57 protein-coding genes (2 of these 57 only partly in view) are annotated in these 56,445 nt (G+C 62.8%); 22 read left to right on the top strand and 35 right to left on the bottom strand.

Going from position 1 to position 56,445, the window contains the following annotated elements:
* Positions 1–1,296 carry the 5' portion of an outer membrane beta-barrel protein gene (locus tag AC0L3E_RS06530; protein ID WP_473604473.1) on the bottom strand. The gene continues 495 nt to the left of window position 1, outside the view, so only the first 1,296 of its 1,791 coding nucleotides appear in the window; the start codon lies at positions 1,294–1,296; its stop codon lies off the left edge, out of view.
* 250 nt (positions 1,297–1,546) lie between these two features.
* Here AC0L3E_RS06530 and AC0L3E_RS06525 point away from each other — a divergent pair, with 250 nt between their 5' ends.
* Positions 1,547–2,548, top strand: coding sequence for a KpsF/GutQ family sugar-phosphate isomerase (locus AC0L3E_RS06525; protein WP_127272680.1), 1,002 nt, complete (start codon positions 1,547–1,549; stop codon positions 2,546–2,548).
* 191 nt (positions 2,549–2,739) lie between these two features.
* Here the strand turns inward: AC0L3E_RS06525 and AC0L3E_RS06520 are convergent, their stop codons facing one another.
* The 8 genes from AC0L3E_RS06520 to AC0L3E_RS06485 all read right to left on the bottom strand — a co-directional run bounded on the left by AC0L3E_RS06520 (position 2,740) and on the right by AC0L3E_RS06485 (position 12,286).
* Positions 2,740–3,204 (bottom strand): NfeD family protein, encoded by a 465-nt coding sequence (locus AC0L3E_RS06520; protein ID WP_127269754.1) that lies wholly within the window; start codon positions 3,202–3,204, stop codon positions 2,740–2,742.
* An 11-nt stretch (positions 3,205–3,215) separates the two neighbouring features.
* A complete protein-coding gene (locus AC0L3E_RS06515) occupies positions 3,216–4,166 on the bottom strand; it encodes an SPFH domain-containing protein (RefSeq protein ID WP_127269753.1) in 951 nt (316 codons plus the stop codon).
* 121 nt (positions 4,167–4,287) lie between these two features.
* A complete protein-coding gene (locus AC0L3E_RS06510; protein WP_128308520.1) occupies positions 4,288–5,499 on the bottom strand; it encodes an NAD(P)/FAD-dependent oxidoreductase in 1,212 nt (403 codons plus the stop codon).
* 51 nt (positions 5,500–5,550) lie between these two features.
* Complete coding sequence (gene hemH, locus AC0L3E_RS06505; RefSeq protein WP_128308521.1) at positions 5,551–6,615, bottom strand: ferrochelatase; 1,065 nt, start codon at positions 6,613–6,615, stop codon at positions 5,551–5,553.
* Positions 6,616–6,850: 235 nt separating this feature from the next.
* On the bottom strand, positions 6,851–8,923 hold the full coding sequence (locus tag AC0L3E_RS06500; protein WP_473604472.1) for a 5'-nucleotidase C-terminal domain-containing protein: 2,073 nt from the start codon (positions 8,921–8,923) through the stop codon (positions 6,851–6,853).
* 187 nt (positions 8,924–9,110) lie between these two features.
* On the bottom strand, positions 9,111–9,491 hold the full coding sequence (gene omp10, locus AC0L3E_RS06495) for an outer membrane lipoprotein Omp10 (protein ID WP_032901077.1): 381 nt from the start codon (positions 9,489–9,491) through the stop codon (positions 9,111–9,113).
* An 85-nt stretch (positions 9,492–9,576) separates the two neighbouring features.
* Positions 9,577–11,022 carry a homospermidine synthase gene (locus AC0L3E_RS06490; protein WP_473604471.1) on the bottom strand — a complete coding sequence of 482 codons (1,446 nt, stop codon included), beginning with the start codon at positions 11,020–11,022 and terminating at the stop codon, positions 9,577–9,579.
* 232 nt (positions 11,023–11,254) lie between these two features.
* Positions 11,255–12,286 carry a LacI family DNA-binding transcriptional regulator gene (locus AC0L3E_RS06485; RefSeq protein WP_292336292.1) on the bottom strand — a complete coding sequence of 344 codons (1,032 nt, stop codon included), beginning with the start codon at positions 12,284–12,286 and terminating at the stop codon, positions 11,255–11,257.
* Between the two features lie 209 nt (positions 12,287–12,495).
* Between AC0L3E_RS06485 and AC0L3E_RS06480 the strand changes: the two genes are divergently transcribed.
* On the top strand, positions 12,496–12,825 hold the full coding sequence (locus AC0L3E_RS06480; RefSeq protein WP_128309858.1) for a MoaF-related domain-containing protein: 330 nt from the start codon (positions 12,496–12,498) through the stop codon (positions 12,823–12,825).
* 128 nt (positions 12,826–12,953) lie between these two features.
* Entirely contained in the window at positions 12,954–13,397 is a 444-nt protein-coding gene (locus AC0L3E_RS06475; RefSeq protein ID WP_127268297.1) for a hypothetical protein, read from the top strand.
* Here the strand turns inward: AC0L3E_RS06475 and AC0L3E_RS06470 are convergent.
* The 5 genes from AC0L3E_RS06470 to AC0L3E_RS06450 form a co-directional block, all read right to left on the bottom strand.
* The gene (locus AC0L3E_RS06470) at positions 13,394–14,335 is read right to left on the bottom strand and encodes a heme-dependent oxidative N-demethylase family protein (protein WP_128309857.1); all 942 of its coding nucleotides are present in this window, start codon (positions 14,333–14,335) and stop codon (positions 13,394–13,396) included. The two genes, AC0L3E_RS06475 and AC0L3E_RS06470, sit on opposite strands and share 4 nt — an antisense overlap.
* Before the next feature lie 12 nt (positions 14,336–14,347).
* Positions 14,348–15,010 carry an aminotransferase class IV family protein gene (locus tag AC0L3E_RS06465; RefSeq protein WP_127268299.1) on the bottom strand — a complete coding sequence of 221 codons (663 nt, stop codon included), beginning with the start codon at positions 15,008–15,010 and terminating at the stop codon, positions 14,348–14,350.
* Complete coding sequence (locus AC0L3E_RS06460; protein ID WP_127408467.1) at positions 14,959–16,104, bottom strand: aminodeoxychorismate synthase component I; 1,146 nt, start codon at positions 16,102–16,104, stop codon at positions 14,959–14,961. Before AC0L3E_RS06460 ends, AC0L3E_RS06465 begins: the two co-directional genes overlap by 52 nt.
* A gap of 178 nt (positions 16,105–16,282) precedes the next feature.
* Positions 16,283–17,020, bottom strand: a complete 738-nt coding sequence (locus tag AC0L3E_RS06455) for a proton-conducting membrane transporter (RefSeq protein WP_473604470.1) — start codon at positions 17,018–17,020, stop codon at positions 16,283–16,285.
* A 351-nt stretch (positions 17,021–17,371) separates the two neighbouring features.
* Positions 17,372–19,204, bottom strand: coding sequence for a M3 family oligoendopeptidase (locus tag AC0L3E_RS06450; protein WP_473604574.1), 1,833 nt, complete (start codon positions 19,202–19,204; stop codon positions 17,372–17,374).
* 177 nt (positions 19,205–19,381) lie between these two features.
* Between AC0L3E_RS06450 and AC0L3E_RS06445 the strand changes: the two genes are divergently transcribed.
* From AC0L3E_RS06445 to AC0L3E_RS06435, 3 genes are all read left to right on the top strand, one after another.
* Positions 19,382–20,917, top strand: coding sequence for a sigma-54-dependent transcriptional regulator (locus AC0L3E_RS06445; protein WP_473604469.1), 1,536 nt, complete (start codon positions 19,382–19,384; stop codon positions 20,915–20,917).
* 403 nt (positions 20,918–21,320) lie between these two features.
* Complete coding sequence (locus tag AC0L3E_RS06440; RefSeq protein ID WP_128308115.1) at positions 21,321–23,147, top strand: peptidoglycan L,D-endopeptidase MepK; 1,827 nt, start codon at positions 21,321–21,323, stop codon at positions 23,145–23,147.
* Positions 23,148–23,312: 165 nt separating this feature from the next.
* On the top strand, positions 23,313–23,504 hold the full coding sequence (locus AC0L3E_RS06435; RefSeq protein ID WP_127272097.1) for a hypothetical protein: 192 nt from the start codon (positions 23,313–23,315) through the stop codon (positions 23,502–23,504).
* Positions 23,505–23,577: 73 nt separating this feature from the next.
* Here AC0L3E_RS06435 and AC0L3E_RS06430 read toward each other — a convergent pair whose 3' ends face one another.
* Positions 23,578–24,216, bottom strand: a complete 639-nt coding sequence (locus AC0L3E_RS06430) for a 2-dehydro-3-deoxy-phosphogluconate aldolase (protein ID WP_023810049.1) — start codon at positions 24,214–24,216, stop codon at positions 23,578–23,580.
* A gap of 311 nt (positions 24,217–24,527) precedes the next feature.
* Here AC0L3E_RS06430 and trhO point away from each other — a divergent pair, with 311 nt between their 5' ends.
* The 3 genes from trhO to AC0L3E_RS06415 all read left to right on the top strand — a co-directional run bounded on the left by trhO (position 24,528) and on the right by AC0L3E_RS06415 (position 27,317).
* Positions 24,528–25,448 (top strand): oxygen-dependent tRNA uridine(34) hydroxylase TrhO, encoded by a 921-nt coding sequence (gene trhO / locus AC0L3E_RS06425; RefSeq protein WP_128308114.1) that lies wholly within the window; start codon positions 24,528–24,530, stop codon positions 25,446–25,448.
* 117 nt (positions 25,449–25,565) lie between these two features.
* Positions 25,566–26,303 carry a tellurite resistance TerB family protein gene (locus tag AC0L3E_RS06420; protein ID WP_473604468.1) on the top strand — a complete coding sequence of 246 codons (738 nt, stop codon included), beginning with the start codon at positions 25,566–25,568 and terminating at the stop codon, positions 26,301–26,303.
* Between the two features lie 258 nt (positions 26,304–26,561).
* Complete coding sequence (locus tag AC0L3E_RS06415; RefSeq protein WP_128308113.1) at positions 26,562–27,317, top strand: SDR family oxidoreductase; 756 nt, start codon at positions 26,562–26,564, stop codon at positions 27,315–27,317.
* Here the strand turns inward: AC0L3E_RS06415 and AC0L3E_RS06410 are convergent, their stop codons facing one another.
* Positions 27,318–27,683: a YciI family protein gene (locus tag AC0L3E_RS06410; protein WP_127320181.1), complete on the bottom strand. Its 366-nt coding sequence runs from the start codon at positions 27,681–27,683 to the stop codon at positions 27,318–27,320.
* A gap of 151 nt (positions 27,684–27,834) precedes the next feature.
* Positions 27,835–29,019, bottom strand: a complete 1,185-nt coding sequence (locus AC0L3E_RS06405) for a pyridoxal phosphate-dependent aminotransferase (RefSeq protein WP_128308111.1) — start codon at positions 29,017–29,019, stop codon at positions 27,835–27,837.
* An 83-nt stretch (positions 29,020–29,102) separates the two neighbouring features.
* Between AC0L3E_RS06405 and AC0L3E_RS06400 the strand changes: the two genes are divergently transcribed.
* The 4 genes from AC0L3E_RS06400 to denD all read left to right on the top strand — a co-directional run bounded on the left by AC0L3E_RS06400 (position 29,103) and on the right by denD (position 32,094).
* A complete protein-coding gene (locus AC0L3E_RS06400; RefSeq protein WP_128308110.1) occupies positions 29,103–29,789 on the top strand; it encodes a GNAT family N-acetyltransferase in 687 nt (228 codons plus the stop codon).
* 10 nt (positions 29,790–29,799) lie between these two features.
* Complete coding sequence (locus AC0L3E_RS06395; protein ID WP_473604467.1) at positions 29,800–30,798, top strand: cation diffusion facilitator family transporter; 999 nt, start codon at positions 29,800–29,802, stop codon at positions 30,796–30,798.
* 89 nt (positions 30,799–30,887) lie between these two features.
* On the top strand, positions 30,888–31,100 hold the full coding sequence (locus tag AC0L3E_RS06390) for a hypothetical protein (RefSeq protein ID WP_128308117.1): 213 nt from the start codon (positions 30,888–30,890) through the stop codon (positions 31,098–31,100).
* A gap of 16 nt (positions 31,101–31,116) precedes the next feature.
* Positions 31,117–32,094: a D-erythronate dehydrogenase gene (denD, locus tag AC0L3E_RS06385; protein ID WP_127320174.1), complete on the top strand. Its 978-nt coding sequence runs from the start codon at positions 31,117–31,119 to the stop codon at positions 32,092–32,094.
* A gap of 23 nt (positions 32,095–32,117) precedes the next feature.
* Here denD and AC0L3E_RS06380 read toward each other — a convergent pair whose 3' ends face one another.
* From AC0L3E_RS06380 to AC0L3E_RS06365, 4 genes are all read right to left on the bottom strand, one after another.
* The gene (locus AC0L3E_RS06380; RefSeq protein WP_128308108.1) at positions 32,118–33,311 is read right to left on the bottom strand and encodes a nickel/cobalt transporter; all 1,194 of its coding nucleotides are present in this window, start codon (positions 33,309–33,311) and stop codon (positions 32,118–32,120) included.
* On the bottom strand, positions 33,308–33,976 hold the full coding sequence (locus tag AC0L3E_RS06375; RefSeq protein ID WP_128308107.1) for a DUF1007 family protein: 669 nt from the start codon (positions 33,974–33,976) through the stop codon (positions 33,308–33,310). The genes AC0L3E_RS06380 and AC0L3E_RS06375 overlap by 4 nt, the downstream gene beginning before the upstream one ends.
* Before the next feature lie 89 nt (positions 33,977–34,065).
* Positions 34,066–34,965, bottom strand: a complete 900-nt coding sequence (locus AC0L3E_RS06370) for a LysR family transcriptional regulator (protein ID WP_023810038.1) — start codon at positions 34,963–34,965, stop codon at positions 34,066–34,068.
* Positions 34,966–34,967: 2 nt separating this feature from the next.
* Positions 34,968–36,164, bottom strand: a complete 1,197-nt coding sequence (locus AC0L3E_RS06365; RefSeq protein ID WP_473604466.1) for an amidase — start codon at positions 36,162–36,164, stop codon at positions 34,968–34,970.
* Between the two features lie 540 nt (positions 36,165–36,704).
* Between AC0L3E_RS06365 and odc2 the strand changes: the two genes are divergently transcribed.
* Both odc2 and AC0L3E_RS06355 read left to right on the top strand, forming a co-directional pair.
* A complete protein-coding gene (gene odc2, locus AC0L3E_RS06360) occupies positions 36,705–37,838 on the top strand; it encodes an ornithine/lysine decarboxylase (protein ID WP_127272801.1) in 1,134 nt (377 codons plus the stop codon).
* Between the two features lie 171 nt (positions 37,839–38,009).
* A complete protein-coding gene (locus tag AC0L3E_RS06355; protein WP_127270036.1) occupies positions 38,010–38,579 on the top strand; it encodes a GNAT family N-acetyltransferase in 570 nt (189 codons plus the stop codon).
* Positions 38,580–38,669: 90 nt separating this feature from the next.
* On the opposite strand, the gene AC0L3E_RS06350 is transcribed toward AC0L3E_RS06355, so the two are convergent.
* From AC0L3E_RS06350 to AC0L3E_RS06300, 11 genes are all read right to left on the bottom strand, one after another.
* Positions 38,670–38,954 carry an SCP2 sterol-binding domain-containing protein gene (locus tag AC0L3E_RS06350; protein WP_013529756.1) on the bottom strand — a complete coding sequence of 95 codons (285 nt, stop codon included), beginning with the start codon at positions 38,952–38,954 and terminating at the stop codon, positions 38,670–38,672.
* Between the two features lie 198 nt (positions 38,955–39,152).
* Positions 39,153–39,668: a hypothetical protein gene (locus AC0L3E_RS06345; RefSeq protein WP_127270032.1), complete on the bottom strand. Its 516-nt coding sequence runs from the start codon at positions 39,666–39,668 to the stop codon at positions 39,153–39,155.
* Between the two features lie 97 nt (positions 39,669–39,765).
* Positions 39,766–40,191, bottom strand: coding sequence for a hypothetical protein (locus AC0L3E_RS06340; protein ID WP_127270030.1), 426 nt, complete (start codon positions 40,189–40,191; stop codon positions 39,766–39,768).
* 13 nt (positions 40,192–40,204) lie between these two features.
* Entirely contained in the window at positions 40,205–40,816 is a 612-nt protein-coding gene (locus tag AC0L3E_RS06335) for a rod-binding protein (RefSeq protein WP_164898587.1), read from the bottom strand.
* Positions 40,804–40,959, bottom strand: coding sequence for a hypothetical protein (locus tag AC0L3E_RS06330; RefSeq protein ID WP_164898588.1), 156 nt, complete (start codon positions 40,957–40,959; stop codon positions 40,804–40,806). Before AC0L3E_RS06330 ends, AC0L3E_RS06335 begins: the two co-directional genes overlap by 13 nt.
* Before the next feature lie 46 nt (positions 40,960–41,005).
* Positions 41,006–41,899, bottom strand: coding sequence for a carbohydrate ABC transporter permease (locus AC0L3E_RS06325; protein WP_127271704.1), 894 nt, complete (start codon positions 41,897–41,899; stop codon positions 41,006–41,008).
* A 1-nt stretch (position 41,900) separates the two neighbouring features.
* Positions 41,901–42,752 carry a carbohydrate ABC transporter permease gene (locus tag AC0L3E_RS06320; protein ID WP_372958885.1) on the bottom strand — a complete coding sequence of 284 codons (852 nt, stop codon included), beginning with the start codon at positions 42,750–42,752 and terminating at the stop codon, positions 41,901–41,903.
* Between the two features lie 193 nt (positions 42,753–42,945).
* Entirely contained in the window at positions 42,946–44,271 is a 1,326-nt protein-coding gene (locus AC0L3E_RS06315) for an ABC transporter substrate-binding protein (protein WP_027038230.1), read from the bottom strand.
* A 36-nt stretch (positions 44,272–44,307) separates the two neighbouring features.
* The gene (locus tag AC0L3E_RS06310) at positions 44,308–45,393 is read right to left on the bottom strand and encodes an ABC transporter ATP-binding protein (RefSeq protein WP_127271287.1); all 1,086 of its coding nucleotides are present in this window, start codon (positions 45,391–45,393) and stop codon (positions 44,308–44,310) included.
* 437 nt (positions 45,394–45,830) lie between these two features.
* Positions 45,831–46,205 carry an autotransporter outer membrane beta-barrel domain-containing protein gene (locus AC0L3E_RS06305; protein WP_164898589.1) on the bottom strand — a complete coding sequence of 125 codons (375 nt, stop codon included), beginning with the start codon at positions 46,203–46,205 and terminating at the stop codon, positions 45,831–45,833.
* A 128-nt stretch (positions 46,206–46,333) separates the two neighbouring features.
* Positions 46,334–47,038 (bottom strand): TetR/AcrR family transcriptional regulator, encoded by a 705-nt coding sequence (locus AC0L3E_RS06300; RefSeq protein ID WP_473604465.1) that lies wholly within the window; start codon positions 47,036–47,038, stop codon positions 46,334–46,336.
* A 123-nt stretch (positions 47,039–47,161) separates the two neighbouring features.
* Here AC0L3E_RS06300 and AC0L3E_RS06295 point away from each other — a divergent pair, with 123 nt between their 5' ends.
* From AC0L3E_RS06295 to AC0L3E_RS06265, 7 genes are all read left to right on the top strand, one after another.
* Entirely contained in the window at positions 47,162–48,094 is a 933-nt protein-coding gene (locus tag AC0L3E_RS06295) for a shikimate dehydrogenase (protein ID WP_473604464.1), read from the top strand.
* A 12-nt stretch (positions 48,095–48,106) separates the two neighbouring features.
* Complete coding sequence (gene dctP / locus AC0L3E_RS06290) at positions 48,107–49,093, top strand: TRAP transporter substrate-binding protein DctP (protein WP_128308145.1); 987 nt, start codon at positions 48,107–48,109, stop codon at positions 49,091–49,093.
* A 60-nt stretch (positions 49,094–49,153) separates the two neighbouring features.
* Positions 49,154–49,672 carry a TRAP transporter small permease gene (locus AC0L3E_RS06285; RefSeq protein WP_245469616.1) on the top strand — a complete coding sequence of 173 codons (519 nt, stop codon included), beginning with the start codon at positions 49,154–49,156 and terminating at the stop codon, positions 49,670–49,672.
* Complete coding sequence (locus tag AC0L3E_RS06280; RefSeq protein WP_128308146.1) at positions 49,669–50,970, top strand: TRAP transporter large permease; 1,302 nt, start codon at positions 49,669–49,671, stop codon at positions 50,968–50,970. The genes AC0L3E_RS06285 and AC0L3E_RS06280 overlap by 4 nt, the downstream gene beginning before the upstream one ends.
* 20 nt (positions 50,971–50,990) lie before the next feature.
* A complete protein-coding gene (locus tag AC0L3E_RS06275) occupies positions 50,991–51,425 on the top strand; it encodes a type II 3-dehydroquinate dehydratase (RefSeq protein WP_164762497.1) in 435 nt (144 codons plus the stop codon).
* Between the two features lie 187 nt (positions 51,426–51,612).
* Positions 51,613–52,332: a cyclase family protein gene (locus AC0L3E_RS06270; protein ID WP_210212236.1), complete on the top strand. Its 720-nt coding sequence runs from the start codon at positions 51,613–51,615 to the stop codon at positions 52,330–52,332.
* An 82-nt stretch (positions 52,333–52,414) separates the two neighbouring features.
* On the top strand, positions 52,415–54,298 hold the full coding sequence (locus AC0L3E_RS06265) for a bifunctional sugar phosphate isomerase/epimerase/4-hydroxyphenylpyruvate dioxygenase family protein (protein WP_473604463.1): 1,884 nt from the start codon (positions 52,415–52,417) through the stop codon (positions 54,296–54,298).
* Between the two features lie 212 nt (positions 54,299–54,510).
* Here AC0L3E_RS06265 and AC0L3E_RS06260 read toward each other — a convergent pair whose 3' ends face one another.
* The 3 genes in view from AC0L3E_RS06260 to flhA are tightly spaced (at most 2 nt apart) and all read right to left on the bottom strand, a layout consistent with a single transcriptional unit that may run on beyond the window.
* On the bottom strand, positions 54,511–54,894 hold the full coding sequence (locus tag AC0L3E_RS06260) for a hypothetical protein (RefSeq protein WP_127326667.1): 384 nt from the start codon (positions 54,892–54,894) through the stop codon (positions 54,511–54,513).
* A gap of 2 nt (positions 54,895–54,896) precedes the next feature.
* Positions 54,897–55,649 (bottom strand): flagellar biosynthetic protein FliR, encoded by a 753-nt coding sequence (gene fliR, locus AC0L3E_RS06255; protein WP_023810025.1) that lies wholly within the window; start codon positions 55,647–55,649, stop codon positions 54,897–54,899.
* Positions 55,646–56,445 carry the final stretch of a flagellar biosynthesis protein FlhA gene (gene flhA, locus AC0L3E_RS06250; RefSeq protein ID WP_128307499.1) on the bottom strand. The gene runs 1,288 nt beyond the window's last position, so 800 of the gene's 2,088 nt are visible here — the last part of the coding sequence; its start codon lies beyond the right edge, outside the window; its stop codon occupies positions 55,646–55,648. The genes fliR and flhA overlap by 4 nt, the downstream gene beginning before the upstream one ends.

Below are 56,445 nucleotides of genomic sequence, written 5' to 3'. Positions count from 1 at the left end.
CGAGCGCTCGAAGCCTTCATTGTCGATGCGTTGATCATAGGTCCGGCGGCCGACCTCGATTTCAGTGAACGGGGTCAGGGCAGGGGAGATCTCGTAGCCGGTGCGCAACGTCGCTGTGTAGAGTGTGGAGTCCTGATCCTTCTGCGACAGCGAGGTGCCGTCCGAGAGCTTGGCGTCGCCGTAAAAATCGTGCGAGACCGCGCCGGTTAGCGTGTACTGCATCTTGCCGAGATGCTTTTCGACGGCGAGGCTGCCATCGATGGTCTGCCGCAGCGGCTGCTTGCTGACGCCGGCAATGGCGTCCGGTGATGATGCCGATTCCGGCACGGCCTCGTAGCCGAGCTTGGCGATGGCTCGCAACTCATTGTCGAGGTCGACATTGAGCTGGCCTTCGATGCGCCCTTGCGCGTCGTGAACCGGGTAACCCGACACGGTCTCGCGAAAAAGGCCATAGCCGTCGATCGTGGCTGAGTTCTCGCGCCAGTCGGAGGCGGCGGAAAAGCGCAGCGCTGTCTCGGACAGCAGCGCCGACGTGCCGGCACTGCTCGAATCGCCGTTCGAGGTGGCGGTCAGGCCCTGTTCGATCGTCGGCCGGATGACGAAGGAGCCCCATTTCACGCCGGTGGCGGCAAACGGATCATCCTCCGGTTTCTTCTTCTGGCCTTCGATGGCGTCCGTGCGCTCCGCGCCTGGGTCGAGCTTCTGCCTGTCGGCACTGTCGATGGTGAGGGCGCGGCGGTTGGCCGTGTCCTCGTCTGTCTCTTCACCTTCGGTGGCATCCGTCGTGGAGGCGGTCGTGGAAGCGGTGATGTCGGAGGTGCCGGCCGTCGATTTCTTTTTCTTTTTCGACTTGTCGGCAGCCTTGTCCTTGGCCTGGTCAGCCGCATTCTGCCCGGCGGTCGATGAGCGGCGGCGAGGCTTGGGCGGCGCCGCGATGTCGGCGGACGTGTCGTCAGTGGCTGCCGGCGGGTCGAAAAGGCTGCCGGTCGCGGTAGCGTCGCCAGTGTCGGCGTCGTCAGGCACGGCACCGGCGCTGGCCGGCAGGTAGGTGCGGGCCGGCGCATTGTCCTGCGCGGCGTTGGCCGGCTGTTGACCCTGCGCTGCCAGGGCCAGCTGTCTCGCCTTGCGCTGCTGGTCGGACAGGATCGCCGATTCCGAAACCTCGCCGCGCAGTTCCGTTTCCTGTGCCTGCAGCGCCGTTGGGCGCAGCAGGGCAAACATGCTGGTCGCCAGCAGCAAGGCGCAGACCGCCTTGCCCCCACGTCCTGTCGAATTTTCTGGCTGGACCCCGGACATTGCCACCACTGCTTGCGCGGCGCACGCGCGCCATACTTACCGAACCGTAAATGGGGATGGTTAACGGAGGGTTGAGGCGGCGGCCCGTCAGCCGCCTGAAGCGCTGATTTCCAAAGGGATTCATACCGCGTGCGTTAAGCTTTTTGTTTTCGCGCCTGCCGTCGTCTGAAACCACCACACACGTTCGGGCGACATGCCTGGGGCCATTTCTGTTGGACAGCGCGCCGGCAAAGCGCTAATCGCATCAGCCATGCATGCGGGATCCCTGGATAAGAAGCCTTCGGACAGGCAAGCCTCGATCGCTTCGGCGCTGAGGACGGTGGCAACCGAACAGGCTGGGGTTGCAGCCCTTGCCGAGGCCTTGGAGAACGGATTGGCCGCGCCTTTCGCGCAGGCGGTCGAGATGATCTCCGGGATTGAAGGCCGGCTCATCGTCACCGGTGTCGGCAAAAGCGGCCATATCGGTTCGAAGATCGCGGCGACGCTGGCCTCGACCGGCACGCCGGCTTTCTTTGTCCATCCCGCAGAAGCCAACCACGGCGATCTCGGCATGATCGCCAGAGACGACGCCATCATCGCTATGTCGTGGTCGGGCGAAAGCAAGGAACTGATGGGCATCGTCGCCTATTCCAGGCGCTTTTCCATTCCGCTGATCGCCATCACCGCCGGAGAGACATCGGCGCTGGCGCGGGCTGCCGACGTGGTGCTGCTTTTGCCGCGCGCGCCTGAAGCCTGCCCGCACGGCCTGGCGCCAACGACATCAACGCTGCTGCAACTGGTGATGGGCGACGCGCTGGCGATCGCGCTGCTCGAAGCACGCGGCTTCACGCCGGATCATTTCCGCACCTTTCACCCGGGCGGCCAGCTCGGCGCCAACCTGACGCAGATCCGCGAGATCATGCATGTCGGCGACAGGCTGCCGCTGGTGGTTGCGGGCACCGGCATGCATGACGCGATCCTGGAACTGTCGCGCAAGGGATTTGGCTGCGTCGCGATCACCGACGCAGACGGTGCGCTGGTCGGCATCATCACCGATGGCGACATCCGCCGGCACATCGGCAGCAACCTGCTGGCGATGACGGTGGATCAGGTGATGACAAAAGGCCCGAAGACCGCGACGCCGGACACGCTGGTGGCAACGGCGCTGCAGACGATCAACAACTCAGCCATCACCAGCCTGATGGTGGTGGAGGGCCGGAAACCAGTCGGCCTCATCCACCTGCATGACCTGCTGCGTATCGGCGCCGCCTAAGGTGTGCTGATCTTAAGGTGATGCCGGCCTGCAAACGACGGTTTCCTGCGCTTCCCCGTTCTACCGCGTCGCGGTAGAACGGTGCTCACGTACCCAAAGTACGCTCCGCTCCGGTTCTCGGAACCCACCGTTTTCGACTCGGCCTGACCTGAATCTCAACACACCTTGTCCAAGCGGTGGGTTTCAAGAATTCAGACAGCCTCGACGGTCAATTCCAGATCCGTATCGGCCGCGCCCGTCACGCGCACTTGCGTGCCGGCCGGCAAATCCGGGCCGGAGACACGCCACAGCGTATCGCCCAGCTTGATGCGCCCGCGTCCGTCCCGGATCGGCTCGGCAAGTGTCGCCATCCTGCCGACCATTTGCGCGCCGCGCCGGTTGAGCAGCGGCTGGTCGGTCGGGTCGTTGCGGCTGCCGACCAGCTTCTTGCCGACATAGGCCGAGACCAGCGACAGTGCCAGGAAGGCGAGGACCTGGACCTGCCAGGTCCAGAAGCCGGCGTCCCAGACCAGCAGCGACACGGCGCCGATGATCAGCGCGGCGATGCCGATCCACAGCATGAAGATACCCGGTGCGATGACTTCCATCACCAGCAGGATGAAACCGAGTACCATCCAGTTCCACGGGCCGAGTTCGGAAACGATGCGGTCGATCATTGGTTTCGACCTCAGTTGTCGGTTGGGCGAACGACCGGCGGGCGCGCGGCCTGCCTCTGCGAGCCGGTCGTGCCTTCGCTGCGGAAGACTTCCTTGGCGATTTCGCCAATGCCGCCGAGCGAACCGATCAGCGACGATGCCTCGAAGGGCATCAGCACGATCTTGCTGTTGGTGGCCGTGCCGATCCTGCCAAGCGCTTCAGTGTATTTCAGCGCTACGAAGTAGTTCAGCGCCTGCACATCGCCTTTGGAGATCGCTTCCGACACCACCTGGGTGGCGCGGGCTTCCGCCTCGGCCGAACGTTCGCGCGCCTCGGCATCGCGGAAGGCGGCTTCCTTGCGGCCCTCGGCCTCGAGGATCTGCGACTGCTTGAGGCCTTCGGCGGCAAGGATCTGGGCACGCTTGTTGCGTTCCGCGGTCATCTGCCGGCCCATCGATTCGATAAGGTTGGCCGGCGGGTTGATGTCCTTGATTTCGACGCGGGTGATCTTGATGCCCCACGGGTGGGCTGCCTCATCGACGACACGCAGCAGGCGCTCGTTGATGGCGTCGCGGTTCGACAGGAGTTCATCGAGATCCATCGAACCCATGACGGTACGGATGTTGGTCATCGTCAGATTGAGGATGGCGTTCTGCAGGCCGGAAACCTGGTAGGCGGCCTGCGCCGCGTTGAGGATCTGGAAAAAGGCGATGCCGTCGACACCGACAATGGCGTTGTCGCGGGTGATGATTTCCTGGCTCGGAACGTCAAGCACCTGCTCCATCATGTTCATCTTGGCGCCGATACGGTCGATGAACGGGAAAATGAAATTGAGGCCTGGGCTCAGTGTCTTGGTGTAACGGCCAAAGCGCTCCACCGTATAATTGTAACCTTGCGGGATTGTCCTGATGCCTTTGATCAGCAGCACCAATACCAGAAGTGCAAGTGCACCAATCGCAATATCGAAACCACTGAAATCCATTTGGCTCTCCCTCAGACGAAGGCCGCACAAGCCATTCTCGCGCCGCCGACTTCACCAAAGACTTAAGTGTATTTCAGATGCGTTACAATCAGGTGATGATGGATTGTTTATAGGGTTGCACTCAGCGGTTGAAGGCAAACAATCTTGCATCCATGTCATCCAGCCCGTTGATCGAAGCCGGGACAATCTCGGAAGCGACCTGCGAGAAGGTGATGCCGTTGCCGCCGTAGCCCATCACCGCATGGATGCGCGGGTGGCGGGGAATGGCGCCGATATAGGGCAGGCCGGTGGTCGTGGTGCCGAACGAGCCGGTCCAGGCAAAATCGGGCCTGGTGTCGAGATGCGGAAATATCAGGCCGAGTTTCTCGGCGATGCGTGTGCTCTTGTCGGCGATCAGCGCGTCGCGCCGCGCTTCGTCGATAAAATCCTCGTCCTCGCCGCCGCAAATGACCCGGCCGTCGACCGTCGTGCGCATATACAGATACGGCTCCGACGCTTCCCAGATGAACGCTGCGTCCGGCCAGAGCTTTCGCGGTTGCGGGCGTGTCGCAATCGCCCATGTCGAGATGATCCGGTGGGCGGTGGCCGGCACGATGTCGACAAGTTCGTAGCCGGTGGCCAGAACAACATGTCGTGCGGTTATGGTCGGGCCATCCCTGGTCGCGACGACAACAGCTTCGGCGCTGTCCTCGATCATTGTGGCTTCCACGGGGGCATAGAAGCGTGCCTTGCGCTCCAGGGATTTCAACAGCAGCCCAGCCGTCAGCTTGCGTGGGTCGAGGGCGATATTGCCGTGGCCGAGAATGGCGCCTTCGCGGTCGATGCCGAATTTCTCGGCTAGCTGTTGTCGGGTTAAGCAGATGGCGCCGATGCCGGCTAGCCGACGTGCCTCGGCCTCGTCGCGCAGTTCCGGCGGACCAAGCATCGTGCCGGCCAGATAGAGTGACGGCATGCGGCTCAGGCCACAGTTGATGCCGAGTTCGGCAATGCGTCCGGCGAGATTGGAAACGGCGAGCCGCGAGCGTCGCCAGGCCTGCTGGGCCGAAGCTCTGCCGACCATCTTCGAGAGCGTGGAGAGAGGCTGGTCTATTTCGAATGCCACCAGTGCGGTGGTTGCGGCCGTCGAGCCCTTCAGCGGGCCGCGCCGGTCGATGCAGATGACCCGATGGCCATCGGCCGTCAGCGCCTCGGCCATCATGGCGCCGCTGATGCCCATACCGACGACCAGCACATCCGTGTTGACGTCCCGGATCAGGCCGTCCGTCGGCACCGCAGGCGCGCGATAGGCCGACCAGACGGGCTGGCCAGTTCTGAGGTCGAGTTTGCGGGGCATCGCATTCTCCGGAGGCGCGCCTTAACGCCCCGGAGCTTGTGTTGTTCCGGGTTAGACCCAGCCGGACAGTTCGCGCCGCACCATCGCCTCGATCACCGCCATCCCTTCCGCGCTATCGTTGAGGCAAGGTATATGGGCGAAATTCTTGCCGCCGGCATGGTGGAAGGTTTCAGCCGCCTCGCGGCCGATCTCGTCCAGCGTCTCGATGCAGTCGACGGAAAAGCCGGGATTGACGATAGCGATCGACTTGACGCCGTCCTGCGCGAGTTTTTCCACCGTCTTGTCAGTGTAGGGCTGCAGCCATTCCTGCGCGCCGAAGCGCGACTGGAAGGTGATGATCAGTTTCTTGTCATCCCAGCCGAGCCGTTCGCGCAACAGCCGCGTCGTCTTCTGGCAATGGCAATGATAGGGGTCGCCCTTCTCGAAATAGGGTTTTGGAATGCCGTGATAGGAGGTGATGACCACCTCCGGCTCGAAGTCCAGCGTCGCCAGATGCCGTTTGATCGAGCGCGCCAGCGCTTCGATATAGACCGGCTCGTCATAGTAGGGCGGCACGCTGCGGACGGCCGGTGCACGGCGCATCTTCATCAGCGCGCGAAACAGCTGGTCGTTGGCTGTTGCCGTGGTCGTCGCCGAATATTGCGGATAGAGCGGAAAGGTAAGGATGCGGTCGCAGCCCTGGTCGACCAGACGCTGGGCAATGCTGGCGGTTGAAGGGTTGCCGTAGCGCATCGCCCAGTCGACGACGACATCAGGCAGGTCGCTCAGCGCTTCGGCCAGCTTTTCGGCCTGGGCGCGGGTATAGGTGCGCAGCGGCGACTCGTTCTTTTCCCGGTTCCAGATCCGGGCATAGTTGGCGCCCGACTTCTTGGGCCGCCTGGTGAGCACAAGGCCATAGAGGATCGGATACCAGATTGCCCTGTTGAGCTCGATGACGCGCGGGTCGGACAGGAATTCACGGAGATAGCGCCACATCGGCTTGAAATCGGTGCCGTCGGGCGTACCCAGATTGACCAGCATGACGCCGATCTTGCCCGCCTTGACCGGCGGATGCCCAGCGGGCAACGGGCCGGGCGCCTTTGCGGCCTTGGGTTCGGCAGGGGTGGGAAGCGTCATAAGGGTTCTCCGGAAGACGCGAACCTAACCATCTTGCGCGCGCATTCAATGCAGCGTCTGGCCGCACCTTAAAGCGGATTGTCTGAATGGATTCAGACGACCCGCTTTAAGCCTTTGTTTTTATGCACCTCGTTCTCCCAAAACCGAGGTCACTTTGGGGCGACATGAATTAGCCCGAAAACAGGACGCCCGTCCGGTTTTCGGACGGGCGGTGTCATTCAGGCATATAGCGGGGCTATTGCGGCGGGATGGTCAGCGTTGCGCCAACAGGAAGCCGGCGCGGCTCATAACCCTTGTTGGCGCCCGAAATGACCTTCCATTTGGCACCGTCGCCATAGGCCTTCTTGGCCAGATCCCAATAAGTGTCGCCGGCAACGATGACATGGCTGGCTTCGGCCGGCACGGCCTCCGCTGGCTTTGCCGGCTCGGCGGCGGGAGCCGGTGCCGCCGGGGCGGGGGCTGCTTCAGCCGGTTTTGCCGCCTCTGCCGGTGGCGCCGGCGGGGGTGGCGCTCCCTCTGTCGATATGGCCGGGGGTGTGTTGGCGATATCGCCCGAGTTGGCCGGCAATTCGGGCATTGCCGGTGCCGCATCGGCAGGCTTGGCGGCTTCAGCCGGTGCGGGCGCCGGCGTGGCCGGCGCTGCTTCGGCTGGCTTGGCCGGATCGGTTGCCGGGGCCGCAGGCGCCGCGGCGACGGTCGCGGCTATTTCGGTGATGCGGCCGTCGAGCTTCGGCGTGTAGGGCCGGTGGGCGCCGAGATAGTCGGCGACCACCTGTTCGAGGCCGGGGCCGTAATCATAGGCGTTCTTGGCCTTGTCGGCGAAGACCTTGTAGCCGTCGCCGCCCTGGCGGACATAGTTGTTGGTTGCGACCAGATAGTCCTTGTCCGGCTTGATCGGCGTCCAGGCGCCGCCCTCCATGACCTCCACCGACTTGACGCGGCCGGCATTGGGCGCAACGGATTTGTCGAAGGAATATTTCAGGCCGGCGATCTGGGGGAAGCGCCCGGCGCCGTCCTCGACCTGGCTGAGGCCGCCCTCGAGGCCGGCCACCAGATCCTTGCCCGAAATCTGGAAGGTCGCCAGCGTGTTCTGGAACGGCAGCACGGTCAGCACTTCGCCCATGGTGACGGTGCCCTTGTCGATCGAGGCGCGCAGGCCGCCGCCATTGGAGATGACGATCTCGACGCCCTGTCCCTTGACGCGGTCGAGGATGGCGTCGGAGACGAGATTGCCCATCGCGCATTCACGGGTGCGGCAGCTCTCACGACTGCCGTCGATGACGTCGGTGGTTTCCGCCACTTCCTTGTTCTTCAACGCCTCGATCGGCGCCCCAAGCTCCTTGATACGGGCGAGCACGGCCGGGTCGGGGGTGATCGACTTGTCGAGATAGATCGGGTTGCCGCTGGCCGATTTGACGACTCCATTGTCGTCGAAAACCACCTTGAACTCGCCGAGATATTTCGAATAGGACGCCGCCTGCACCACCGGCACCTTGTAGCCGTCCGGATTGTCGACCATCGTCGGGTAGGGGCCTTCCGCCTTCGGATCGGTGTTCGACAGCAGCGAATGGCTGTGGCCGCCGACGACGACATCGATGCCCGGGATCTTGGCAATGACGTCGCGCTCGCGCCTGTAGCCGATATGGGTCACGGCGATGATCTTGTTGACGCCTTCGCCCTTGAGCTTCTCGACCTCGGCGGTGATCGACTTGACGTCGTCCTCTATTGCGACGTTGGGTCCGGGGGAAGCGAGGTCCGGCGTGTCGTTGGTGATCGCGCCGATGATGCCGATTTTCTGGCCGCCGACCTCGACGACAACAGATGGCTTGACGCGGTCGCCGAGCTTGGATTGCGCGTTGGCCTTCACATTGGCGCCGAGCACCGGGAACTTGATCATGTCGAGGAACGGCGCCAGGGCCACTTCGCCGTCGTCGAATTCATGGTTGCCGAGGGCCATGGCATCGAACTTCATGTCGTTGAGGAATTCGCCTTCGACCTTGCCCTTGTAAGTGGAGTAGAACAGTGAACCCTGGAAATTGTCGCCTGCGCTGAGCAGCAGCACGTTCTGGCCTTGCAGCTTCTTGCGCTCCTGGGCGATCGCGGTGATCAGCCGGCCCGCGCCACCGATGCACTCGCCCTTGGTTTCCTCGTCCGCCGAGCAGGTCGATTCATATTTGTTGTTGCCTTCGATGCGGCTGTGCCAGTCGTTGATATGCAGGATGTTCAGCGTGTAGTCGGCAAAGGACGCGCCGGCCGACAGGCCGAGTGCTGAGGCTGACAGGGCTGCAATGGCGGCAAGCTTCTTCATCTTCGTCTCCCGGAAAGCCGATCAGAGGCCACTAGCGCTCTTGCTTGACTGGAACATAACAGCCGGCGCTTCGGCCATGTTCCCATCGCGTTCCCGATGACGCAAGCGGAATCCGGGACCCCTTTGCCGGCATAAAAAAGGACGGCGGCCAACCGGCCGCCGTCCTTGGAAACGAATGGTCGCGGGCTCAGACGCGCCTTGTCAGCACGAAATTCTGACCGCTGGAGCTCGTGCAGTTGAGCTGGCTTGTCGATACCATCAGGCAGTTGAAGCTGACCGCGGTCTGGCGGATCAGCGAGGTGCCGTTGATCTGCACCGATGTGGCGCCGGTCATCGTGTAGCTGCCGTCGGCAAGCTTCTGGCCGGTGTCGGTGGCGACCGTCGTGAAAGTACCGCCGGCGAAGGTCGACAGGCCGGTGCCTTTGGCGTCGATCCAGGAGCCCTCGACGCCTTTCGGCGCCGCCGCCATCGGCGGCTCATCGGGACCGCTGGTCGCACAAGCAGCAAGCCCGGCCAAGGCTGCCGCCGCTACGCTCATCGAAAGAACTTTGCGCGCAATGTTGTTCATATGAAAATCCTCTCCTCAGTCCGCATCCCTTCAATCGCCCGATTTCCGGGCGATTGCAAGGCGGTGAGGCAGGTAGGCGGTGCTGCTATCGCACAAGGATGTTGCGGAACTGCCACGGGTCGTTCCGGTCGAGGTCTTCCGGGAACAGGCCGGGACGGTTATCGAGCGGCGTCCAGTCGGTGTAGTAGCCCTTGACCGGTCCGAGGTACTGGGACTGCACTTCCAGGCACCGCCTGTAGTCCATCTCGTCGGCTTCGACGATGCCGGCCTCGGGGTTTTCCAGCGCCCAGACCATGCCCGAGAGCACCGCCGAGGTGACCTGCATGCCGGTGGCGTTCTGATAGGGCGCCAGCTTGCGCGCCTCGGCGAGTGACAGCTGCGAGCCGTACCAGTAGGCATTCTTGTCGTGGCCGTAGAGCAGCACGCCGAGTTCGTCGACGCCGTCGATCAACTCGTTCTCGTCGAGCACATGATGCACCGGCTGAGGCTTGCCGGCGGCGCCGAACATCTCGTCGAGCGACAGCATCGCGTCGTTGCAGGGATGATAGGCATAGTGGCAGGTCGGGCGGTACTGGACCTTGCCCTTCTTCGAACGCACGGTGAAGAAATCGGCGATCGAGATCGCCTCATTATGCGTCACCAGCAGGCCGTATTGCGCGCCGGGAGTCGGACACCACGAGCGCACGCGCGTGTTGGCGCCCGGCTGCTCCAGATAGATGGCTGCCTTCGAGCCGTGCTTGTGCTTCTTGGCGTTCTTCGGCATCCATGTCTCGTGTGTGCCCCAGCCAAGTTCCGCGGGCTGCAGGCCCTCGGAGATGAAGCCTTCGACCGACCAGGTGTTCCAGAACACATCCATCGGTTTCGGCTTCTTGGTGCGCTGGGTGTCGCGTTCGGCGATGTGGATGCCCTTGACGCCGGCCTTCTTCATCAGCTTGGCCCAGCCCTCGCGGTCGTCCTGCGCGGGCTCCGAGAATTCCAGGCCAAGATCGGTGGCGAGATTGACCAACGCCTGCTTGACGAACCACGAGACCATGCCTGGATTGGCGCCGCAGGTGGAGACTGCCGTGGCACCGCCGGGCTTGTCGTGCTTTTCCTTGAGCAGCGACTCGCGCAGCGCGTAATTGGTGCGGCTGGCGTTGTCCGCCTTGGCGTCGAAATAGAAGCCGAGCCATGGCTCGACGACGGTGTCGATGTAGAGCACACCGAGCTTGCGGCAGAGCCGCATCAGATCCACCGAGCCGGTATCGACCGACAGGTTGATGCAAAAGCCCTGGCCGCCGCCATTGGTCAGAAGCGGGGTCAAGAGCTTCTTGTAGTTCTTCTCGGTCACCGCTTCCTGGACGAAGGCGATGCCGCGCTCATCGAGCAGCTTGCGGTCGGTGTCGCGCGGGTCGATGACCGTCATGCGCGACTTGTCGAACTGGAAATGGCGTTCGATCAGCGGCAGCGTTCCCCGGCCTATCGAGCCGAAGCCGATCATCACGACAGGGCCGCTGATCTCACCGTAAACGGGCCAGTTTTCATTCGCCATTTTATCGAGCACTCCTTCAAAACCCAGGAAACTGGGAAAACATGCGCAAAACCGGGAATTTTTGCCCGGCGGCCATGCGCTACATCACAGATCATTGTCACAAACCAGCGAAAAGCGCCAACCAGCGGCTAGCTGCGTTGGCTACGTGGTTAAGGCTGAAACCGTGGATGAATGGCTCTACCCGAACCAAAGTTAGCTCATTTGCCAAGCGCAAGCGACGTGCCCCGTCCGTTCAACGGATTTTTGCCCTCGGCGCAGCTGTGGACGCCCGAACCACCAACTCCACGGGCAGAACGACTTGGCGGGGCGGTTGGTTGTCAAGAACCATGCGGGCGGCGAGCCTGCCTTTTCCGATCACGTCTTGCGCGACAGTCGTCAGCGGAGGTGTGGTGCGCGCGGATTCAGCAGTGCCATCGAAGCCAATGACCGACACGTGGCCCGGCACCTCTATGCCGCGACAAACCGCCTCGTCGAGTATTGTGATCGCCTGCCAATCCGACATGGTCAGGATCGCGGTTGCTTCAGGCACATTGTCGAACACCACCGCTCCAGCAGATGGATCGCCGGGCGTCGTCTCGATAATCGGGACATCGTCGATCGACAGGTTCGCCTCCGCCAAGCCCTGTTTGAAACCGTCAAGCCTTTCGTCATCGAGTGAGAAGCCGGCAAGAAGCGGGCGCTTTGCCTGTCCGGGCATGTGCACGATGGGAGGGCCTGGAGTTCTCCGTATGGACAGGATGGCAAAATGTCGGTGTCCCAGCCCAGTCAGATGCCGGACGGCAGCGACCGCGCCCCTCCTGCCGTCGATCTTTATCGAATTGATGTCGGGACCTGCGTCGCTTTCGAGAATGACGAAGGGCAGGCGCCGCCGTTGTGCCGATGTTATGAGACCGATGTCCCCGCTGTGACCAAGGATGAAGCCGTCAACGAGGGCCTCGCGGATGCTGGCGAAGCGGGTATTATCGGTGCCGTTTACAAGGCTGAGCGTCGTTCCGGCCTCGTCGCAGGCGAGCGAAACGCCCAGCACCAGCTCGCGGCCATAGGGACTTCTCATCACCTCGGCGATGGCGTAGGCGCCAGGTGGCATGAACCCGATGGCATTGAACTTGCCATCCCGCAGCAATCGACCCTTTGGATCGGGGCCGCCAAATCCAAGCGCTCGCGCAGCCGCTTCGACACGTTGGCGCAACTCAGGCCTAACCAGTTCCGGCCGGTTGAAGACGTTGGAAACAGTGCCCCGGGAGACACCGGCAGCCTTGCCCACGTCGGCTAGCGTTGGCATTGCGATTCACCCATTTCCCTTCAGTTAGACCATTTTTTGGAGCGCTCCAAGAATTTTGTTGACTCGAAAGTGGAAAGGGCGGATCGTATCACTTGGAGCGCTCCAAGTAGGCGTATCTGGCATTTTCGCGACTGAAACATCGAAGATCGTCAAATGGCTTGGTCGCAACGGCCATGCCCAGGGAGGGAGTTATGGCAGAAACCAATGTTTTTCCCGCCTCGCTTGTCGGTAAGACTTTCGACTGCGTTTTCGGCCCGTTCGTACCCCGGCTGACGTTTTTCTCGCCGGAAGAACTACATGTGCATGCGTCGATCGGAGCCACCAAAATTGACGAGGTGGTCAAGATCGACATGACCAGCGTACGCCCGAACCTCGTGCTCATGAGCTGGACGGAGCAGAGCGGCAACTTCATCGTGCAGTTGCAGGATCATGAGAAAGGGATCGTCCACAACTATGCGCGGCTGGCCGACGGGCAGCTCTTCTGTGCCCAAGGCGTCATTCAAGCCGTTGCGCCTGCGTGACGCTCCCGCGTCGGGGCCCGGCAGAGTGCGGCATCGACCGGCATACTGCTGTTTCCTAGTTGAAGTACTTCGGATTACGATCTGCTGAATTGCCGTCATCGATTTCCCTATTGAAGGAGGAAAGTGCGATGGAACTCGCTTACGACAGTCATCTGCTTGCCCGAATTCTGCTGAGCGTCGCGACCGTGGGCTACGGTGTGGTGACGATCAAAGCCGACCTCAACGCCACCCACGCCACCAATCCGCTGTGGACTCCGCACGCCCGGTTTCACGTCGTTTGGCAGGTGCTGAGCTACACCGGAGTCGCGCTGATTGCGCTGGGGCTTATCTGGATTGGAGGCCCACTCCAAGCCGAGCGGCTCTATCTCGCCGGGGGATTGGGCGTCGCCATGTATGGAGCGTTCTTCGTGGCCATGCTCTCACGACCGATCTATGGCGGCGTGCTCTACGACGAGAACGGCTACCTGCCATTCCGACCGCCGTTCGGACCGGCGGGTTGGCGGTGGGATGTCAACGTCACCGTCTTTACCGCGATGTCCGCGATCCTGCTGCTGGGCTTGGCCGCGATTTAGGACAGCGCCAGCACCCCGAGCCGGTCGACCAGCCGATCGCGGTCTGATGTCAGGCCCTTATAGTCGAGTTGGGCGAGATCGAGCGCTTCGAGCTGGGCGGCGAAAGACGCCGCGAGCTTCGCCCGATCAGGGTGCCTGGCCAGCACGGCGAGCGGGTCGAGATGGATGCGGATGGTGAACAGGATATCGCGTGAAACAGGCAGTTTGCGCAGGGTCTGCCGCTCGACGCGGATGAACGCATGAGCGTCGATATCGCCATCGGGAAAGCGCGACGGCCGGTTGGTCGCGCGGTCGATGCGCTGCAGGTCGGAGAGCGGATGATAGAGCGCGTTGTCGGACTGGATCGACCAGTTGTAGCGCTCGACGGCCTGCCCCTGGAGGCCATCGAACATCCGGTTGATGAGTTCCGCCGGACGCGTGCCCGGGCCGAAACCCGGCACCGGCGCGTGGATGTCCTGCAGCGGCTTGCCAAATTTTTCCAGGAGCGACCAGGACGAGGGGAAGCAAAGCGAGCCGGCAACCAGCCGCCAGCCGCTGTCGCCACGGCGCATCAGGATCAGGTCTTCCTGGACGAGCTGTGAGGCCTTGGCCAGCGGCGCATCGGCGAGGGAAGCAGGCAGACGGCCCGCCGCGCCCACCACCTCGATGCCTGATCCGCCGAGCCGATGGGTTTCGGGGAACCTCTCCAGGAGATGCGCAGCGAGCAAGTCGAGCACTTCCTGCTGGGCATCGCGCGTGCCGTCCTCCTCGACGAAAACGCGCTCTGGGATTTCGGCATAGAGCCGGTGCTTTTCGGCGAGATACGGCAGCAGATGGCCGTCGATCTCGATCCAGTCCGCCGGATCGAGCGGCTTCAGCCCGATACTGAACAGTTTCGACGAGCCGTCATAGGGCGTGTGGGTGGGGAGCGTATGCTCTGGGGGCGTGTGAGTGGGCACAGTCGTCCTGTTTCAGGTCAGTCTTGCGGGGATCAGTCCGCGCAGCGAATTGCCGACGAACAGGGACTTGGCGGATTTCAGATCGTCCAAGCTGTAGATCGCTTCGCGGGCGCGGCCTTCATCCAGAAGCTGCGCGCGCAATACACCAGGCAGCAGGCCGCAGTCGAGCCGGGGCGTGGCCAGCACGCCGTCGCCGAGATCGGCAAAGACATTGGTGATCGTGCCTTCACAGATCTCGCCGCGCTCGTTGGCCATAAGCACCTCGTCGGCCTGGGTGATGAGGTGTTCGGCGCGGGCACGCGTGTAGAGCTGCCGCCGGCTGGTCTTGTGGCGCAGCAGCGTGTCGTGCGAATCGAGCCTCGTCCGCGCCAGCCGCAGCATCCAGACCTTGTCGGCGGCGAGCGGTTCATAAGGCTGCGCCGAGGCCGCCACCTCACCATCGTGCGACAGGACGAGCCGCGTGCGCATGGCAACGCCGGAACCGCCGACTGCGCTGCTCAGTGCCTCGCCGACCTTGCCTGGAGCACAGCGGAAGCCGAGCTCCGCCGCCGAGCCATAGAGGCGCGCAAGATGGCGATCGAAGCGCAGGAAGCCCGGGCCGGGTTCCCAGCGCATGGTCTCGATCAACTGAAAGTCGGCGGTGTTCCCGTCGCGAAGCGCGCTTTCAGCAGACACTCCTGATACTCCTCCTGCGCCGTCGAATCGAAGACGACGCCGCCTCCGACATTGTAGACGGCCTCGCCGCCCGAAAAGAGCGAGATGGTGCGGATCGCCACGGAAAAGCGCATCGGGCCGCCGGGCGCGATCCAGCCTATGGCGCCGCAATAGGCATCGCGGGGCGTGCCTTCCAGGTCGCGCAGGATCTCCATGGCACGGATCTTAGGCGCGCCGGTGATCGAACCGCAAGGAAACAGCGCCGCGAAGATCTGGCGGATAGAGAGACCCGGCAGCAGTTTGGCCCTGACGTCGCTCACCATCTGATGCACGGTCGGGTAAGTCTCGATGCGGAACAGCGCCGGCACGTCCAGCGTGCCGACCTCGCTGATCAACGAGATATCGTTGCGCAGGAGATCGACGATCATGCGGTTTTCGGCCTGATTCTTCTCGTCATTGCGCAGGAAGATCTTCTGCCGTTCGTCCTCGGCCTTGGTCGCGCCTCGCGGCGCCGTGCCCTTCATCGGATGCGTCTCGATCATGCCCTCGGCGTCGATCTCGAAGAACAGTTCAGGCGAGCGCGACAGCACGATGGGTTCACCGAGCGCGATCAGCGCGCCATATTTCACCGGCTGACGTTCCGTCAATGCATCGAAGGCGGCCAGCGGCTCGCCTGACCATTGCGCATGCACGGGAAAGGTCAGATTGCCCTGGTAGCAATCACCTTGCCGGATGTGCTGGTGCAGCCGCGAGAAGCGTTTTTCATAATCCTCCGGCGACCACGTCGCACGGGCGTCGAAGATCGGGCCGTTGGTCGCCGTGGTGTCGCGCGGCGGCACCGCCTCTTCGACCGGGGCATCGAAAACCCCAAGGCACACGAGTGGGGCCCGGCGTCCATTCGGCAGCAGGGGAACGAGCTTGGGTTCGAGCAGGTAGCCCGCCTCATACGAGAAATAGCCGGCAAGCCATTTGCCTGCATCATGCGCGGCTTGTGCTGCTTCCAGAGCCGGTTCGAAATCCCCTGCTTCGTGCGCCACGATGATATCGGCCGGCCGGTCGAAAACGAGCTGGCGCGCGCTTTTGTCATTGCGAAAAATTGCGGCGGGCAGGGACATGGGACTCATGCTGCGGTCTATGAAGCATCAACCGCTCTATATGGGGTGCCGCCCGCGCGCAATCGAGGGAACGGCACGCTGCCTCTTAAAGCCGACGTTTGGGCCAACTCAGGAACCAAGAGTAACGGCGGCGCCGATATGGCGCCGCCGCTTGCAATCTTCAGGTCGTGCCTGGCGATCAGCTGTTGCTGGACGTTCCGGCTGTTGGAAACTGCTTGGCGAATTCCTTCTCGTTGCCGGCGGCGAGCAGCTTGGCCTGCTCGATCCAGCGTTCGCGCGCGATGCGGCCGTCGAAATTCATGACGTCCTCGATCCGTTTGACATCGGCGGCGGTCCAGGACGCGATCTGGGCGAAGCTGGTGACGCCTTGCGCCTTGAGCAGCTTCTCGTTGACCGGACCGATACCGATCAGCCGGCGCAGATTGTCGGGCTTTCCGGATGCTGGGCCGGATGCTGGCTTGGCTGTTGCAGACTTGGCTGTTGCAGGTTTGCTCGTTGCGGATTTGGCTGGAGCCGAGGTTTTGGTGGCGGCGGGTTTCGCTGCCGGCTTGGCAGCGACCGCTTTCGCAGCGGCCGGTTTGGCCGGCGCCGGCTTTGTGGCGGCGGATTTGGCCGTCACGGGGGTCGACATCAGGGCCGCCGGCGCCTGGCTTGCCGGCTTTGCCGCGCTGCTTCCGGCGGCAGGTGCGGCCGACGCTTCACGCAGCCGGCGCTCGAGGTCGGCGCGGGTCTTGCCGCATGCATCGAGTTCGCCGGTCAGGCGGTCGCCGTCGGTGCGCAGCCTGTCGCGTTCGCTGCGTGTACGGTCGAGGTCGCCGCGCAAGCTGTCGAGTTCACCGCGCAGGCGCCCCCAAAGGAACCAGCCGACCAACACGCCTATCAGGAACGCCAGGACCACGTAGAAAAAAGTGCCCATTGTCTCTCTCCAGTCAGATCCGTCTGCCGTGGGTCATGACCTTCGGCGAAGGACTACTCTTGGTGGTTCCGCGGTAAGCAGAACAGCCGGCTTCGGTTCGAGCTGTCGGCGATCGGCTTTGCTTGCCCATGGCCAACGACCGTTGTCGCGTTCGCCTGAGCGCCACGGCCGGCTGAGATTTCTCCTCGCCGATCCGCATGCGCTCCGGCTGAGCTTGGAGTGAAGGCTATCATAGAGCTTGTGGAAAGCTATCGGAAAACTTCGGTGGAGAGTACTTCAAGAACAGATATTTAGGACGATAGTAGAGCTGTCCCAACATGCATTCCGGCTAAACTGTTAGAGGGACGCGTTTCAAGCGTCGAGCGCTTCCAGCTCGTCGATCAGGCCGCTGATGACGCCAAGTCCGATCTGCCAGAAGGCGGGATCGGTGGCGTCGAGCCCGAAGGGCGCCAGAAGCTCGGAATGATGTTTGGTGCCGCCGGCGCGCAGCATTTCGAAATACTTGTCTTGAAAGCCGCGCTCGGCGTTCTGGTAGACCGCGTAGAGCGAGTTTACCAGACAGTCGCCGAAAGCATAGGCATAGACGTAAAAGGGCGAATGGATGAAGTGCGGGATGTAGGTCCAGAACACCTCGTAGCCTTCGCGCAGCTTGATCGCGGGACCCAGACTTTCGGCCTGCACTTCGAGCCAGAACTGGCCGAGCCTGTCGGAGGTCAGTTCGCCGTTCTTGCGTTCGGCATGCACCTTGCGCTCGAATTCATAGAAGGCGATCTGGCGTACGACCGTGTTGATCATGTCCTCGACCTTCTGGGCGAGCATGGCCTTGCGCTCGCGCCGGTCGGTGGTCTGGTCGAGCAGCGAGCGGAAGGTCAGCATCTCGCCGAAGACCGATGCCGTCTCGGCCAGCGTCAGCGGCGTCGAGGCCATCAGTGCGCCCTGGCCGCCGGCCAGCACCTGATGCACCCCATGGCCAAGCTCGTGCGCCAGCGTCATCACATCGCGCGGCTTGCCCATGTAGTTGAGCAGGACATAGGGATGCGCCGACGGCACGGTCGGATGCGCGAAGGCGCCAGGCGACTTGCCGGGCCGCACCGGCGCGTCGATCCAATTGCGGTCGAAGAAGGTTCGCGCGATCTCGGCCATGTCGGGCGAAAAGCGCTGATAGGCGGACAGCACGGTGTTCCTGGCCTCGTCCCAGCCAATGATCGCCTGGGGCGTATCCGGCAACGGCGCGTTGCGGTCCCAGTGGTTCATCACCTCCATGCCCAGCCAGCGTGCCTTCATCGCGTAATAGCGGTGCGACAGGCGCGGATAGGCATCGCGAACGGCGGAAGCCAGGGCGTCCACCACGCTGCGCTCGACGCGGTTGGCGAGATGGCGTGAATCGGCGATGTCCTCGAAGCCGCGCCAGCGGTCGGATATCTCCTTGTCCTTGGCCAGCGTGTTGGTGATCAGCGTGAAGGTGCGCAAATTTTTGCGGAAGGTCGTGGCCAGCGCCTCGGACGCCCGGCGGCGCACCTCGCCGTCGGCGTCCTGCAAACGGTTCAGCGCCGGCTCCAGCGTCAGTTCCTCGCCGTCGTTGTCGAAGCGAAGGTCGGTCATCGTCTCGTCGAACAGGCGGTTCCAGGCGCCGCGCCCGGTGATCGACTTTTCGTGGAAGAGCTGCTCGACGCGGTCCTCAAGCTGGTAGGGCTTGTCCTTGCGCAGATCGAGCACCCACGGCCGGTAGTGACCGAAGGCGGGATCGCCGGCGAGCGCGCCTTCGATCGACGCATCGTCGATCAGGTTGAGTTCGAGCGCGAAGAACAGAAGGTGCGCGCTGGCGTCGGTCATCTTCTCCTGGACGTCACCATAGAGCTTGGCGCGCTGGGGATCAGCGGTGTTTCCGGCATAAACCAGACCCGCATAGGAGACGATGCGGCCGATCAGTTCCTCCAGCGCTTCGTAGGCGACGAGCGCCTCGCCCAGCCTGCCGGCGCTGCCGCGCTCGGCCTCGGCGGCCAGCGTGCCCTTCCAGCGGCTTTCGAAGCTGACCGCGTCAGTGGCGGCCTTGGCGATGTCGCGCTTCAGTTCTGGCGCGTCCATGCCGGCATAGAGGTCGGCAAGGTTCCATTCCGGCAGGTCGCCCAGCTCGGCCGCGCCCTGACCGGACGCCGGCGCCGCCAGCCGCCGTGCGGAACCCATGTGGCCAGAATCCTTATGCATTGCCGACACCTTCCGTGGCCAAGGTTCAAGGAGAAACGAGAAGCCGGTCAAATCCTAAGGAATTCATTCACCGGGTTTTTTGAAACCTTATTTAGAACCCTGTGCCAAGATGGTCCACAGGGCAGGATTCCTCGGGCGGGCGTAGTTGTATCAGTCATGACAGGTTCCATACTCATAGTCGATGACGATCCGGTGCAACGCCGGCTGCTCGAAGCGGCGGTGACGCGGTTCGGCTACAGCGCAATCGTTGTCGACGGCGGCGCGGCCGCTCTCGATATCCTCGATGGACCCCGCGCCCGCGAGGTGTCGGTGGTCATCCTCGATCTGGTCATGCCCGGTCTCGACGGTATCGGCGTGCTGAAGGCGATGCGCGAGCGCGACATCAACGTGCCTGCCATCGTGCAGACCGCTCAGGGCGGCATCGAGACCGTGGTTTCGGCGATGCGTCATGGCGCCTTCGATTTCGTCGTCAAGCCGGCGTCTCCCGACAGGCTGCAGGCGTCGATCGGCAATGCGCTCAAGGTCGAGGCCGTCGAGGGCGAGGTCAAGCGCACGTCGCGCCGGCGCGGCGGCCTTCTGACCTTCAAGGACATGATTACGCACAGCCCGGCCATGGACAGGGTGATCCGTCTTGGCCAGAAAGCGGCGGCATCCAACATCCCGATCCTGATCGAGGGCGAGTCCGGCGTCGGCAAGGAACTGGTGGCGCGCGCCATCCAGGGCAGTGGCGACCGCCGCTCGAAACCCTTCGTCACCGTCAATTGCGGCGCCATCCCCGACAATCTGGTCGAATCGATCCTGTTCGGCCATGAGAAGGGCTCGTTCACCGGCGCCACCGACAAACACACGGGCAAGTTCGTCGAAGCGCATTCGGGCACACTGTTTCTCGACGAGATCGGCGACCTGCCGCTCGACGTGCAGGTCAAGCTGTTGCGCGCGGTCCAGGACGGCGAGGTCGATCCGGTCGGCGGACGCTCGACCGTCAGGGTCGACATCAGGCTGATTTCGGCGACGCACCGCAACCTCCTGCAGCAGGTCAAGGACGGCAAGTTCCGCGAGGATCTGTTCTATCGGCTGAACGTCTACCCGATCTTCGTGCCGCCGCTGCGCGACCGCCGCGACGACATCCCCTATCTGGTCACCCATTTCATGGAGAAGGTGGCGCCGGCCGACCCGCACCGTCGCCTGCAGGGTATTTCGGCGGCAGCGCTCGCCGTGCTGCAGGCCTATGACTGGCCTGGAAACATCCGGCAGCTCGAAAATGCCGTCTTCCGGGCCTCGGTGCTTTGCGAAGGCGATGTGCTTTCCGCCGAGGACTTCCCGCAGATACGGGCGCAAGTGGAAGGCACCGTCAACCTGGATATGGACGGCGATGCGCCGGCGCCCTCCCAGTCTTTGCAGGAGCGCGAGGACGAAGCCTTGCCCGGCGAGGGCGGCCCAGCAATCGCGTTCGATCCGCCGGCAAGGCTGCAGCCTCGCTTCGGCACGTTGCGGGCGCTCGACGAGCGCGGCAATGTGCGGGCACTGGCCGATGTCGAACTCGAGATGATCAAGCTTGCCATCGATCACTACAACGGACAGATGAGCGAAGTCGCCCGCCGGCTCGGGATCGGTCGCTCGACGCTCTATCGCAAGCTCAAGGAACACGGCATCGATCCGGAGACGGGCCGCGTAGACCGGCTCGCCTCCTAAGGGCGATGCCGGGCTGAGCTTCGGAATCCGGCTTGCCGCAAGGCCGACGCTAGCTTGCAATGCCACAGCAGGCCTTGTATCGCCATTTCGGCGGCATTGTGGCTGTGTCATGGACAGCTCTGTTCACGCATTAAGGCTAACGGTAACAGATCGTGTTCGGGCCGAAGGCGGAAATCTGATCTAAACCAGCGGTTTACCAAGAAACCTTGTGAACAATTTTTGACGGGATATCGCCACGGTGTTACCGCATTTCGGCTTCAATAAGCGATGATTAACCATTAGGATCGATATTCGGGTGTGCTAATGCCACATCCGTTTGGACAAATCCGGGGACAAACGGCAGCCTGCAAGGCCTTTTGATTTGAACAGAATCGAACGACACACAAACAGGCGGCACCATCATTTGAGCGTCTGGCCGAAGTGGCTGGCAGTGTTGGTTGTCGCTTTTGGTTTTGTTGCCGCGGCTGCGAGCGGAGCCAGCGCCGAAACACGGTCGCTGAAGCTTTATCATCTCCACACCCACGAGAAGGCCGAGATCGTCTACAAGCGCAACGGCCGCTACGTTCCCGAGGGTCTCAGGAAGATCAACATCATTTTGCGCGACTGGCGTCGCAACGAGCCGACCAAGATGGATCCGCGCCTGCTGGATCTGGTCTGGGAAGCGTATCGGGAAGCCGGCGCCACGGACTACATCCAGGTCATCTGCGGCTATCGCTCGCCGTCGACGAACTCGATGCTGCGTGGCCGCAGCAGGGGCGTCGCCGAGAAGAGCCAGCACATGCTCGGCAAGGCGATGGATTTCTATATTCCCGGCGTGCCGCTTAAGAAGCTGCGCAACATCGGTCTCAAGATGCAGGGCGGCGGCGTCGGCTACTATCCGTCATCCGGTTCGCCGTTCGTCCACATGGATATCGGCAATGTGCGCCATTGGCCCGGTATCAGCCGGCAGGAACTGGTCAGCCTGTTCCCCAATGGCAAGACGCTGCATGTGCCGAGCGACGGCAGGCCGCTGCCCGGCTTTGAGCAGGCGCTCGCCTCCTACAAGGCGCGCAAGGGTTCAGGCTCGCCGGCCATCGAGATGGCCAGTGCTGGCGGCAGCGGCAAGAAGTCAGGTGGCTTCCTGTCGGCTTTCTTCGGTGGCGGCGGCGACGACGAGGCCGACGACAGCGCCGATGTCCAGACCGCTTCGGCCGCCCCTCCGCCCAAAGCGAGAAACCTGAAGCCGGCAGCGGCAGCCAAGACCAGCAACCTCCCGGGCATTGCCATCGTGGCGCCGGAGAATGCGCGGCGCGCCGAGATTCCGCAGGTGGCCGAGCAGCAGGCTCCGGAGCCGGAAGAGGACACGCCGGAGACGATCATCGCGGCATTGCCGGCCCGAAGCGTTCCGCTGCCGGATTTCGCACCGCGGCCAAAAGCCGATGTCGGCGCTCAGCAGCCTGAGAATGTTCCTTTTGCGATGGCGGAGGCGACAGCCACCACCGAGCAGGCCGTGGCGACCGCGCATGCGCCGGCGAGCGTTCCTTTCGGCGTGGCCGATGCAACGGCTTCGGCTAATCCGGCCCAGGTCGCGGTCAACAACATACCGTTGCCGACATGGCGTCCCGACAATTCGCTGCCGGCCGCTTTGGCTGCGCCGCCCAGCAAGGATGTGCTGATGGCGCTGGCCGAGACGGCTGATCAAAGCAAGACGGCGACCGATGCGTTCTCGGTGCTGCCGACGGCGCGGCCCGAGATGGCCAGGCCGGATGCGGTCAAGGCCGTGCTCGACCAAGCCAATGCCCAGGTCGGTGCGGCCGATTACCAGCTTGCTTCCTTGTCCGGATCCGAGCCGCGTTCGGCGTTCAACGATCCAGGCACCAACGCCGCATCGCCGCGCGATGCCGTCGTTGCCCGCCCAGTCGGTTCCGATCCGGCCGCCGCGATCGGCGCCGGCGTCAAGACGACCCGCAAGGAATCGAGAGCCACCGCCCGCGACCTGAAGCCAGGCCCCAAGGCCATGGTGGTTGCAGCCGCACCGCAGGCCGCCCGCTGGGCATTGACCAGCGGCGAGCATGTCGCCACCGTTTCAAGCGCGACGACGGCGCCGGGCTACGCCTACAGCATCGTGCACACGCCGCCGAGCGAAGTCTACACGGCCGGCTTCCAGCCGAGCAGCCAGGTGGCCGATGCCAACCGCTTCACCGGCAACGCCGTCAAGTTCATGTCGGTAGCCCGCTTCCAGACCAAATGACGGCAAATCAATCGACAAAGCCGCGCCGGGCAACCAGCGCGGCTTTTTGCTGTTCAGCGAACCGGGCCAGCCTGCACGGTCACGCGCGGCTGAACTTCTCGTGAAGCCGGAACGGTCGGCCTATTCCCCGGGTTAATACAGGTTCGTTCAAACCCGGGGAGATCCATGAAGAACATCCTATTGGCATCGGTCATCGCATTGGCAACCGCTTCGGCGGCCATCGCCCCTACGCAGGCCGAGACCATTGTCGTCAAAACTCATGACCATATGCACATGAAGAAGCACTGCCGGACCAAGGTGGTCACAAGCTGGAAGCATCACCACAGGGTGGTTGAAAAGGTTCGGGTCTGCAGCTGATCCGGTTCGGAGCCGATTTGACAAACCCGGTCGACGCGAGTCGGCCGGGTTTCTTCATCCCGTGGCCGAGGCCTTATTTCGCAAGCTTGCTCGCCGCGCGCGCCAGGGCTTCGATCTCGTCCCACTTGCCGGCCTTGACGAGGTCGTCGGGCGCCACCCAGGAGCCGCCGACGCAGACCACGTTGGGCAGGCTGAGATAGTCGGCCGCGTTCTTGGCCGAGATGCCGCCGGTCGGGCAGAATTTCACATCGGCGAGCGGCGAGGCGAAGGCCTTCAGCGAAGCGATGCCGCCCGACTGCTCGGCCGGGAAGAATTTCAGGAAGCGCAAGCCGGCTTCCCGCGCCGCCATGATCTCGCCGGGCGTGATGGCGCCGGGCAGCAGCGGAACATCGCTGCCGGCGGCTGCCGACAGAAGCTCGCGGGTGATGCCGGGGCTGACGATGAAGCGCGAGCCCGCGGCAGCCGCCTCTTCGAACTGCCTGGCATCGAGAATGGTGCCGGCGCCGACGATGGCGTCCTCGACTTCACCAGCGACCCGCCGGATAGCTTCCAGCGCATCGGCGGTCCTCAGCGTGATCTCGATCGCGGGCAGGCCGCCGCGCGCCAGCGCGCGCGCCAGCGGCACGGCATTGGCGACATCGGAGATCTTCAGCACCGGGATGACCGGCTGGCCGTTGAGGAGCGACAGGAGTTTTTCGGTCTTGCTGGGCATGTGTCTCTCCGTGGCGTGGACAATTCAACCGATTAGCAGAAGGCCGTTTTCCTGTCCACGAAACCGGCCGTGTCGCGATGTCACGTGTCGCCCATGCTCGCCAAGCTTAGCTCACAAAGGCGGCTGCCAGCTCGGCGGCGGTGTCGGCAGGTTTGTGCCGGCAGCTTTGTCAGGATAGGAATTTTTTCTTGACTCCCTGATCTCAGCTATGGTACAAATTCGCCTATGGTGCAGATTTGCGCCCGGGACCTCCGAACAGGATGCCTGCTTTGCCTTGAATAGGCTTTCGTGAGCGTCTAGTGGCTTCGGCAATGACATCACTTCCACCCTTCCGCGTCGCAGCGCTCTACCGGTTTGCCCGGCTCGACGCTTTCGAAGAACTGCGCGCGCCGCTCGCCGCCTTCTGCTGCGGGCGCGGCATCAAGGGCACGCTGCTGCTGGCGCATGAAGGCATCAACGGCACCGTCGCCGGCAGCGAGGCGGCAATTGCCGAACTGATCTTGTATCTCGAAGCCATCGAAGGGCTGGCGGGCCTCGAGGTCAAGTACAGCGCAGCCGCGGACATGCCGTTCCACCGCATGAAGGTGCGGCTGAAGCGCGAGATCGTTACCATGGGTGTCGATGACATCGATCCTTCGAAAAGTGCCGGCACCTATGTCGCGCCGGCCGACTGGAACGCTCTGATTTCGCAGCCCGGCACTGTCGTCATCGACACGCGCAATGCCTACGAGGTGTCGATCGGCACATTCAGGGGTGCGATCGACCCGGGCACCGCAAGCTTCCGCGAGTTCCCGGCCTGGGTGGAGGCGCACCGGGGGGAACTCGAAGGCCGCAAGGTGGCGATGTTCTGCACCGGCGGTATTCGCTGCGAAAAGGCAACCGCCTATGTCAAATCGCTCGGCTTCGAGGATGTCTTCCATCTCAAGGGCGGCATTCTCAAATATCTCGAAGAGGTTCCGGCCGAACAGAGCCTCTGGCAAGGCGAGTGCTTCGTCTTCGACGAGCGCGTTTCGGTGTCGCACGGCCTCGCCGAGGGCGAAGCGGAACTGTGCCGCGCCTGCCGCCACCCGCTGACACCGGGCGACCTGACGTCGCCCAAATTCGCCGCCGGTATTTCCTGCCCGCATTGTTTCGATGCGCGTTCGAACGAGGACCGCCAGCGTTATGCCGAGCGCCAGCGCCAGGTCGAGCTTGCGCAGGCGCGGGGCAGAGAGCCGCATATCGGCTCCTGATCCAGGCATCGAGCTGCTGCAAAGCGGCCGCCTGTCATTGCAATGTCAAGTTTCGGGACCTACGTCTTCGACGTTCGAAACCTGCCCGTTCGGCCGGGCAAATCCTGGAGGCACTGAATGTTCGATCCCAAGAAGCTTCTCGACGATCTGCTCGGCTCGCAAATCCCCGGCACCAGCGGCACCGTCCGCGACAAGGCGGGGCAGGCCGTGCAGATGGCCAAGGACAATCCGCTGGCCGCCGGCGCACTGGCCGCCGTGCTGCTTGGAACTGGTGCCGGTCGTAACGTGACGGGCGCCGCGGTGAAGCTTGGCGGACTGGCCGCCATCGGCGGCCTCGCCTACAAGGCCTACCAGAACTACAAGGCCGGCAACGCACCCGCCGAAGCACCGGCCGCCGGCGAACCGGAATTGCTGCCGCCGCCCAAGGACACCGCCTTCCACCCGTCGCAGGCGCCGCAAGGCGAGGACGAATTCACGCTGACCCTGATACGGGCGATGATCTCGGCGGCGAAGGCCGATGGCCATATCGACGATGAAGAGCGCCAGAAGATCGCCGGCAAGCTCAGCCTGGCCGGCATAGACTCCGATGCCGAAAAGTTCCTGATGGCGGAGTTGGCAAGCCCGCTCGACCTCGACACGCTGGTCGCCGGCGCCAAGACCGACGCGCAGAAGCTCGAACTCTACACGGCGTCGCGCCTGACCATCGATCCCGACACCCGCGCCGAGCGTGGCTACCTCGACCTGCTTGCAGGCCGGCTCGGCCTGCCGGACGCGCTGGTCGACCATGTCGAGGCAACGGTTTCGGCGGCCAAGGTGCCGGCCACGGCAGGGACGTCACCCAATCCGCGCTGGTAGGCCAAAACGGCACAGGAGGCGCTTTCCGGGTTAACCTCTCGTTAACCCAGCAAGCGCATCATTCAACATAGTCGGATCGGCTTTTCCTCCTCCCAAGCCCGGTTCAGATCAGGGGCGGTCGCCAATGGCCGCCCTTTTTGTCGGCCCGATCGGATGGACACGCTTGCCATCGCCGCCGTCATTTGCGATGCCTTCCTTTTTCGAGCCAAACCCCGAAAATCAGTCGAGCAAGCGCAGCGCTGCCGGAGGACAACAGCCATGACCGAACAAAGAACCGCCATCGTCACCGGGGCCGGCACGGGCATCGGCAAGAGCGTCGCCACGGCGCTGCTCAAGGCGGGCTGGAACACAGTGTTCTGCGGACGCCGCAAATCCGTGCTGGATGCAGCCGTGGCCGAGGCCGGGTCCACCGATGCCAAGGCCCTGGCGGTTGCCTGCGATATCAGCAAGGCAGGCGAGGTCGACGATCTGTTCGAGACCGTGGCGGCGGCCTTCGGCCGTGTCGACCTGCTCTTCAACAATGCCGGCATGGGCTACAAATCGACGCCGATCGACGAGATACCGGTCGAAGTGTGGAACGATATCGTCGGCGTCAACCTCACCGGTTCGTTCCTGTGTGCCCGTGCCGCCTTTGGCGCCATGCGCAAGCAGAAGCCGATGGGTGGCCGCATCATCAACAACGGTTCGGTGTCGGCCTATGCGCCGCGCCCGGGCTCGGTGCCCTACACGGCGACCAAGCATGCCATATCAGGGCTGACCAAGACGCTGGCGCTCGACGGCCGGCCTTATGACATCGCCTGCGGCCAGATCGACATCGGCAATGCCCTGACCGATATGGCGCAGGCGATGACGGTCGGCGTGCCGCAGGCCAACGGCTCCATATCAGCCGAAGCGGTGATGGATGTTCAGCGCGTCGCCGACGCCGTCGTCCACATGGCCAGCCTGCCGCTCGACGCCAACGTGCTGTTCATGACCGTCATGGCGACCAAGATGCCGTTTGTCGGGCGTGGGTAGTTATTCTCCCGGTAGCTCTGCGCCGGGCAGATAGAGCGCGATAGGACGGATCTCGTAGACGGCGGTCGGATTGACGCGACGAAAGTCGCGCGCGATAGCGATGGCATCGTCCCGCGTCGGGCAGTCGACGACATAGAGGCCGAGAAGCTGTTCCTTGGTTTCGGCGAAGGGGCCGTCGACGATCAAGCCGCCGCGCAAGGTGCAGGCCGATTGTGTCGCGCCAAGCCGCGCCGACGGGCCAAGGCTGCCGTCGGCATAGAGCCCTTCATGGATCTTGAGCAAGTCAGCCATCAGCGCCGTATCTTCCTGCGGCGTCAGCGCCTTGATTGCGTCTTCCACATGATAGGCAAGGATTGCATAGAACATCCGATGTCACCCCACTTCGATCCTGATCCGAGGACCGTAGCCGTTCTCGACACGCACGCCCAGTCCCGGCCGCGCGCCTCCGGACGGCTCATGACACGGTCATGCCACAGCCGCAAATTGTCCGGAAGAGGACAGCGGGCCGCTTTCAAGCTTACTTCGCCAGGAAGGCCCCGATCCGTTCCAGCGCCCGCAAGATGTTCTCCTCGGAATTGGCGTAGGAGAGCCTGATATAGCCTTCGCCGAGAATGCCGAAATCGGGACCGCCGATCAGCGCCACGCCGGCCTCGTCGAGCAGCGCCGAGGCAAGTTTCTTGGCTTTCCAGCCGGTCTTCGAGACGTTGGGGAAAGCGTAGAACGCGCCTTTGGGCGTGATGCAGGACATATTGGGCAGCGCGTTCAGCCCCTCGACGACGATCTTCCGGCGGCGGTCGAAGGCGCCCATCATCTTGGCGACATCGTCTTGCGGGCCGTCGATTGCCGCGATGCCGGCGAACTGGCTCGGCGCGTTGACGCAGGACCAGCAGTTGACCGCCAGCTTGCGCACCTTGTCGTAGAGATGGGCGCCCCTGTCGCCATTCGGCCAGATCGACCAGCCCATGCGCCAGCCGGTCATCGCCCAGGTCTTCGACCAGCCATTGAGCACGATCAGCCGGTCGCGGATCTCGGGAAAGCCGAGCAGCGAGCAATGCGTCTCGCCATCATAGGTCATGACGTCGTAGATCTCGTCGGAGAGGATGGCGACCTGCGGATGCGCCTCCAGCCCCTTGACCAGTTTCTCGATCTCGGCACGCGGCGTGACGCCGCCGGTCGGATTGGCGGGCGAGTTGAGGATCAGCAGCCTGGTCTTCGAAGTGATCAGCGCCAGCGTCTCCTCGGCGGAGAAGGCAAAGCCGTTTTCCTCGCGCATCGGCACGGGAATAGGGGCTGCACCGGTGAACTCGATCATCGAGCGATAGATGGGGAAGCCCGGATCGGGATAGAGGATTTCGGCGCCAGGTTCGCCGAACATCAGGATCGCGGCGAACATGGTTGGCTTGCCGCCGGGCAGGATCATCACCGTTTCGGGCGATACTTCGACACCGGTGGTGGTGAGCGTGCGGCGCACCACCGCCTCGCGCGTCGCCAGCAGGCCATTGGCCGGTGTATAGCCGTGATGGCCGTCGCGCAGCGCCTTGATCGCCGCCTCGACGATGTGCTGCGGCGTCTTGAAGTCCGGCTGGCCGATGCCGAGATTGACAATGTCGCGGCCTTGTTGGGCAAGTGCTGTGGCCCTCGCGAGCACGGCAAAGGCGTTTTCCTCGCCAAGGCGGTCGAAGGCCGAAATCGTGTGGAGCATTTTTCCCGTCCGTGTGGTTCTTGCTGTTGGGTCGCGTTTTTGTGAGCTTCGGCTGGCAAAAGTCAAACGGATTGGAGCTTTCGGTGTCGGAAAATCTCAGGGATTGGCAACCGCGCCCGCGGCCCGAACGCAAGACCATCGACGGAAGCACTGTCCGGCTCGAACCGCTGAGTGCCGCAAAACATGGCGATGGCCTCTATGAAGCGTCCTCCGTGTCCGACATCGACGGCCGCTTCGCCTGGTTGCCCGATTATCCGCCGGAGACCCGCGCCGCCTTCCAGCCATGGCTGGACAAGGTCGAGGCCAGCGAGGATCCGCTGTTCTTCACCGTCATCGACAAGGCCAGCGGCAAGGTCGCCGGGCGCCAGACGCTGATGCGCATCGATCCGGCGTACGGCGTCATCGAGATCGGCAACATCTATTGGGGGCCGCTCATCTCGCGCAAGCCGGGTGCAACCGAAGCGCAGTTCCTGTTCATGAAATACATCTTCGACGAGCTCGGCTACCGCCGCTACGAATGGAAGTGCAACAACCGCAACGAGCCATCGAAGCGGGCCGCCGAACGGTTCGGCTTCAAGTTCGAAGGCATTTTCCGCCAGCATCTGATCGTCAAGGGTGAAAACCGCGACACTGCGTGGTATTCGATCATCGACAAGGAGTGGCCGGCGCTGCGCCGTGCCTACGAGGCATGGCTCGATCCGTTCAATTTCGATGGCGACGGCCAGCAGAAGCGACGGCTCGAGGATTGTCGCGCGGAATTCGGCGCCTAGGAGTTCGCCATTGGCACATACCCACGATCACAGCGGGCACGATCACAGCGGGCACGATCACATTGGGCACGATCATGGGCCCGGCCATGTCCATGGCTCGACCGACAAGAAACGCGTTCTGATCGCAGCCTGCCTGACCGGCGGCTTCATGGTCGCCGAAGCGCTTGGCGGCATCCTCACCGGCTCGCTGGCGCTGCTGGCCGATGCCGGCCACATGCTCGCTGACTCGATCGCGCTCGGCCTTGCCTGGTATGCGTTTCATCTTGGCGGCCGTCCGGCGACCGTTCGCCTCACCTATGGCTTCGGCCGGGTCAAGACGCTGGTGGCCTATACCAACGGCTTCGCCATCTTCGTCATCGCGCTGTGGATCGTCTACGAGGCCTGGGGGCGCCTGCAGGCGCCGGCACCGGTGCTTGGCGGGCCGATGCTGGTGGTGGCGATCCTCGGCCTGCTGGTGAACATCGGCGCGTTCTTCGTGCTGCATGGCGGCGACCGCGAAAGCCTGAACATGCGCGGCGCCATCCTGCATGTGCTTGGCGACCTGCTCGGCTCGGCGGCGGCCATCGCGGCGGCGCTGGTCATCCTGGCGACCGGCTGGACGCCGATCGACCCGATCCTGTCGGTCCTGGTCTCGCTGCTGATCCTCTACACGGCGTGGTCGCTGATGCGGGAAGCCGCCCATGTGCTGCTTGAGGGCGTGCCGCCAAGCCTCGACCGCGATCTGATCGCCCGGGATATCGAGGCGACGGTCCAGGGCGTGCGCGAAGTGCACCACATGCATGTCTGGTCGCTCGACGGGACCAGCAATATGGCGACGCTGCATGCCTGTCTCGACGAGGGCGTCGATGCGCATCAGGCGGTGAGTGCCGTCAAGAAGCGGCTTGCCAGCGAGCACGGCATCAGCCATGCCACCGTGGAACCGGAATTCGGCCAGTGCGCCGACGACGGCGACGAGCACGAGCATGGGCACGAGCATGAAGCGGCTGCATATCACGACCACCATCACTAGGACCGGATCGATCGATGTCGATTGTCCTGCCTCGGGAGTTGCAAAACCTTGAAAACCAGCTTGATGAACACCCGCTGCCCTGGTGCGGCGTGATGGATCGTGACACCAGGAATGCTCTTGTCGCTGCCGTGTGGATCATGCTTCTGTTCGGTATCGGCGCCTACTACCTGCCGACCGTGATGCTGGCACTCGGCAGCCTTTCGACCGTGCTGGCCGGCGCCTTTGGCATCGTTTTCGTGCTGGCGTTCTTCTCGGTGTTCTGGTTGCGGGCCCGCAACCAGCGCAAAAATCAGGGTAAATAGGCAAGGGATTTTCGATATGCGCATTCTGATCACTGGCGCCGCGGGTATGGTCGGCCGCAAGCTCATCGCCCGGCTGGCCAAGGACGGCACGCTGCGCGGCCGCAAGATCACGGCGCTGGATTTACACGATATCGTGCCACCACAGGCCCCGAGCCTGGATGGCGTCAGCGTCACGCTGCACACTGGCGATCTCGCCGAAGCAGGGGCCACTGAGCGCCTGGTCGCATCGCGCCCCGACGTCGTGTTCCATCTTGCCGGCATCGTGTCGGGCGAGGCGGAAGCGAATTTCGATCTCGGCTACCGCGTCAATCTCGATGGCACGCGGGCCCTGTTCGATGCCATCCGGCTGGCGGGCTTTGCGCCGCGCGTCGTCTTCACCTCGTCGATCGCGGTGTTCGGCGCGCCGTTCCCGGATGTCATTCCCGACGACTTCCATCCGACGCCGCTGACCTCCTACGGCACCCAGAAGCAGATGAGCGAAGCGCTGCTGGCCGACTATACCAGGCGCGGCTTCTTCGACGGTATCGGCATCCGGCTGCCGACGATCTGCGTGCGGCCGGGCAAGCCGAACAAGGCGGCGTCCGGCTTCTTCTCCGGCATCATCCGCGAGCCGTTGAGCGGCCACGAAGCGATCCTGCCGGTGCCGCGCTCGGTCGTGCACACGCATGCCAGCCCGCGCTCGGCGGTGAACTTCCTGATCCATGCGGCAGGGATCGACGGCAGCGCAGTCGGGCCGCGCCGCAACCTGACGATGCCCGGCGTTGCCGTCACCGTCGGCGAGCAGATCGAGGCGCTGGAACGCATCGCCGGGCCGAAGGCGGTAAGCCTGATCCGCGAGGTTCCGGATGACACGATCTGGGCGATCGTCAAGGGCTGGCCGACGCGCTTCGAGGCAAAGCGGTCACGGGAGCTCGGCTTCAGCGCCGAAAAGAGTTTTGACGAGATCATCCGCGCTCACATCGAGGATGAGCTCGGCGGCAAGATCGCGGGTTAAACTCCGAACCTCGTGGCGCCGGCCTATCCGCCGCTCGCCAAACTCGCCGACAGCAGCAGCAGTCCGAACAGGAACACAAACGCCGCGCCGCCGATCTCGACGATCGAGTGGATGCGGTTGCCCATGCGGCCGTCGCCGGCGAAATACACCGCCCAGTTCTTGGCGGTCACCGCCAGTGTCGCCAGTGCCGAAACGGTGATGGCCGTGCCAAGCGACATCGCCAGCACCGACAGCAGGCCGCCGAGCCAGAGCCCGTTGAGCAGGGCGAAGCTCAGCACGATCAGGGCGCCGGAGCAGGGGCGGATGCCGACCGCCGCCACCGCCGTCCACGCCGTGCGCCAGTCGAAGCGGTCGCCCGACAGCAGCGCCGGATCGGGTGCGTGCGAATGGCCGCAGGTGTCGCAGACTTCGCCGGCCGCGTGATCGTGATGAGCGTGATCGCGTTCGGCATGATCGTGATGATCGTGCGAAGGGCCGTGCGCATGGTCATGCGCGTGTAGCGCGTGCGAATGAGCATGCGCCGAATGGCTGTGAGCTGCATGGGAGTGACCGGCATGCGAATGGCCCCCATGAGAATGACCCCCATGAGAATGACCGGCGTGAGAATGGCCGGCATGAGCCGCCGACAGGCTGTAGGCCGGGCCCTTGCCGAACAGACGCAGGACGGCGGGGCCGAGTTTGCGCCACAGCAGCCAGGCGCCGAACAGGGTGACGAAGACAAAGCTCATGATCTCCATAAACCAGGCCGCGTCCGTCATCGAGACGGAGGTGCCGCGCAGGACGAAATAGGCGACCCCCATCACCGCGATCGCGGTCAGGCCCTGCAGCAGCGCCGAGACGAAGGACAAGAGGATGCCGCGCCGCAACGCCACCTCATTGGCCACCATGTAGGACGAGATCACCGCCTTGCCGTGGCCGGGGCCGGCAGCATGGAAAATACCGTAGGCGAAGGACAGGCCGACGAGTATCCAGATCTTGCTGCCGTCCTGGCGCATCGCCTTCATCGCCGTTGCCAGCGCGCGGTAGAATTCCTGCTGCCTGAGATTGATCCACATCAGGATATGGGCGAACGGGCCAGTGGTGGGCGCCATGCCGTCATTGACGCCGATGCCGAGCGAACTCTGGGCATGAGCGGCGTCGGCGAAATGCATCATGGCGACAGTGAGGGCCAACAGGCCGAATGCCAAACGCAGGGACGGTTTCGTCACCGGCTTCATCCTTCTGGCTGACAGGTCAGTTCGAGCTTGGTGGCGAAGATCTTGCTCATATCGGTGCCGGTCGGATCGTTGAAAAAGGCATCGGTGAGGGTCTTCTGGTTTTCCTTGATAGCCTCGTCCGGATCCGGACGGACCACCTTGCTGGTGCAGTTCGAGGGCAGGCCTTCAACCGTGATGTTGGAGTCCTCGGTGAAGTCGATCGCCGTGTAGAATGTCGGATCGTAGACGCCGATATCGATCCTGCCGTGGAGCTTGATCGGCACCTTCGGTTCGGACTCGAAAAGGATGATCAGCTGATCGTTGTCGAAATTGGCCATCAGATGCGGCGGCGGCGTCATCGCCACGTCCTTGCCGTCGACGGTGACGAGCTGGAAGTAATTGAACTCGGCCAGCGAGGCATGAACGGTGTCGGCGACTTCCTTCAGCTCCTTGTCATCGAGCTTCAGGTCGGAGTTCTTGTCGAACTCCATCATCACGGTCGAGGAAAACAGATCGTCGAAGCGCCAGAGATGACGCAGAGCCTTCACGCTTTGGTGATCCGGGGAGAGAATCACATCGAGGCGGGCCTCGGCGAAGACATGCGGATGCACGTAAGCCGGTCCAGTGGCGGCAAAGCTAGCCGCCAAGGCCGAAGCCAGCATGATTGCGTGCCGTTTCAGGTGCATTCTGGGTCGCGATTCCATAGGCCTCGGAAGAGTTGCCGAGAGTTACCAGAAAGGGGGCGAAATTGGGACCACGAGACTATTGACGCCGGTCAGCCAGCCTCGCGCGTCCTGAACCACTGCACCAAAAAGTCGACGAAGACGCGGACTTTCGCCGGCAGATAGCGGCGGTGCGGGTAGACGGCGAAGATGCCGCCGCCCGACAGGATACGGTCATCCATCACCGCCACCAGCCGGCCGCTCGCGAGGTCGGGCGCGGCGATGAAATCCGGCAGGACGGTAAATCCGAGGCCCGCCACGGCCGCGGCTCTCGCCGTCATCGGGCTGTTGACCTCGACCGGACCGGACACCGAAACGCTCACCGGATCGCCATTGTCGCCCTTGAACGGCCAGTTGTTCAGTCCGCGGCCATTGGTGTCGACGATGCAAGGCATGCGGCTGAGATCCTGCGGCCTTGTCGGCATGCCATGCTTGGCGATCAGTTCGGGGGAGGCGCAGAGCTTTATCGAAAACGGCGCCAGCCGCCTGGCGATCAGCGACGAGTTCTCCAGCCGCGAGATGCGCACCGCAAGATCGAAGCCCTCCTCGACCAGATCGACGAAGCGGTCGTCGAGCTGGATGTCGAGCACGATGTCGGGATGCTGCTTGGCGAAGTCGATCAGCGACTGGCCGATCGGCGCGTCGGCGAAGGTGCGCGGCGCCGACAGCTTGATCCGGCCGCGCACGTCGCCGGAGGATTCACGCACCGCGTCGGCCAGGCTGTCGACCTCGCGCACGATCTCAGAGGCGCGCCGGTAATAGGTGTGGCCGGCCTCGGTCATCGAGAACTGGCGCGTGGTGCGGTTGAGCAGCAAAGCGCCGAGTTCGTCTTCCAGCTCGCGCACATATTTCGACAGCAAGGCCTTGGAACGGCCGATCTTGCGCGCCGCCGCCGAAAAGCCCTCGGCCTCGACCACGTCGATGAAGGCACGCATGCGCGTCAGTGTGTCCATGGTCAGGCCTTTCGTGCCGCGTCGAGAAGTTTCCGACCGAGCCGTATCAGGGCAATGTCGCTGCCGGAAGGGCCAAGCAGCGACAGGCCGAACGGGGCGCCGGCGACCGAGCCGACGGGCAGCGTGATCTGTGGAAAACCGGACAGGCCGGCCAGGCACAGAAGTTGGAGCGCCCGTTCGCGATAGGCCTGGAACTGCTCCGGCGTGCTGTCCACGTAAGGCGCCGGACCAGGCACCGTCGGCAGGACAAGGAAGCCGTTCTTGCCGAGCAGGGCACTTAGTTCGCCACGAAAGGTCAGACGTCGCACCTTCTCGGCCTGGGCTGCCTTGTCGTCGACGGCGCGGCCAAAGCCGAAACGCTCCTCTACGCCCGGGCCGAGGCCGCGCTCGCCGCTGGTGATCCATTCGCCATGCACCGCCCAGGCCTCCCTGGCCTGCAGCCGGCGAAAGCACCAGTAGAGTTCATCGGGAGATGAGGAGAAGCGGATTGCCGGCGTCACCGGCGCGCCGAAGACCTTGCCCGCCAGCCCCTTCATTTCACCATATTCGGCAAGCGCCGGTCGGGCGACCAATCCATCCAGCCAATCCAGCGCCAGCGGCCGGTCCAACACGTGCTGGTGCGGATCGCGGCCGAGCAGCAGCTTGCCGACGGTCTCATAGGTCTCGATGTCGTCGGCGAACCAGCCGAATGTGTCGAGGCTCGGCGCCAGCTTCATCGTGCCGTCGAGCGGAATGCGGCCATGCGTGGTGCGCAGCCCGATCAGTCCGCAAAAGCTCGCCGGGGCGCGGATCGAGCCGCCGGTGTCTGAGCCGGTGGCGATATCGGCCAGCCTGCCCGCCACCGCCGCCGCCGACCCCGATGAGGAGCCGCCGGTGACGCGGTCGGGTGCCGCCGGGTTCACCGGAAACGAGAAATGCGCATTCTGGCCAAACAACGCGAAGGCAAGCTCGTCGGTCTGCGTCTTGCCGACGAAGCGTGCGCCAGCATCGAGGATCATCTGCACGGCGGGTGCGGTGCGCGAGGCTGCGTGGCTTTCGGCGAATTTTTGCAAATTGCCGCAACCGGTGCGGTAGCCGGCGACGTCGTAGATGTCCTTGACGGCCAGCCGCAGGCCGGCCAGCGGGCCTAGCTGGGCATGTGCCACTGGCATCTGGCGAAGATCGAGAAAGGCGTTGAGAGGGCCGTGCGTGCCTGTCATCGTTCGATATCCGGATACGGTTGCCGCAACATTGTTCGACGCCAGAAATTTTACAACCTGCGATACGATTTTTATTGATTGTGAAAGTCTTCGCCCTTATATCGCGCTTGCCCAAAGTCGCACGTGCCTGTGGGTGTCCGCCGATCCTCGAATGGTGAGGGAAATCGGTAAGGTAACTGGAGCCAACCCCTCCAGTCGGTCTAGCGGCCAACCGCCAGCCCGAGGACACCTTGAAGCAACGACGGTGCGGGCCTTTCTGGTGTTCTGCCGGTTGTCCAAAAACCGGGGTTACTGAAGAGGCACACCTTCATTGCCGGCAGTGCGGACGGGTCTCCCATCCAAGCCAAGGCAGACAAAGCGAACCGAGGCCGGGCAAGGCCAAGGTTCACCGCCGCGAGACGGCGCTTCATGGTTCCGGGGTCTCCACCGGCTGGTTCCATGGATATCCGTCCCGCCTTTGTCCACCGCGTGTTCGCGAGGCTGACAGCCCGCGTCCCGCAGCCTTATTGCGCGCCGAAAGGCGCTGATGGAGAGACCCCGATGGCCACCCAGCGCATCCTTGACTTCCTCGCCACCCGACGTCCGACCGGTCCCTGCCTCGTCGTCGACCTCGATGTCGTGCGCGACAATTTCCGCGCCTTCGAGAAGGCGCTGCCCGATTCAAAAATCTACTATGCGGTGAAAGCAAACCCGGCGCCGGAAATCCTGCGCCTGCTTGCTGCGATGGGCTCGTCCTTCGACACCGCTTCCGTTGCCGAAGTCGAGATGGCGATGGACGCCGGTGCGCCGGCGGACCGCATCTCCTTCGGCAACACCATCAAGAAGGAGCGTGACATCGCACGCGCCTACCAGCTCGGCATCCGCCTGTTCGCCGTCGATTGCGTCGAAGAGGTCGAGAAGATCGCTCGCGTCGCTCCAGGCGCGCGCGTGTTCTGCCGCGTGCTGACCGATGGCGAGGGCGCGGAATGGCCGCTGTCGCGCAAGTTCGGCTGCGTGCCAGCGATGGCCGTCGACGTGCTGCGCCATGCCAAGGGGCTCGGCCTCGACGCCTATGGCGTGTCGTTCCATGTCGGCTCGCAGCAGACCGACCTGACCGCCTGGGACCGTGCGCTGGCCGACGCCAAGGTGGTGTTCGCGACGCTCGCCGAAGAAGGCATCGTGTTGAAGATGGTCAATATGGGCGGTGGTTTCCCGACGCGCTATCTGCGTGACGTGCCAGCCGCCCAGGCCTATGGCCAGGCGATCTTCTCGGCGCTGCGCAAGCATTTCGGCAATGCGCTTCCCGAGACCATCATCGAGCCGGGCCGTGGCATGGTCGGCAATGCCGGCGTCATCAAGTCGGAAGTCGTGCTGATCTCGAAGAAAGCGGCCAATGACAATGTGCGCTGGGTGTTCCTCGACATCGGCAAGTTCGGCGGTCTTGCCGAGACGATGGACGAGGCGATCCGCTACCCGATCGTCACGCCGCATGACGGCACGGAGACCGCACCTTGCGTGCTCGCCGGCCCGACCTGCGATTCGGCCGACGTGATGTACGAGAAGACGCCCTATCCGCTGCCTTTGTCGCTGACCATCGGCGACGAGGTGCTGATCGAAGGCACCGGCGCCTACACGACCACCTACTCGGCGGTCGCCTTCAACGGCTTCGAGCCTCTCCGATCCTACGTGATCTGACGGCGCTTCCTCAGCGCATTTTCGGACGGCGAACCGGACACAACTTCGCCTGAAAATGCGCTGAGAGAGCCGATCAGATCATCCCCGGTGGGCGCGTGTCGTCCACCCGGGCTCGCCTGTGGAACAGATCTCCGCTCGCCAGGGATTGCGGAAATGGAAATGTCAGTTGAAATGGAAATGCCAGTTGAAATTGGGGGCCACGCACCGGCCTCTGTGATGGTCGCCGAAACCGCCGCCGATGTTGCGGCGCGCGAGGCGTTGCTCGATCGGGCCATGGGGCCGAAGCGCAGGAAAAAGTCGTCGGAGAAGCTGCGGCGTGGCCGGCGGCCCTCGGAAGGCCTGGCCTTCGTCGCCCGCGATGCTTCGGGCGGCGTGGCCGGCACCGTGCGGCTGTGGGATGTCAGGCTGGGCGAGGGCGGTGCGGCCGTGCTGCTGCTTGGCCCGCTTGCCGTCGACCCGTCGCTCAAGAATGCCGGCATCGGCTCGGCGCTGATGCGCCATGCCATCGCCGAAGCGGCGCGTCTCGGCCATGCCGCTATCCTTTTGGTCGGCGATGCGCCCTATTACGCGCGCTTCGGCTTCTCGGCCGAGAAGACCGGTTCACTTGCCATGCCGGGACCCTATGAGCGGCACCGCCTGCTGGCGCTGGAACTGGTGGAAGGCGCGCTTGACGGCGTGCACGGCACGCTGAAGGCGGCCGGCCGCAAGCTAAAGGCGCAGGAACTGATATCGGCGGCCTGACACGAAGCCGGCAGCATTTCATGCAAAAACGCCGCCCGAAAAGGCGGCGTTTTTGCGCTTGGTGGGTGCCGCTTGGGCGGCTGGATGCCTTCAGCCGATCAGCTGGCTGAGCGCCATGGCGACGGTCATGTCGCCTTCGACCTTTATCTTGCCGGTCATGAACGCCATTGTCGGGTTCAGGTCGCCAGCGATCAGCGAATCCAGATCGTCGAGCGAGAGCTTGATGGTGCAGTCGGTGGGTGCATCGGTGTTCGAGACGGTTGCGCCGTCGATGACGATGACGCCGTCGCTGCCGGTGTCGAATTTCACGGAACGATCGAACCCGCTGCTGGCCACCCGCGACTTGATCTTCTCGGCAATCTCCTGAACGCTCACGCTGTTCTCCTTGTCTGGTTGCATCTGTCTCGCAACGGCGCTTCGATCCAGCCGAAGCCCATGCCGCGGTTTCGCGATCACGGTCGCTGCCGCATATAGCTTTGGGTTGACGTTTACGTCAACGCGAATTCCGGCGGTTGGTTCCTGCCGTTGCGGCAGGTGAGCCCCGATGAGGCCGGGACTCCGAGCCGGGGCAACTCAGTGTTCCTTGAACGCCTTGGTCATTTCGCTCGCCGTCTCGCTTTTCTTGCGGCGCAGCCAGTTGTCGCGGATTTCGTCCTTCGACAGGAAATTGACCTGGTCGATCAGAACCTCATGCACCAAGGGCGCGCCGACACGCGCGTTGACGGTATCGCGGATTGCGGCGCGGAAGGCATCGAGATCGATCGTCGCCTTGTTGGTGAAGTCGATCTGCGGATTGGAATAGAGGTAGGAATAGACCTGGTCGGTGATCAGCGCTTCGGCCGGAATGGACAGCTTCTTTATCTGCTCGGGTTCGACGGTGTAGACGAGCTTGGTCAGGAAATAGCCGCCGATCTCAGAATCGCGGATCAGCGGCACCGAAATGATGTCGGTCTTGACGTAGTCGAGACCGCCCAGCATCGGCTTCGGCGTTTCGCCGACACCGCGCTCGCCGGCCGCCTGGAACGAATAGAACACGGCGCCGAGGGTTGCGGCGCAGATCCAGACGGCGATGGCGATGACCTTGATCATCGGCTCTTGTCAGTCCCTTGATCAGTCCCTTGCGAAGGCGACGCGGCACTGCGCCGTTGCTTCGGCAGTATCTCCCAAGTGTCGCTTGTGTTCGGCATCATGCCTTCATCCAGCCGAACTCGCCGGCGGAATAGGTGCCGTCGGTCTCGGCGCGCTGGATGGCGTGCCGCAGCAGGCTGGCGACTTCGTTGACCGCGCTGAGATGCGCCAGGATCGCCGCTTCGTTCTTCGCCAGCTTCTGGCGCAGCCGGGTCAGGCCCTCGCGGTGCTGTTCGAGGAATTCGGCTTCGCTGCCGCCCTTCATGGCGCGCGTCAACTCGTAGAGGTAGCGGCTCTTGCGGGCGTTCGACGCCTTGAGATCATAGTTGGTCGCGTTGCGGATACCGGCCGTCTCTTCCTCGACCACTTCCTCGATGCGACCGATGATGGCGGCGAGGTTGCCGGGCCGCGCGAACGGGATCGGCGCTTCCGACGCGGTCGTGCGTGCTGGCAGATTGGGGGTGGATTCTGAAAAGTCGGCCATGGCGTTTCCCAGTTTAGATCTTGATGTTTGTTTTTATGGTTGTCTCGTCACCGGTCATCGACCCCGCAGCCTTGCGCTGCAATTGGTGGACCAGCGAGGTCGACAGGCTGTTTTGCTGGTCGATCTCGGTCTTTTCCAACACGCCCGAGACCGGACCGACCGGAACCACGCGCTTGCCTTCGAGATAGTGGTCGGCAAGCATCGACTTGGCGATGCCGATGCCGCCGCGTTCGGCCATCACGTCGGCCACCCGCTCGGCAAGCTGCGATTTCCACATGTCGCCGGCCAGGCCCTTGCCGTAGACGCCCTCGGTGTCCTTGGGCAGCATGTTCTGGATGAAGGTCTGCAGCACCATCGCCTCGAACTTCTTGAATTTGTTGGCCGGGTCGGTTGCAGCGGCGGCCTTATCGGCGGTGGCGCGCGACAGGATCGAGCCGGCATCGACGGAAGCGGCGGCGTCGAGTGAAAACGTGCTCGCAGCGCCGCCGGCCCGCTTTGCCAGCGCGGCGCGGGCGGTCTCGATATCCGCCGGGTCGGCGGCTCGGGCCACATCCATAACGATGTCGCTGGGTGGAGAAATCGCCAAGAAAGTCCGCCTTTTACCGGTTTTCCTTAGCCAGACCATGCCTCAACAAGCTTGTGGCAGGCTTGCGGGAAGGAGAGGGAGCGGAGTGCGCGGATCAGATCGAAGCTGCCGGCTTCGCGCCATCGGGCAGATTTTTCCATCGTCGCCTTTGGCCGGAAGCTGACGATCAGCTTGGCACCCACGAGCTTGCTTCGATGGTCCGCCGAGGGTGGGATTTCCGCCTCAGCTTCACTCCTTGACCGCCCCCGTCATCGAGGAGACGTAGTGCTCGACAAAGAATGAATAGAGCACCACCACCGGCAGGGAGCCGATCAGCGCGCCTGCCATCAGGGCTCCCCATTCATAGACATCCGAACGCACGAGTTCGGTAAGCACGCCGACCGGCACGGTCTTGTTTTCGGACGACTGGATAAAAGTCAAAGCGTAGATGAACTCGTTCCATGACAGGGTGAAAGCGAAGATGCCGGCGGAGATCAGGCCGGGCACCGACAGCGGCAGAACTATCTTGGTCAGGATTTGCCAGCGGCTGGCGCCGTCGATCAGCGCGCATTCTTCCAGTTCGAAGGGTATAGAGCGGAAGTAGCCCATCAAGAGCCACGTGCAGAATGGAATGAGGAAGGTCGGATAGGTGAGGATCAGCGCGAACGGCGTATCGTAAAGCCCGAGGTTGAACACCATCACCGACAGGGGAATGAACAGTATCGAGGGCGGCACGAGATAGGCCAGGAAGATCGCCAAGCCGACCTGCCGCGCCCCGGAAAACCTCAAGCGCTCGATCGCATAGGCAGCGAACACCGCCGCCAGCAGCGACAGGAAAGTTGAGGCGGTCGAGATGATGATCGTGTTGAGAAGCCAGCCCGGATAGGATGTGTCGAAGAGCAGATACCGAATATGCTCGAGTGTCGGATTGACGACCCAGAACGGGTTGAAATTGGCATAATCCGTCATCTCGAGATTGGGTTTCACTGCCGTGATCGTCATCCAGTAGAACGGGAACAGCAGCACGATGACGAAGATCAGGAGCGGCAGATAAACGGTGACCACGCGCCGGGGCAGGCTCTGGAGATAGCCCATGCCGCCTTCATCCGTGTTCGGACGATTGTTCGTTTCGATCGCGGCCATGTCAGTCTCCACCGCCCTGCTGCCATTTACGACGTTGCAGCCCGAAATAGCTGAAAAGGATCGCCGCTAGCAGGAACGGGATCATCGCCACCGCGATCGCGGCTCCTTCGCCAAGCTGGCCGCCGGAAATGCCCCGCTGGAACGAGAGCGTCGCCATCAGATGGGTGGCATTCACCGGCCCGCCGCGAGTCAGCACATAGATCAGCTGGAAATCGGTGAAGGTGAACAGGACCGAAAAGGTCATGGTGATGGCGATGATCGGCGTCAGCAGCGGCAGCGTCACATAGCGGAACAATTGCCAACGGCTGGCGCCGTCGAGCGTCGCGGCCTCGTAAAGCGATTGGGGAATCGTCTGCAGGCCGGCCAGCAGCGTAATGGCCACGAAAGGAATGCCGCGCCAGACATTGGCAGCGATCACCGAGGCGCGCGCGTTCTCCGGATCGCCAAGGAAATTGATGCGGTGATCGATCAGTCCCATTTCCATGAGCGCCCACGACAGGATGGAGAACTGCGAATCGTAGATCCACCAGAAGGCGATGGCCGAGAGCACCGTCGGCACCACCCACGGCAGCAGGACGATCGCGCGGAAGAACGATTTGAAGGGAAGGTTCTGGTTGAGGATGAGCGCCAGCCAGAGGCCGAGCGCGAATTTCAGGATCGAGGCGCTGATCGTGTAGAGCAAGGTGTTGAAGACGGAGAGCCAGAAGACGGCGTCGCTCCACAGGTATTCATAGTTTTCGACGCCGATGAAGATGCCGGGGCGGCCGATGCGGGCATCGGTGAAGCCGAGCCAGACGCCGAGCCCCAGCGGATAGGTCAGGAAGACAAGCAGCAGTGCAGCCGCCGGAAGCATGAAGCCGAAGCCAAGTGCGTTCCGGCTTTCGCTCCAGCGCGACAGAATCCGTGAGAAGATCGAAGGTCGCGGCTGGATAGCAGCTGACGGCACGGCCATGGGTTGGCTCCTGCTGAGGTCTCATTGATAGGCCGGATCGGCCGCGACGCAATCCGAAGCCAGCCGGGCAGCGGCGCTGCCCGGCTGAGCCGGCTCAAACGCGATAATAGCGATTTGCCCGCTTCTCGGCCTCTTCCATTGCCTCTTGCGGCGTGGCCTGGCCGGTCACCGCTTTGGCGAACATGTCGACCAGCACGTAGTCGGCCATGGTTGCCGCCGAGGCATAGCCGAGCGGCCCGGCATAGCCGTTAGGCCGCAGAGTAGCCGAAGCCTTGGCGTAAGCGGCGTTGTTGGGATCGGCAGTCCACACGGGGTTGTTGTCGAATGCCTTCAGTGTCTGGCAGCAATATCCGGCCGAGGAGGTGATCCAGTCCTTCATTTGCGGTTCCTCGAACATGAACTGCAAATACGCCTTGGCCGCGTTGGGGTAGGGCGTGTAATTGAAGATGACGGCCGTGGTCACCTGGAACAATTCGACGGATTTGCCGACAGGACCGATGGGCAGGTTGGTCGTGCGTATGTCCTTGGCGATTTCAGCCAGCTTTGGATCTTTGTCCTTATTGATCTTGGCCGTGTTGTAGGCGGAAATTCCATTGGCGATCACGCCCAGTTCGCCGGCCAGGAAGGCGCGGTTGTTGTTGACGTCGAGCCAGCTTTCGGTGCCTGGAATGAAGGTCTTGTAAAGCTCCTGCGCATATTCGATCGCCTTGAGGGTCTCGGGGCTGTTGATCGTTACCTTGCCACTCTCGTCGACCATCTGGCCGCCATGGCTCCACAGCAGCCAATGAGCATAGTTGTTGCCGTCGCCGACGCCATGACCATGCGTGAAGCCGGCCGGATGTCCCTTCGCTTGCAAGGCCTTGCAAAGTTCCAGGAAGCCTTTCGTGTCCTTGGGAAACTCCGAAAAGCCAGCCTCTTTCACCCAGCTTTCCCGATAGACGATGGCATTGCCGATCGTGGCCAGGGGCAGGCCGACAAACTTCCCGTCGCGTGTCGCATATTGCTTAGGTCCCTCGTGCCAGCCGCCATATTTCGAGCCGAGATACTCGCCCAGTTCGCTCACGTCGTGCAGCTTGTCGGGATATTGGTGCGGGTCATCGAACCAGACGAACATCAGGTCGGGGCCGGACCCGACATTTGCTGCGACCGCCGCCTTGGGACGAATGTCCTCCCAGCTTTCCTTGTCGACGCGAACCTCGACACCTGTCGCCTCGGTGAAGCGTTTGGTGTTGGCCAGCCATTGGTCCTCATCGCCCTGGACGAAGGGCGACCAGCGCAGCAGTCTAAGCTTGGCGCCATCCTCGGGTTTGTATTTCAGTCCGTCCTGGGCAAGGGCCGGAGAGCTGATGAACCGACTTCCCAAGGCACCCGCCGCCGCGCCGGCGGTGGTGCGGATCACGTCGCGTCTGGTGAACTTCATGCTCGTTTCCTCCTGTTGTTGTCCTTGCCTGTGGTTCTACTGATCGATACGTGTCTGGAATCTCTGTCCGGTTTCTGCGTGAAAGAGATGGATAAGGCTGGGCTCGGCCGTAAGCCGGATGGTTTCGCCCGGCGTAAAGGAATGTCGTTCCCGGAAATTCGCGACGATCTCTTCGCCGCCGGCTGTCCGGCCGATGAGCTGCACTTCGGACCCGGTTGGTTCAACCACCGCGACGGTGACCGGAATGCCCTGGTCGTCGGACAGCCGCAAATGCTCGGGCCTTATTCCCAGCACCACAGGCTCGCCGTTGCGGATGGAAAGTGCCGAGGCCAACGGGACCGAAATCCCCCCGGCGCCGCGGAACGAGGGTGAGCCGTCGGTAGCGATCTCGCCCCTCAGCAAATTCATGGCCGGCGAGCCGATAAAGCTGGCGACAAAAAGATTGTTCGGCCGGTCATAGAGTTCCAGCGGCGGCCCTATCTGCTCGACGATGCCGTCATGCATGACCACGATCTTGTCAGCCATGGTCATGGCTTCGATCTGATCGTGAGTGACGTAGACTGTCGTGGTCTTGAGGCGCTGGTGCAGTTCCTTGATCTCGGCGCGCATCTGCACCCTGAGTTTGGCGTCGAGATTGGACAGCGGTTCGTCGAAGAGAAAGACCGCCGGATCACGAACGATCGCGCGGCCCATTGCGACGCGCTGGCGCTGGCCGCCGGAAAGCTGCCGAGGATAGCGCGCCAGCAACGGCACCAGCCCAAGGATTTCGGCTGCGCGGCGCACGCCTGCATCGCTCTCCGGCTTGGAAACTCCTTTGAGCATCAGCGAGAACGCCATATTCTCGGCGACGGTCATGTGTGGGTAGAGCGCATAGTTCTGGAAGACCATGGCGACGTCGCGCTCCTTGGGCGCAACGTTGTTGACGACACGTTCGCCAATCGCGATCTGGCCGCGTGAAATCTTTTCCAGGCCGGCGATCATTCTGAGGAGGGTTGATTTTCCGCAGCCCGACGGTCCGACCAGAGTGACGAACTCGCCGTCCTCGATGTTCACGCTGACCCCGTGCAGGATCTCGACAGCGCCGAATGATTTATAGACTTCGCCAATTGCGACAGACGCCATCGATCCTCCCAACAAATTCCCGCGACGTCGTCGAAGGAACAACGCTTCCGCTAGCGACAGCCCTGGCTCCTCCCAGGCTCACGCTAGGCCGAAACGGTAGCGCTACCAAACCGGGCTGTAAAGCGTTTACGGGAAAGCCGAGCCTTGGAGGGTCCGCTTCGCGCCACACAATCCTCCCAGCTACTCCTGCGTCCGCTTCTGCGCGATCAAGTCCAGCCGTCTGCGGTCGCAGCGTTCGCGTTCATCGCGGTTGCGCACGTCCTTGTAGGCGCGCTCCGACCGGCGGCGATAAGGCTGGCTTCCTGCCTGGCGCTCGCCAGGTCGCCTCCTGGCGTACGAACGCCTGGGCGATGCGATAAGCGGCCGTAGTGATATTCCGGATCGAATGGCCCTTTTTCGTAAGGGGCAGTCATTCCGGAACGATCCTTCCCGCTTAGTTAGAATTCCACGTTGAGCTTTGCATTGAAGCCGTTCTGCTGGACGCCGGAGCCGAACTGACCCTGATAGGCGACGCTGAGGGTTGCGGCATCGGTCAGGTTGAGATCGAGCCCCGCTTCGATGGCGGCACTGTCCTTTGCGATCGGTACGCCAGCGATTGTGAAGGCATCACCGGCAGAGAAGGCATGTGTGCTGGTCGGTATGATGCCGCCATAGGCATGGCGCCAGCCCAGCATGCCGCGCGCTGTGGCATCGATGGCGCCGAGCGTGAAGCCGGCGGAGGCTCTGAGACCAAGCGTGGTGAAAGTGGCGTCGGTGGTCTGGCTTGCACTGGTCAATGCCGCCGCACCGCCCTTTTCCGTTAATCGTGCCATCGAGCGTAAGGTTGTCACGCACTGCTATCTGGTCGCTCACGCCCGTGGCCGGATTTCCAGCGGTGCCGGCACTACCCAACTCGTAATCGAGGATGGATCGGCCGACAGCTCCAGATTGCCATCGACCGTCAGCGTACCCCACGAGCGCGCCCTTTCGGGCGCTCGGGTTTCAGTGCAAGGCCGATGACCATTTCCACCAAATGATCTCGGAGCAAGCGCTGCCCGTCCACGGTGTAGAGCGTACTGCCAAAAATGCGCGAGAAGGTCGCTTGGTTGGAAACGTTGAAGAAGCTCGACGCGCTGATGTGCCAGTGCAATTCGAGAGGCGACACGTCTTCACGGAAAAGGCCATCCGCACGCCCGCGCCGGCAAATCGCCTCAAGCTTTTGAATAGCCCCTGCATTCAACAGCCTGATCAGCTCGGATTGTTCGAGATACACGCCATGATGGATGTTTTCGATCATCACGATCCTGATGAAATCCGGATGGCGGCTGTGATGATCGAAGGTGAATTCGGCGAGCCGTTTCAGCGCCTCTACAGGCGGAAGGTGGTCAAGTTCCAGCTCCTGCTCGCCCGTTCGCACCTGCCGGTAGGCTTCCTCGAGGACGCGGCCGTAGAGCCGCTCCTTGTCGCCGAAATAGTAGTAGATCATCCGCTTTGACGTGTGCGTCTTTGCCGCGATCTCGTCGATGCGCGCGCCCGACAGGCCGTTTGCGGCAAACTCGGTCATCGCCACCGCGAGTATGTTCTTTTGAACGCCGGCGGGATCCTGCTTCCACCCGCTGCGGCCGCCCGCTGCCACCTTCTCGTTCAGCACCATCTCATCACTCATGTCCGCTCCTCGCAATCGTGGCACCAGCACCTGAGTCTAGCAAATTAACCGAATAGTACAAAGTTGTTGACGAAATTAACTGACTGGTACAAAGTTGCGCTCAGTCCGATTTGGGAGGATCGCTTGGCCTTGTTTGCCGCCACCGCGGAAAAATGGGAGACGTCTCCCAGTTCGCCCCGCATATTGGTCGGCTTGCTCGGGCGTGGAATTCAGCTTTCCCGGACGCCGGCGATGCACGAGGCGGAAGGCCGCGCCCAAGGACTCTCCTGCGTTTATACGCTGCTCGATACCGAAACGATGGGTGAGACTGCCCCTCCTTTGGCCGATCTCATCGCCTTTGCCGGGCACTTCGGCTTTACCGGCTTCAACGTCACGTTTCCCTACAAACAGGAAATCATCCCGCTGCTCGACGAGCTTTCCGAGGCGGCCGAGATCCTTGGCTCGGTCAACACCGTAGTGTTCCGGGGCGGCCGGCGCATCGGCCACAACACCGACAAGTGGGGATTCAAGGAGAGTTTTCGCCACGGGCTGGCCGGACAGAGGTGTCGGAAGGTGCTGCTGCTGGGAGCAGGGGGCGCCGGCGCCGCGGTGGCCCACGCCTTGTTGGAAAGCGGCGTCGAGACGCTGCTGGTAACCGACTTGCAGGCTGATCGGGCCGAAGCGCTGGCGTCGCGGCTCAGGTCAGCCGGCTGCACGCAAAAGGTGGAGGTCGTCTCGGACCTTGCCGTGGCTTCGGCTCGCGCAGACGGCATCGTCAACGCGACCCCGGTCGGGATGGCAAAGTCGCCCGGCATGCCGATTGCCGCCGATCTGTTGCGACCGGAGTGCTGGGTCGCCGACATCGTCTACCTGCCGCTCGAAACGGAACTGCTCAGACAGGCACGGCAACGGGGCTGCCGCACGCTCAGCGGCGAGGGCATGGCCGTATTCCAGGCCGTGCGGGCTTTCGAGCTTTTCACCGGGCTTGCGCCCGATGTTGAACGGATGAAGGCGGCGTTTGCCGCCTTTGGGAGCGTCCGTGACCAGCCGACACATGACTTGGACAATAGCCAATAGGGAGGAACGACCATGACTTTCAATGCCACACGCCGGGAACTCCTGGTCGGGGCGGGCGCGCTCGCCACGACGGCAGCTTTTCCGGCCCTTGCCCAGGACAAGCCGAAGCTGCGCTTCTCGGCCGTGTTCTCCGAACAGGATATCCGCGCCGACATGGTGAAAATGTTCGCCAGCTCGATCAAGGACGACTTCGTCTTTGAGGGGTACTATGGCGGCAATCTGTTCAAGCAAGGCACCGAGCTCGTCGCCCTGCAGCGCGGCAATCTCGAGATGGGCAACATCGCGCCACAGGATATCTCCAAGCAGATCCCGGCATGGTCGATCGTCACCGCCGCCTATTTGTTCCGCGACGCCGCACATCTGAAAACGTTCTTCGCCGGCGATCTCGGCGCAGAGATGAAGAAGATGGCCGAGGACCAGCTTGGCGTGCGTGTGCTCGGACCGACCTATTTCGGCGCCCGGCAGATCGGCCTCAAGCCGGACAAGAAGATCACCACGCCAGCCGACATGGCGGGCATCAAGCTGCGCATGCCGGGCGGCGATGCCTGGCAGTTCCTCGGCTCCGCACTCGGCGCCAATCCCGTCGCCATGGCCTATGCCGAGGTCTATACCGGGCTGCAGACCGGCGCGATCGACGGTCAGGACAATCCGCTGCCGAATGTCGAGAACATGAAGTTCTATGAGGTCATGTCGCAGATCGTGTTGACCTCGCATCTGGTCGGGTTCGATCTGCTGACCGTGTCGAAGAAGGTGTGGGATGAGATGGACGCCGACAAGCAGGCGAAGTTCCAGGCCGCCGCTGACGCCGCCATCGAGTTCAGCACGCAAAAGCATCTTGCGCGCGAAAAAGAGTTGGTCGAGTTGTTCAAGGGCAAGGGTCTGAAGCTCTACGAGCCCGACATCGCTGCGTTCCGCAACTACGCTCAGGAGAAATACCTGTCGTCGGACCTGGCCAAGGACTGGCCGGCCGGCATGGTCGACAAGATCAACGCGCTCTAAGCCGGAGGCACGGCGGGGCTTGCGCCGCGCCTCCTCATTCCAGCAGGCGGAGAAGCCCGCGTGACACCTTCGCTCCGAAACTTTGGTCGCTGGCTATACCGGCGCGCCGAGAACGTCCTCGCCGTCATGCTGGCGGCAATGTTCGCGGCCTTCCTGCTGCAGATCGCCTTTCGCTACCTGCTCAACATGCCGATCGGCTGGACCAACGAAATCAGCGTGATCCTGTGGATCTGGCTGGTGCTGTGGGGTGCAGCCTTCGTTGTCCGCGAGGAGGAGGAGATCCGCTTCGACCTCTTCTACGCATCGGCCCCACCGCGCGTTCGCCGCATCATGTTCCTCATCGCGGCCGCATCGCTGATCGTGCTCTACGCGATTTCGTTTCCTGCCGTGCTCGACTACGTGACGTTCATGAAAGTCGAAAAGACCGCCTATCTGGAGATCCGCTTCGACTGGCTGTTCTCGATCTACGTCATATTCGTCGTGGCTATCATTGTTCGCTACCTCTGGCTGTCCTGGCAAGCCGTGTTCGGCAAGGCGCCAAAGGAGTTCGATCCCACCAAGGCGGGGTCGGGCGTATGAATCTCGCCAGCCCGTTCTCGATATCGGTCGTCGCGATCACCATACTTGCCTTCCTCGGGCTGCCGATTGGGCACTCGATGATCGCCGGCTCGATCCTCTATCTGCTGCTGGCAGGGCTCGATATGGGGACGGCGGCCGAGCAGCTGCTGAACGGGATGTACAACAACTACATCGTCCTCGCGGTGCCGCTGTTCATCCTGGCTGCGGAGCTGATGAACATCGGCTCGATGACAGAGCGCCTGCTGCGCTTCTGCGATGCTGTGGTCGGCCGGTTCCGGGGCGGCCTTGCCTACGTCAACGTCGTCCAGAGCATCATCTTTGCGGGCATGTCGGGATCGGCCATCGCCGATGCTGCCGGCACCGGCAAGATGATGCAAAGGATGATGACCAAGGACGGCAAGTACACGCCAAGCTACGCTGCGGCGCTGACGGCCGTGACCTCCGTCATCGGCCCGATCATCCCACCGTCGATCCCCATGGTCATCTACGCGCTCGTGTCCGACGCCTCGATCGGCTACCTGTTCCTCGGCGGCGTCATTCCCGGCCTGTTGATGGCGGCGGCGCAGATGGGGATCGTGGCCTATCAGGCGCGGCGCAACAACTTTCCGGTCGAAGCCCCGACCCCGCTGCGCGAACTCCCGGGCATTACCTGGCGTGCCTTCCCCTCCCTCATGATGCCGGTCGTGTTGCTCGGCGGCATATACTCTGGCGTCACCACGCCGACAGAGGCGGCAGCGGTTGCTGCGGCCTATGCGCTGGTCATCTCCGTGGTGCTCTACCGCAGTGTCAGCTTCGCCGACTTCTATCGTTCCGTGCTGGCCAGCGCGCGCACCTCGGCCTCGATCGGCATGCTGATCGCCGGCGCCCTGGTCTTCAATTATGTGGTCACCGTCGAGAACATCCCGGACTCGATAAAGGTCATTCTCACAAGCTGGGATCTGTCGCCCATCGGCTTCCTGATCCTTGTCAATATCCTGCTGCTGCTGCTGGGCTGCGTGCTCGAAGGCACCACGATTCTTCTCGTGATGGTGCCCGTCCTCATCCCGACGGCGCGCGCGCTCGGCATCGACATGGTGCATTTCGGCGTGATGGTGGTGGTCAACATCATGCTCGGCCTGGTGACGCCGCCATACGGTCTGCTGCTGTTCATCATGACGAGGATCGCCGAAGTGCCGCTGAAGGACATTGTCCGCGACGTGCTGCCGTTCCTGTGGGCGATGATCGCTGCGCTAGCCCTCATCACGTTCTTCCCGGAGTTTGTGCTCTGGTTGCCCAGGCTACTGGGCTACCAGGGCTGATCGAAGACAAAGGAGCCGTCATGGTGAAGCCTATCTACGTGATCAACGGTCCGAACCTGAACCGGCTCGGCAAGCGCGAACCGGAAATCTACGGCACGACGACGCTGGCCGAGATCGAGGCTCTCTGCCGCGAAGCGGCCGGCGACACGCCCGTTCGCTTCCATCAGTCGAACAGCGAGGGTCAGATCATCGACTGGATCCACGAAGCGATCGACGAGGGAGCCGGGATCGTCATCAACCCGGCCGGCTTCTCCTTCACGTCGATCGCCATCCTCGACGCGCTGAAGATGTTCTCCGGCCCGATCGTCGAGCTCCACATCTCGAATATTCACAGGCGCGAGGAGATCTACCACCGATCGCTTGTGTCGAAGATCGCGACTGCGGTCATCGCAGGCCTCGGGCCTCGGGGATATGCCACCGCGGTGAAATCGTTGAGGGAGTTGACGGACGAATAGCGATGGTCGGCGATCTCGCCAGGCACTCACTTCTAGTTTTTACAGGAGTTAACAGGGAAGGGAAGAAAGCCACATGTGTCCTCCAGGATGCCTTCATTCGATCTGCGAAAACGCCACCCGCAGGGGACTGCTGAAAGCCGGATTTACGCTCGGCCTTGGCGCGGCAGCGGCAGCCACGCTTCCAACCGTGCCGCCAGCCCAGGCGGCGGCGACGAGTTTTACCGACACGGTCGACCTCTCTCACGCGCTCTATGAAGGGTTTCCCACTTTCAGCGGCGAGAAATGGTTCACAGTCGAGCATCTCGTCACCTTCGCCAAGGACAAGGTGAACCTCAATCGTTGGACGATCGTCGAGCACAGCGGCACCCACATGGACGCGCCTATCCACTTCTCCGCCGACGGTTTGACGGCCGACATGATCCCGATCTCGGATCTGATCGTCCCTGTCGCCGTCATCAACATCGCGGCGCGCGCCGCCGAGAACGCGGACACATCGCTAACGCCGGATGACATCAAGGCGTGGGAGTCAAAGAACGGCCCACTCCCGCAAGGCTGTTGCGTGGTAATGAACTCCGGATGGCACAGGCTGGTCGGCGACCCGAAGTTCACCGGTAACGACAATAAGAAGAGAAATCACACACCCGGTTTTCATGTCGAGACCGCGCAGTTCCTGATTGGCGAGCGAAAGGTGAAAGGGATCGGCGTCGACACGCTTTCACTGGACACAGGGCTTAATTCGGGCGGGGCGTTTCCTGTCCACTACGAATGGTTGGGCAGCGGTCGTTGGGGCGTGGAGTGCCTGGCGAACCTCGATGCAATCCCTGAATCCGGAGCGCGTCTCTTCCTCGGGATTCCCAAGGTGAAAGGCGCGACCGGCGGGCCCACCCGCGTCATCGCGCTTCTTTGATGCAACCAGGAACGTCCGCTCACAGATATTACCTGCTCCTTGGACTTGGCCAAGTCCAAGGAGCATGGCTTGGACCTCGGCGATGAAAACCTCGATTGCCACCGTATCGATCAGCGGGGACCTCCGCGAGAAGCTTGCGGCCATCGCCGCGGCCGGCTTCGACGGCGTGGAAATATTCGAGAATGACTTTCTTGCTTACGACGGAAGTCCTGCCGAGGTCGGGCGGATGGTCAGGGATCACGGCCTGGAAATCACACTCTTCCAGCCTTTCCGCGATTTCGAAGGAATGCCCGAGCAACAACGTTCGCGCGCCTTCGAGCGGGCGGAGCGCAAGTTCGACCTGATGCAAGAGCTCGGCACGGATCTGATGCTGGTGTGTTCCAACGTTTCGCCCCTGGCGCTGGGCGGCATCGACCGCGCTGCCGACGATTTCCGCGAACTCGGCGAACGGGCAGGACGACGCGCCCTTCGCGTCGGCTACGAGGCGCTGGCCTGGGGGAGGCATACCAGCGACCATCGCGACGCCTGGGAGATTGTCAGGCGGGCGAACCATCCCAACATCGGACTGATCCTTGACTCCTTCCACACCTTGGCGCGACGGGTGGATGTGGAGACGATCCGCGCCATCCCTGGCGACCGCATTTTTTTCGTCCAGCTTGCCGACGCCCCGCTGATCGACATGGACCTGCTGTACTGGAGCCGCCATTTCCGCAACATGCCGGGCGAAGGTGACCTGCCGATCGTCGACTTCATGCGAGCGGTTGCGGCAACCGGCTACGACGGGCCGTTGTCGCTCGAAATATTCAACGACCAGTTCCGCGGTGGATCGCCCAGGTCTATCGCGGTCGATGGCCACAGGTCCCTGGTCTACCTCATGGACCAGGTTGCACGCGCCGAGCCGGACATCGCGATCGACGTGCCGGCCTTGCCGGAACGTGTCGCGGTCAGCGGCATCGAGTTCGTAGAGTTCGCCGCGAACGAGACCGAGGCTGAAGAGCTGGTGCTGCTACTGCGTGCCATGGGATTCTCGCTGGTCGGCCGCCACAAGAACAAGGATGTGGTGCTGCTTGGTCAGGGCGCCATCAACATTGTCGTCAACACCGAAAAAGAAGGGCTGGCGCACTCCTCGTATCTCGTTCACGGCGCTTCTGCTTATGCGTTCGGATTGAAGGTCGACAATGCCGCCGCAACCGTGGCCCGGGCTCGCGCGTTGGGCGCCGAGCTTTTTGAACAGCGCCATGGTCCTGATGAGTTGGCGATACCGGCAATACGCGGGGTCGGGGGCGGGGTGATCTACTTCATCGACGGCAAGAGCGAGTTGGCAAAAGTCTGGGAGATCGAATTCGAACCGGTCAACGATGCCGGCAACGATGCCGGGCTGATGGCAATCGACCACCTCGCTCAATCAATGAACTATGAGGAGATGCTGACCTGGCTGCTCTTTTACACATCGATCTTCAAGACGACAAAATTGCCCATGGTGGATGTGATCGATCCGGCCGGCGTCGTGCGCAGCCAGGTTGTGGAGAGCGATGATGGCGGGCTTCGGCTTACTTTGAACGGTGCGGAGAACCGCAGGACACTGGCCGGCCATTTTATCGCTGAGAGCTTCGGCTCGGGCGTGCAGCATCTGGCCTTCTCCTGCCGCGATATCTTCCAGACCGCCGACCGCCTGACAGAGCTCGGCTTCAATGCGTTGGAGATTTCACCGAACTACTACGCCGATCTCGAAGCACGCCTCGGCCTCGAACCGGAATTCACGCACCGGTTGCGGGCCCGAAACATCCTCTTCGACCGGGACGAGGGCGGTGACTATTTCCAGCTCTACAGCCAGACCTATGGCGAAGGTTTCTTCTTCGAGATCGTTGAGCGCCACGGTTATCGAGGCTACGGGGCAGCCAATGCTCCATTCCGCATTGCCGCCCAGAAGCGAACACTGCGGCCAAAAGGCATGCCAAGGGTTTGACCATCACGACGTGAGCGAAAAGCGAAATTCCACTCTGGGCACAAGCTGACTTGGCTCCACCTTCGCTACTGGTGCAATCGTGCCGCCTCGCCCGTGCGCTCGGATGTCTGCTTTTGGGATGCTGCTAGGACTACTCAACGACCGACATGCGGTGCGAAGCAGGCATCCGGCACCGCCCGTCGCGAAGGCGGAAACGGCCGAACTCGCCTTCGCTACTCCTGCGTCCGCTTCTGCGTGATCAGGTCCAGCCGCTCGCGGTCGGAGCGTTCGCGTTCGTCGCGGTTGCGTACGTCCTTGTAGGCGCGCTCGACCATGTTGGTGCGGGCGGTCGCCGCGGCGATGAGGCTGGCTTCCTGCCTGGCGCTCGCCAGGTTCGCTTCCTGGCGCACCACCGCCTGGGCAATGCGGCGATGGTAGAGATCGGGAAACAGGGCGGAGAGCGAATCGGCCTGGTCGAAATGGCCGACCAGTTCCCTCGCTTCGGTTTCGGCGGCACTGGCCGCCGCAAGGAAGGTGGCGTGGCGGGTTTCGTGCAGCGCCTTCAGCTGTTCCTGAACCTTGACCAGCTTCTTGAGGCGGTCCTTGCGCGTGCTCATTTCTATCTCGCCAATGTCAGATCGACGAAGCCGTCGACGAACAGCGACAGCATGGTGCCGACGGCGAAATAGAAGATGATCATGCCGCCGGCGATGATGAAGGGCTGGGAGATGAAATAGATCGGGATCTGCGGCGTCAGCTTGTTGACGAAGCCGATCGTCAGATTGACGAGAATGGCATAGGCGACGAACGGGCTGCCGAGGCGGATGACCAGGAAGAACGTGTCCGACACCGTGTCGGTGACATCGACGAGGGCGGCCTGCGGGTTGAAGAAGACGTTGACCGGCGCGACCGTGTAGGAGGAAACCAGCGCGCGTATTATCTCGTGGTCGAAATCGAAGACGAACAGCATCAACAGCGCCGAGAACGAGATGATTGCGGCAAGGGCTGCCTGGGGTTCGGGCTCCTCGATCGCCGGTCCGCCGGTGCCGCCATAACCGACCAGCATGGCGATGGCCGAGCCCATGAAGCGCAGGGCTTCCATGTAGAGCCTGGTCATGGCGCCGATCAGGCCGCCGACCAGAAGTTCCGAAATGATCATCGGCACAAGGATCTGCGGGCGCGGGTCGACGAAAGGAAAGATCTTGTCCCACAGGAAGGCAAGCAGGCCGCCGGTGGCGGCGACCGCCACGAACAACCTGACCTGGACCGGGACGCGGGCGCTGGAGAGGCCCGGCATCAGCATGAAACAGGCGCCGATGCGGCAGAAGGCGAGGAACGCCGCGATGACGACGCCTTGCGACAGCACGCTCACGATATGGTTCCGAGCACCTTGATCTCGACGCCCTTGGCGATTTCGACATGGCTGAGCACCGGAAGTGTGGTGAACAGGCGCTCGATGATCATGCGCACATAGGGGCGGGCGTCGGGCGCGGTGACGAGGACGAAACGCTCGCCGGCTTCCAGATACTTCTTGATCGCCTTGGTGGCGTCCTGGCCGAACTCCTCGAGCTGGCGCGGGTCGATGTCGAACTCGCGCACCTCACCCTTGGCGTCGCGCTTGAGGCTCTGGTGGAAGGCGAGATCCCAGCGGTTGCCGAGGCGCAGCACTTTCAGCACGCCGCCCTCGGACAGGTCGCCGCATATCTGCTGGGCCATGCGGATGCGGACATGCTCGACAATCTGCTCGGTGCGGCGCACATGCGGCGCGATCTCGGCGATCGCCTCGATGATCAAGTGCAGATTGCGGATCGAGACGCGCTCGGCCAGCAGCAGCTTCAGCACCGCCTGCAGGCCGGGATAGGAGATGTGCGTGGTGCAGATCTCGTCGGCGAGCTTGCGGTATTCCTGGTCCTGGCGTTCGAGCAGCGCCTTCATGTCCTTGTAGGACAGAAGCTGCGGCAGGTTGTTGCGGATGACCTCGGAGAGATGGGTGAGCAGCACCGACATGTTGTCGGCGAAGGTGTAGTTCTCGCGCTTCAGATCCTCGGCGAAGGCTTCGACGACGGAATAGGCGCGCATGCCGAAGGCCGGCTCGCGGATTTCCTCGCCCGGTATCTCGGGTATGTCGCGATTGCCGAGCAGCACCATGATCTCGCCGACGCGCATCT

It is taken from the genome of Mesorhizobium sp. WSM4822 (assembly GCF_055811155.1).
Note: the sequence above shows the minus strand (reverse complement) of the source record. Positions and strands in the feature narration are given on the sequence as shown.

Coding starts and splice junctions, on each gene's coding strand:
- AC0L3E_RS06445 (WP_473604469.1), top strand. CDS start 19,382: ATGACAGGTTCCATACTCATAGTCGATGACGATCCGGTGCAACGCCGG.
- AC0L3E_RS06365 (WP_473604466.1), bottom strand. CDS start 36,164: ATGACAGGCACGCACGGCCCTCTCAACGCCTTTCTCGATCTTCGCCAG.
- AC0L3E_RS06455 (WP_473604470.1), bottom strand. CDS start 17,020: ATGGGCACTTTTTTCTACGTGGTCCTGGCGTTCCTGATAGGCGTGTTG.
- AC0L3E_RS06275 (WP_164762497.1), top strand. CDS start 50,991: ATGGTGAAGCCTATCTACGTGATCAACGGTCCGAACCTGAACCGGCTC.
- AC0L3E_RS06340 (WP_127270030.1), bottom strand. CDS start 40,191: ATGGCCGACTTTTCAGAATCCACCCCCAATCTGCCAGCACGCACGACC.
- AC0L3E_RS06335 (WP_164898587.1), bottom strand. CDS start 40,816: ATGGTCTGGCTAAGGAAAACCGGTAAAAGGCGGACTTTCTTGGCGATT.
- AC0L3E_RS06510 (WP_128308520.1), bottom strand. CDS start 5,499: ATGCCCCGCAAACTCGACCTCAGAACTGGCCAGCCCGTCTGGTCGGCC.
- AC0L3E_RS06375 (WP_128308107.1), bottom strand. CDS start 33,976: ATGCACCTGAAACGGCACGCAATCATGCTGGCTTCGGCCTTGGCGGCT.
- dctP (WP_128308145.1), top strand. CDS start 48,107: ATGACTTTCAATGCCACACGCCGGGAACTCCTGGTCGGGGCGGGCGCG.
- hemH (WP_128308521.1), bottom strand. CDS start 6,615: ATGACGCTTCCCACCCCTGCCGAACCCAAGGCCGCAAAGGCGCCCGGC.
- AC0L3E_RS06460 (WP_127408467.1), bottom strand. CDS start 16,104: ATGTCCCTGCCCGCCGCAATTTTTCGCAATGACAAAAGCGCGCGCCAG.
- AC0L3E_RS06405 (WP_128308111.1), bottom strand. CDS start 29,019: ATGCTCCACACGATTTCGGCCTTCGACCGCCTTGGCGAGGAAAACGCC.
- AC0L3E_RS06380 (WP_128308108.1), bottom strand. CDS start 33,311: ATGAAGCCGGTGACGAAACCGTCCCTGCGTTTGGCATTCGGCCTGTTG.
- AC0L3E_RS06265 (WP_473604463.1), top strand. CDS start 52,415: ATGAAAACCTCGATTGCCACCGTATCGATCAGCGGGGACCTCCGCGAG.
- AC0L3E_RS06490 (WP_473604471.1), bottom strand. CDS start 11,022: ATGGCGAATGAAAACTGGCCCGTTTACGGTGAGATCAGCGGCCCTGTC.
- odc2 (WP_127272801.1), top strand. CDS start 36,705: ATGGCCACCCAGCGCATCCTTGACTTCCTCGCCACCCGACGTCCGACC.
- AC0L3E_RS06415 (WP_128308113.1), top strand. CDS start 26,562: ATGACCGAACAAAGAACCGCCATCGTCACCGGGGCCGGCACGGGCATC.
- AC0L3E_RS06480 (WP_128309858.1), top strand. CDS start 12,496: ATGGCAGAAACCAATGTTTTTCCCGCCTCGCTTGTCGGTAAGACTTTC.
- AC0L3E_RS06430 (WP_023810049.1), bottom strand. CDS start 24,216: ATGCCCAGCAAGACCGAAAAACTCCTGTCGCTCCTCAACGGCCAGCCG.
- AC0L3E_RS06325 (WP_127271704.1), bottom strand. CDS start 41,899: ATGGCCGCGATCGAAACGAACAATCGTCCGAACACGGATGAAGGCGGC.
- AC0L3E_RS06420 (WP_473604468.1), top strand. CDS start 25,566: ATGTTCGATCCCAAGAAGCTTCTCGACGATCTGCTCGGCTCGCAAATC.
- AC0L3E_RS06515 (WP_127269753.1), bottom strand. CDS start 4,166: ATGGATTTCAGTGGTTTCGATATTGCGATTGGTGCACTTGCACTTCTG.
- AC0L3E_RS06310 (WP_127271287.1), bottom strand. CDS start 45,393: ATGGCGTCTGTCGCAATTGGCGAAGTCTATAAATCATTCGGCGCTGTC.
- AC0L3E_RS06370 (WP_023810038.1), bottom strand. CDS start 34,965: ATGGACACACTGACGCGCATGCGTGCCTTCATCGACGTGGTCGAGGCC.
- denD (WP_127320174.1), top strand. CDS start 31,117: ATGCGCATTCTGATCACTGGCGCCGCGGGTATGGTCGGCCGCAAGCTC.
- AC0L3E_RS06525 (WP_127272680.1), top strand. CDS start 1,547: ATGCATGCGGGATCCCTGGATAAGAAGCCTTCGGACAGGCAAGCCTCG.
- AC0L3E_RS06280 (WP_128308146.1), top strand. CDS start 49,669: ATGAATCTCGCCAGCCCGTTCTCGATATCGGTCGTCGCGATCACCATA.
- AC0L3E_RS06300 (WP_473604465.1), bottom strand. CDS start 47,038: ATGAGTGATGAGATGGTGCTGAACGAGAAGGTGGCAGCGGGCGGCCGC.
- AC0L3E_RS06260 (WP_127326667.1), bottom strand. CDS start 54,894: ATGAGCACGCGCAAGGACCGCCTCAAGAAGCTGGTCAAGGTTCAGGAA.
- AC0L3E_RS06410 (WP_127320181.1), bottom strand. CDS start 27,683: ATGTTCTATGCAATCCTTGCCTATCATGTGGAAGACGCAATCAAGGCG.
- omp10 (WP_032901077.1), bottom strand. CDS start 9,491: ATGAACAACATTGCGCGCAAAGTTCTTTCGATGAGCGTAGCGGCGGCA.
- AC0L3E_RS06520 (WP_127269754.1), bottom strand. CDS start 3,204: ATGATCGACCGCATCGTTTCCGAACTCGGCCCGTGGAACTGGATGGTA.
- AC0L3E_RS06320 (WP_372958885.1), bottom strand. CDS start 42,752: ATGCTTCCGGCGGCTGCACTGCTGCTTGTCTTCCTGACCTATCCGCTG.
- AC0L3E_RS06315 (WP_027038230.1), bottom strand. CDS start 44,271: ATGAAGTTCACCAGACGCGACGTGATCCGCACCACCGCCGGCGCGGCG.
- AC0L3E_RS06355 (WP_127270036.1), top strand. CDS start 38,010: ATGGAAATGCCAGTTGAAATTGGGGGCCACGCACCGGCCTCTGTGATG.
- AC0L3E_RS06500 (WP_473604472.1), bottom strand. CDS start 8,923: ATGAAGAAGCTTGCCGCCATTGCAGCCCTGTCAGCCTCAGCACTCGGC.
- AC0L3E_RS06305 (WP_164898589.1), bottom strand. CDS start 46,205: ATGGCACGATTAACGGAAAAGGGCGGTGCGGCGGCATTGACCAGTGCA.
- trhO (WP_128308114.1), top strand. CDS start 24,528: ATGACATCACTTCCACCCTTCCGCGTCGCAGCGCTCTACCGGTTTGCC.
- AC0L3E_RS06345 (WP_127270032.1), bottom strand. CDS start 39,668: ATGATCAAGGTCATCGCCATCGCCGTCTGGATCTGCGCCGCAACCCTC.
- AC0L3E_RS06450 (WP_473604574.1), bottom strand. CDS start 19,204: ATGGGTTCCGCACGGCGGCTGGCGGCGCCGGCGTCCGGTCAGGGCGCG.
- AC0L3E_RS06435 (WP_127272097.1), top strand. CDS start 23,313: ATGAAGAACATCCTATTGGCATCGGTCATCGCATTGGCAACCGCTTCG.
- AC0L3E_RS06475 (WP_127268297.1), top strand. CDS start 12,954: ATGGAACTCGCTTACGACAGTCATCTGCTTGCCCGAATTCTGCTGAGC.